Annotated in this window: 46 protein-coding genes and 3 pseudogenes (2 of these 49 only partly in view); 27 read left to right on the forward strand and 22 right to left on the reverse strand. The window is 75.2% G+C overall.

Annotated elements, in window-relative coordinates; translation table 11 throughout:
* The 3 genes from GQS52_RS05665 to GQS52_RS05675 all read right to left on the reverse strand — a co-directional run.
* On the reverse strand, window positions 1–963 hold the 5' portion of the coding sequence (locus GQS52_RS05665; protein ID WP_259370612.1) for an SAV2148 family HEPN domain-containing protein. It extends 312 nt beyond the left edge of the window; only the first 963 of its 1275 coding nucleotides appear in the window; it begins with the start codon at window positions 961–963; the stop codon falls past the left edge of the window.
* Between the two features lie 49 nt (window positions 964–1012).
* Window positions 1013–2332 (reverse strand): copper amine oxidase, encoded by a 1320-nt coding sequence (locus GQS52_RS05670; protein WP_182311959.1) that lies wholly within the window; start codon window positions 2330–2332, stop codon window positions 1013–1015.
* 241 nt (window positions 2333–2573) lie between these two features.
* Window positions 2574–3443, reverse strand: coding sequence for a hypothetical protein (locus GQS52_RS05675; RefSeq protein ID WP_259370613.1), 870 nt, complete (start codon window positions 3441–3443; stop codon window positions 2574–2576).
* 281 nt (window positions 3444–3724) lie between these two features.
* Between GQS52_RS05675 and glgX the strand changes: the two genes are divergently transcribed.
* The 4 genes from glgX (at window position 3725) to GQS52_RS05695 (ending at window position 11072) form a co-directional block, all read left to right on the forward strand.
* On the forward strand, window positions 3725–5863 hold the full coding sequence (glgX, locus tag GQS52_RS05680; RefSeq protein ID WP_182311960.1) for a glycogen debranching protein GlgX: 2139 nt from the start codon (window positions 3725–3727) through the stop codon (window positions 5861–5863).
* A gap of 176 nt (window positions 5864–6039) precedes the next feature.
* The gene (treY, locus tag GQS52_RS05685) at window positions 6040–8604 is read left to right on the forward strand and encodes a malto-oligosyltrehalose synthase (protein WP_182311961.1); all 2565 of its coding nucleotides are present in this window, start codon (window positions 6040–6042) and stop codon (window positions 8602–8604) included.
* Window positions 8605–8736: 132 nt separating this feature from the next.
* Complete coding sequence (locus GQS52_RS05690) at window positions 8737–10560, forward strand: serine/threonine-protein kinase (protein ID WP_259370614.1); 1824 nt, start codon at window positions 8737–8739, stop codon at window positions 10558–10560.
* 137 nt (window positions 10561–10697) lie between these two features.
* Window positions 10698–11072 carry a VOC family protein gene (locus GQS52_RS05695; RefSeq protein WP_182311963.1) on the forward strand — a complete coding sequence of 125 codons (375 nt, stop codon included), beginning with the start codon at window positions 10698–10700 and terminating at the stop codon, window positions 11070–11072.
* 49 nt (window positions 11073–11121) lie between these two features.
* Here GQS52_RS05695 and GQS52_RS05700 read toward each other — a convergent pair whose 3' ends face one another.
* Window positions 11122–11739, reverse strand: coding sequence for a TetR family transcriptional regulator C-terminal domain-containing protein (locus GQS52_RS05700; protein WP_182311964.1), 618 nt, complete (start codon window positions 11737–11739; stop codon window positions 11122–11124).
* Window positions 11740–11849: 110 nt separating this feature from the next.
* Between GQS52_RS05700 and GQS52_RS05705 the strand changes: the two genes are divergently transcribed.
* Window positions 11850–13283 carry an amidase gene (locus GQS52_RS05705; RefSeq protein WP_259370615.1) on the forward strand — a complete coding sequence of 478 codons (1434 nt, stop codon included), beginning with the start codon at window positions 11850–11852 and terminating at the stop codon, window positions 13281–13283.
* Window positions 13284–13431: 148 nt separating this feature from the next.
* Here GQS52_RS05705 and GQS52_RS05710 read toward each other — a convergent pair whose 3' ends face one another.
* Window positions 13432–13656: a DUF397 domain-containing protein gene (locus GQS52_RS05710; protein WP_259370616.1), complete on the reverse strand. Its 225-nt coding sequence runs from the start codon at window positions 13654–13656 to the stop codon at window positions 13432–13434.
* Window positions 13653–14468, reverse strand: a complete 816-nt coding sequence (locus tag GQS52_RS05715) for a helix-turn-helix transcriptional regulator (RefSeq protein WP_182311966.1) — start codon at window positions 14466–14468, stop codon at window positions 13653–13655. Before GQS52_RS05715 ends, GQS52_RS05710 begins: the two co-directional genes overlap by 4 nt.
* A 160-nt stretch (window positions 14469–14628) precedes the next feature.
* Between GQS52_RS05715 and GQS52_RS05720 the strand changes: the two genes are divergently transcribed.
* The 3 genes from GQS52_RS05720 to GQS52_RS05730 all read left to right on the forward strand — a co-directional run bounded on the left by GQS52_RS05720 (window position 14629) and on the right by GQS52_RS05730 (window position 17438).
* Window positions 14629–15150, forward strand: a complete 522-nt coding sequence (locus GQS52_RS05720) for an ATP-binding protein (RefSeq protein WP_182311967.1) — start codon at window positions 14629–14631, stop codon at window positions 15148–15150.
* Window positions 15151–15273: 123 nt separating this feature from the next.
* The gene (locus tag GQS52_RS05725) at window positions 15274–16260 is read left to right on the forward strand and encodes an ankyrin repeat domain-containing protein (protein ID WP_182316237.1); all 987 of its coding nucleotides are present in this window, start codon (window positions 15274–15276) and stop codon (window positions 16258–16260) included.
* 167 nt (window positions 16261–16427) lie between these two features.
* Window positions 16428–17438, forward strand: coding sequence for a questin oxidase family protein (locus GQS52_RS05730; RefSeq protein ID WP_182311968.1), 1011 nt, complete (start codon window positions 16428–16430; stop codon window positions 17436–17438).
* Window positions 17439–17491: 53 nt separating this feature from the next.
* On the opposite strand, the gene GQS52_RS05735 is transcribed toward GQS52_RS05730, so the two are convergent.
* Window positions 17492–17914: a VOC family protein gene (locus tag GQS52_RS05735; protein ID WP_182311969.1), complete on the reverse strand. Its 423-nt coding sequence runs from the start codon at window positions 17912–17914 to the stop codon at window positions 17492–17494.
* 276 nt (window positions 17915–18190) lie between these two features.
* Between GQS52_RS05735 and GQS52_RS05740 the strand changes: the two genes are divergently transcribed.
* From GQS52_RS05740 to GQS52_RS05760, 5 genes are all read left to right on the forward strand, one after another.
* On the forward strand, window positions 18191–18808 hold the full coding sequence (locus tag GQS52_RS05740) for a GNAT family N-acetyltransferase (protein ID WP_182311972.1): 618 nt from the start codon (window positions 18191–18193) through the stop codon (window positions 18806–18808).
* 238 nt (window positions 18809–19046) lie between these two features.
* Window positions 19047–21176 (forward strand): hypothetical protein, encoded by a 2130-nt coding sequence (locus GQS52_RS05745; protein WP_182311974.1) that lies wholly within the window; start codon window positions 19047–19049, stop codon window positions 21174–21176.
* Between the two features lie 84 nt (window positions 21177–21260).
* The gene (locus GQS52_RS05750) at window positions 21261–22808 is read left to right on the forward strand and encodes an ABC transporter substrate-binding protein (protein ID WP_182311977.1); all 1548 of its coding nucleotides are present in this window, start codon (window positions 21261–21263) and stop codon (window positions 22806–22808) included.
* A 99-nt stretch (window positions 22809–22907) separates the two neighbouring features.
* The gene (gene treZ, locus GQS52_RS05755) at window positions 22908–24698 is read left to right on the forward strand and encodes a malto-oligosyltrehalose trehalohydrolase (RefSeq protein ID WP_182311979.1); all 1791 of its coding nucleotides are present in this window, start codon (window positions 22908–22910) and stop codon (window positions 24696–24698) included.
* A gap of 107 nt (window positions 24699–24805) precedes the next feature.
* Complete coding sequence (locus GQS52_RS05760; protein WP_182311981.1) at window positions 24806–25729, forward strand: hypothetical protein; 924 nt, start codon at window positions 24806–24808, stop codon at window positions 25727–25729.
* A gap of 95 nt (window positions 25730–25824) precedes the next feature.
* On the opposite strand, the gene GQS52_RS05765 is transcribed toward GQS52_RS05760, so the two are convergent.
* Window positions 25825–26487, reverse strand: a complete 663-nt coding sequence (locus tag GQS52_RS05765; protein ID WP_182311983.1) for a response regulator transcription factor — start codon at window positions 26485–26487, stop codon at window positions 25825–25827.
* A complete protein-coding gene (locus tag GQS52_RS05770; protein WP_182311985.1) occupies window positions 26484–27611 on the reverse strand; it encodes a histidine kinase in 1128 nt (375 codons plus the stop codon). The genes GQS52_RS05765 and GQS52_RS05770 overlap by 4 nt, the downstream gene beginning before the upstream one ends.
* Before the next feature lie 228 nt (window positions 27612–27839).
* On the opposite strand from GQS52_RS05770, the gene GQS52_RS05775 reads away from it, so the two are divergent.
* On the forward strand, window positions 27840–28289 hold the full coding sequence (locus tag GQS52_RS05775) for a DUF6223 family protein (RefSeq protein ID WP_259370617.1): 450 nt from the start codon (window positions 27840–27842) through the stop codon (window positions 28287–28289).
* 112 nt (window positions 28290–28401) lie between these two features.
* On the opposite strand, the gene GQS52_RS05780 is transcribed toward GQS52_RS05775, so the two are convergent.
* The 3 genes from GQS52_RS05780 to zapE all read right to left on the reverse strand — a co-directional run bounded on the left by GQS52_RS05780 (window position 28402) and on the right by zapE (window position 31772).
* On the reverse strand, window positions 28402–29148 hold the full coding sequence (locus tag GQS52_RS05780) for an NAD(P)H-binding protein (protein ID WP_182311987.1): 747 nt from the start codon (window positions 29146–29148) through the stop codon (window positions 28402–28404).
* Between the two features lie 114 nt (window positions 29149–29262).
* A complete protein-coding gene (locus GQS52_RS05785) occupies window positions 29263–30660 on the reverse strand; it encodes an alkaline phosphatase PhoX (RefSeq protein ID WP_182311989.1) in 1398 nt (465 codons plus the stop codon).
* 119 nt (window positions 30661–30779) lie between these two features.
* Window positions 30780–31772, reverse strand: a complete 993-nt coding sequence (zapE, locus tag GQS52_RS05790) for a cell division protein ZapE (protein ID WP_259371048.1) — start codon at window positions 31770–31772, stop codon at window positions 30780–30782.
* A 194-nt stretch (window positions 31773–31966) separates the two neighbouring features.
* Between zapE and GQS52_RS05795 the strand changes: the two genes are divergently transcribed.
* The 5 genes and pseudogenes from GQS52_RS05795 (at window position 31967) to GQS52_RS05815 (ending at window position 36128) form a co-directional block, all read left to right on the forward strand.
* Window positions 31967–32827, forward strand: a complete 861-nt coding sequence (locus tag GQS52_RS05795; RefSeq protein ID WP_182311993.1) for a pyrimidine reductase family protein — start codon at window positions 31967–31969, stop codon at window positions 32825–32827.
* A 104-nt stretch (window positions 32828–32931) separates the two neighbouring features.
* Window positions 32932–33399, forward strand: a complete 468-nt coding sequence (locus tag GQS52_RS05800; protein ID WP_182311995.1) for an indole-3-glycerol phosphate synthase — start codon at window positions 32932–32934, stop codon at window positions 33397–33399.
* Between the two features lie 66 nt (window positions 33400–33465).
* A pseudogene (gene murC / locus GQS52_RS05805) lies at window positions 33466–34858 on the forward strand (UDP-N-acetylmuramate--L-alanine ligase).
* A 35-nt stretch (window positions 34859–34893) separates the two neighbouring features.
* A complete protein-coding gene (msrB, locus tag GQS52_RS05810; protein ID WP_182311997.1) occupies window positions 34894–35301 on the forward strand; it encodes a peptide-methionine (R)-S-oxide reductase MsrB in 408 nt (135 codons plus the stop codon).
* Between the two features lie 71 nt (window positions 35302–35372).
* Window positions 35373–36128 (forward strand): aminoacyl-tRNA hydrolase, encoded by a 756-nt coding sequence (locus tag GQS52_RS05815; protein ID WP_182311999.1) that lies wholly within the window; start codon window positions 35373–35375, stop codon window positions 36126–36128.
* Window positions 36129–36192: 64 nt separating this feature from the next.
* Here GQS52_RS05815 and GQS52_RS05820 read toward each other — a convergent pair whose 3' ends face one another.
* A complete protein-coding gene (locus GQS52_RS05820) occupies window positions 36193–36768 on the reverse strand; it encodes an AAA family ATPase (RefSeq protein ID WP_182312001.1) in 576 nt (191 codons plus the stop codon).
* Window positions 36769–36886: 118 nt separating this feature from the next.
* Between GQS52_RS05820 and GQS52_RS27550 the strand changes: the two are divergent.
* A pseudogene (locus GQS52_RS27550) lies at window positions 36887–38257 on the forward strand (DUF692 domain-containing protein).
* Window positions 38258–38508: 251 nt separating this feature from the next.
* Here GQS52_RS27550 and hemQ read toward each other — a convergent pair.
* Both hemQ and hemG read right to left on the reverse strand, forming a co-directional pair.
* Window positions 38509–39246, reverse strand: coding sequence for a hydrogen peroxide-dependent heme synthase (hemQ, locus tag GQS52_RS05835; RefSeq protein ID WP_182312007.1), 738 nt, complete (start codon window positions 39244–39246; stop codon window positions 38509–38511).
* A 4-nt stretch (window positions 39247–39250) separates the two neighbouring features.
* A pseudogene (gene hemG, locus GQS52_RS05840) lies at window positions 39251–40710 on the reverse strand (protoporphyrinogen oxidase).
* A gap of 169 nt (window positions 40711–40879) precedes the next feature.
* On the opposite strand from hemG, the gene GQS52_RS05845 reads away from it, so the two are divergent.
* A complete protein-coding gene (locus tag GQS52_RS05845) occupies window positions 40880–42022 on the forward strand; it encodes a DUF4349 domain-containing protein (protein ID WP_182312008.1) in 1143 nt (380 codons plus the stop codon).
* Window positions 42023–42075: 53 nt separating this feature from the next.
* On the opposite strand, the gene hemE is transcribed toward GQS52_RS05845, so the two are convergent.
* Window positions 42076–43140, reverse strand: a complete 1065-nt coding sequence (hemE, locus tag GQS52_RS05850) for a uroporphyrinogen decarboxylase (RefSeq protein WP_182312009.1) — start codon at window positions 43138–43140, stop codon at window positions 42076–42078.
* A gap of 88 nt (window positions 43141–43228) precedes the next feature.
* Here hemE and GQS52_RS05855 point away from each other — a divergent pair, with 88 nt between their 5' ends.
* The 5 genes from GQS52_RS05855 (at window position 43229) to GQS52_RS05875 (ending at window position 49608) form a co-directional block, all read left to right on the forward strand.
* Window positions 43229–43849, forward strand: coding sequence for a DUF3000 domain-containing protein (locus GQS52_RS05855; RefSeq protein WP_182312010.1), 621 nt, complete (start codon window positions 43229–43231; stop codon window positions 43847–43849).
* Window positions 43850–44100: 251 nt separating this feature from the next.
* Window positions 44101–44763, forward strand: coding sequence for a response regulator transcription factor (locus tag GQS52_RS05860; protein WP_182312011.1), 663 nt, complete (start codon window positions 44101–44103; stop codon window positions 44761–44763).
* A gap of 78 nt (window positions 44764–44841) precedes the next feature.
* Entirely contained in the window at window positions 44842–46080 is a 1239-nt protein-coding gene (locus tag GQS52_RS05865; RefSeq protein WP_182312012.1) for an HRDC domain-containing protein, read from the forward strand.
* Between the two features lie 184 nt (window positions 46081–46264).
* Complete coding sequence (locus GQS52_RS05870) at window positions 46265–47485, forward strand: acetyl-CoA C-acyltransferase (protein WP_182312013.1); 1221 nt, start codon at window positions 46265–46267, stop codon at window positions 47483–47485.
* On the forward strand, window positions 47482–49608 hold the full coding sequence (locus GQS52_RS05875; protein ID WP_182312014.1) for a 3-hydroxyacyl-CoA dehydrogenase NAD-binding domain-containing protein: 2127 nt from the start codon (window positions 47482–47484) through the stop codon (window positions 49606–49608). The genes GQS52_RS05870 and GQS52_RS05875 overlap by 4 nt, the downstream gene beginning before the upstream one ends.
* 150 nt (window positions 49609–49758) lie before the next feature.
* Here GQS52_RS05875 and GQS52_RS05880 read toward each other — a convergent pair whose 3' ends face one another.
* Together GQS52_RS05880 and GQS52_RS05885 are read right to left on the reverse strand one after the other, a co-directional pair.
* Entirely contained in the window at window positions 49759–50850 is a 1092-nt protein-coding gene (locus tag GQS52_RS05880; protein WP_182312016.1) for an SPFH domain-containing protein, read from the reverse strand.
* A gap of 73 nt (window positions 50851–50923) precedes the next feature.
* The gene (locus tag GQS52_RS05885) at window positions 50924–51958 is read right to left on the reverse strand and encodes a peptidoglycan-binding protein (protein ID WP_182312018.1); all 1035 of its coding nucleotides are present in this window, start codon (window positions 51956–51958) and stop codon (window positions 50924–50926) included.
* Between the two features lie 153 nt (window positions 51959–52111).
* On the opposite strand from GQS52_RS05885, the gene GQS52_RS05890 reads away from it, so the two are divergent.
* Window positions 52112–52543 carry an NTP pyrophosphohydrolase gene (locus GQS52_RS05890; protein WP_182312020.1) on the forward strand — a complete coding sequence of 144 codons (432 nt, stop codon included), beginning with the start codon at window positions 52112–52114 and terminating at the stop codon, window positions 52541–52543.
* A gap of 125 nt (window positions 52544–52668) precedes the next feature.
* On the opposite strand, the gene GQS52_RS05895 is transcribed toward GQS52_RS05890, so the two are convergent.
* From GQS52_RS05895 to dxs, 4 genes are all read right to left on the reverse strand, one after another.
* Window positions 52669–53775, reverse strand: a complete 1107-nt coding sequence (locus tag GQS52_RS05895) for a glycosyltransferase (RefSeq protein ID WP_259370618.1) — start codon at window positions 53773–53775, stop codon at window positions 52669–52671.
* Window positions 53688–54263, reverse strand: a complete 576-nt coding sequence (locus tag GQS52_RS27555) for a hypothetical protein (protein ID WP_259370619.1) — start codon at window positions 54261–54263, stop codon at window positions 53688–53690. Before GQS52_RS27555 ends, GQS52_RS05895 begins: the two co-directional genes overlap by 88 nt.
* Window positions 54264–54336: 73 nt before the next feature.
* Window positions 54337–55836 carry an amino acid permease gene (locus GQS52_RS05900; protein ID WP_275946453.1) on the reverse strand — a complete coding sequence of 500 codons (1500 nt, stop codon included), beginning with the start codon at window positions 55834–55836 and terminating at the stop codon, window positions 54337–54339.
* A gap of 192 nt (window positions 55837–56028) precedes the next feature.
* On the reverse strand, window positions 56029–57671 hold the 3' portion of the coding sequence (gene dxs / locus GQS52_RS05905) for a 1-deoxy-D-xylulose-5-phosphate synthase (RefSeq protein ID WP_182312021.1). Its footprint extends 310 nt past the window's final position; only the last 1643 of its 1953 coding nucleotides appear in the window; its start codon lies beyond the right edge, outside the window; its stop codon occupies window positions 56029–56031.

Consider the following 57671-nt stretch of genomic DNA (forward strand, 5'->3'; position numbering starts at 1 on the left):
CTCCACCGACCGGCTCAGCTCCCCCCTGCCCAGGCCGAGTTCGCGCTCGCGACGGCGCACGGCGCTGCTGGCCGGGTTGAGGAAGAGCAGCCGGACCCTGGCCCCGGACTCGGCCAGCCGCACCAGGCGCCGGCCGGAGTAGTTCTGCACCAGCAGGTTCAGCCCTATGCCGATGGCGTCCAGGCGGCGCGACCGTCCGAAGAGGTCCTCCACCGGCAGCTGCCGCTGCAGCCGCACCCGGTCCGGGTGGACCGCGACGACGTCGGCGTAGCGGTCGCCGACCAGCTCCTCGACCGCGTCGACCGCGAGCCGGTCCGAGGAGGGCGTGCCGCCGGCGGTGCCCAGCAGGGTCAGCAGCCGCTGGGCGGCCCGCTCGGCCTGCGCGAGCACGGTCCCGGACAGGTTCCGGTTGCGCGAGACGACGTGCCGGGCGACCTCCAGCTCGTCCAGCGCCAGCTCCAGTTCGCGCCGGTCCTCCAGGAACGGGTCGAAGCAGGGCCAGTGCTGGACGACCAGTTCGCGCAGCTGCGGGAGGGTGAGGAAGCTGATGACGTTGTCGTCGGCCGGGTCCAGCAGGTACCCCTTGCGCCGGCTGACCTCGCGGACGGCCGCGGCGCGCTGCACCCACTCCTGCCCCGCGGGGCCGGCCGCCGCGACCACCCACTCCTCACCGTGCACCGGCTCGTACACCGGCCGCAGCACGGCGGCCACGACGGCCCGCAGCCGCTGCTCGACCAGGTTCAGCCAGACGTACGCCCGCCCGGCCCGCCGGGCGCGGCTGCGCACCTCTGTCCACGCGTCGGTGCCCCAGTCCAGTTCCGCTCCGATCTCCGGGGGCCGGGCGACGGCCACGGCGGCGGCCGTCGGCTCGCCGCTCGGGTAGGGGTCTCCCTGGTCTCCGCCACCGGGGAGCACCAGTCCTCCCGAGGTCACCACCGCACCGCCCTTTCGACCCCCGTCCACGATCAAGGAAGACTACTGCGACGGCGGCGGACGGCGCAGCCCGATGAGCCTACTGTCCTTCCTCCCAGCGGGGTTCGCCGTTGTAGCGCGGATCGTGCAGGTGGTCGGGCGTGATCGGGCTCATGGCGGTGACGTCGCGCGGGGCGATCTGGAAACCCTGCCAGTGGACGGGCATAGGCGCCTGGTCCTCGTCGCGGGCGATGTGGTGGAAGCCGACGTTGACCCACACCACGGGCCTGGTCAGCTCCTGCCCGTCGACGAACCGGTCGACGGTGTCGGCGCACCTCGGCTCGAACTCCCGGTTTCCGCTGGCGTACTTCTCGCACCCCTTGTACTGGGTGAAGTAGACGTCGTGCGAGGTGTACTCGTGCGGCGAGTACTTGTCGGTGTGCTGCTGGACGATCTCCCAGGAGCGGGGGTGGCCGTCTGCGTTCTTCCCGGTGTTGCTGACCACCCGCCACCAGCGGCTGGGGGCGGCGTCTCCGGCGGTCTCCTTCACCAGCCGCTTCCTGGTGGTCCTCAGCCGGGCCACGCCGTCGGCGCTGCGGCCGTCCGGCTCGGTGTCCCACTGCTCGACCTTGGCCTTCCTGGAGCCGTCGATGTCGAAGTCGAGCCGCCAGAAGACGTTGTGGTGGTGGCTGGTGGCCTTGTCCCGGTTGCCCTTGCCGAGCGGCATCCCGGTGGTGTCGCCGGCGTCGTAGTCGGCGGGCGAGAGGTTGCCGGTGGCGCCCTCCTTGGCCGTGACGGTGCCGTCGTCGGAGAAGTTCCACTGGGTGATGTAGTGGTAGTAGCCGACCGAGTTGACCACGTAGACGACCAGGTCGTCGCCCTGGGCGCTGTCGGTGCGGCCGGGGTCCTCGCCGATGTCGGAGCTGTTGCCGTGGTAGGCGAACCCGCGCGGCTGCGTGGTCACGCACAGCGCCGGGACGGGCCGCTGCCCCTCGACCCTGATGTTCTTGACGGTGCCGCCGGGGCAGTCGGCGGGCGCCAGCCTCTCCGGCGTGCTGCCGAAGTAGAACGAGGTGATGTCGTTGTACTCCTGGGCGCCGTTGTCGTAGGGCACGTTGATCTGCGCGAGGCGGGCCGCGGCGAGCACCTTGATCGGCCTGCGCTCGTGCCGGGGCTGGTAGGAGACGTTCTCCAGGACCAGGCCGGCGGTGGGGCTGTTGTGCCAGCACATCCGCCACGTGGTGCCGTTGGGGAGCTTCTTGGCGATCGCCGACCCGGGGCTGCAGCCGGTGGCGGACGGCGGGGCCGGCTCCGGGGCGGCCGGGGCGGCCTGCGCCGCGGGCCCGGCGGAGGCGCCGGTGGTCAGGACGAGGAGCGCCGGTGCCGCGAGGAGGGCGAGGCGCCGCACGGATGCGTGCATGGGAGGTGACTCCGCTTCTTGGGATCCCCGGACGGGGAGGAGACGATGGGGTGCGCACCGGCGCCGGACGCCGCGTCCGCGCGCCACGACCGCGCGCCGCGGTCGTGCACCGCGGCTGTGCGGCGGGGCACCGGGCACACCGGGTGTGCCGGGTGTGCCGGGTGTGCCGGGCGTGCCGGGCGTGCCGGGCGTGCCGGGTGTGCCGGGTGTGCCGGGTGTGCCGGGTGTGCCGGGCGGCGCCCTACGGCAGGCGCAGGGCGGTGCGGGCGCTCAGGTCGACGACCAGATGGCGCACGTCGATCCACGGCCCGTCCGCCACCCGGGTGAAAAGGCGTACGCACCGGTGCTCGCCGCACTTCGCGGCCGGCCCGGTCACGCCCTCGGGCGCGCGGTAGGTCAGGCCGCGGGTGTCCAGCTGGGCGGCCCGGGCGAGTGTCCGGCCGGTGGCGGCCCGGTAGTCCTCCTTCAGCCCCGCGCCGAGCGGGCTGTCCAGCAGGACGTCGACGGCCTCGGCCGCCTCGGCCCGCGAGGGCGGCGGCTGGGCGTTCCCGTTCCTCTCCGAGGCGACGACCTCGTGGTCCGTCAGGTCGACGGTCTTCTTCACCAGCGTGTCGTCGGAGTAGTCGTAGAAGTAGACCTCGGCGCGGCGGTGGCCGTCCCCTCCGGTGCCCCCGTCCCCGGAGGGCCGGGCGAGGGCGGTGCTGAGGTACTGGGCGTCCCCGTCCTTCCCGCGGACGTCCTCGGCGGCCGTGCGCAGTCCCCTGTCGCGCGCCAGGGCGAGGTCCCTGGCAGCCTCGATCTCGTCCGGGGTGAGGGCGTCGCGCCCGGTCCCGGTCTCCGCGGGCGGGGCGGGCTCCTCCACCACGCCGGGCGCGTCGTCCGCTCGGGACGCGCCGTCCGTGCCGGGCGCGCCGTCCGCGGACGCCGCCCGCCCGGGTCCGTCCGCCCGTCCCGGCCGGTCGGTGCCCGCCGCGCCCGCCGTCCCGTCCTGTCCCGCCGCGTTCAGCGGCACGGTCACCGCCAGCATCGCGGCGGTGCAGGTGACCGCCAGTCCCGCCCCGATCGCCGCGCGCCGCAGCACCGTGCGGCGGCGTTCCCCCCGTGGTTCCACTGCTTCCCCCGTGTCCGTCGTACGTCCGGCAGGGCCGGCCCTCTCCGGGCCCGTCTCCCCTGCCCTCCTTGGGGACGCGGCCGGGCCCGGGAGGGTTGCACGGGGCGGGCGGGGCGGGCGGGTCGCGTGGGGCACGAGAGGGGCTCACGGGGGCGCGCGGCGCGACACCGATGACGGAAGACGGGCGAAAAGCGCACGGATCGCCCCGGGCTGGGCGAGGATTTTCCCGGAACCGGTGGCCGACAGGAGCACCGGCACCGGATGACGGGAAGAGACACAGCATGCAGATCTGGCCGGGGAAGGCATATCCGCTCGGCGCCACGTACGACGGCGCCGGGACCAACTTCGCGGTCTTCTCGGAGGTGGCCGAACGTATCGAGCTGTGCCTGGTCAACGACGACGGTTCCGAGACGGTCGTGGAACTGCGCGAGGCCGACGCCTTCGTGCGCCACGCCTACCTGCCCGGGGTGATGCCCGGCCAGCGGTACGGCTTCCGGGTGCACGGGCCCTACGACCCCGCCCGGGGCCTGCGCTGCAACCCGGCCAAGTTACTGCTGGACCCCTACGCCAAGGCGATGAGCGGCCGGATCGACTGGCACGAGGCCGTCTACGGCTACCGGTTCGGCCGGCCCGGCGCCGCCGACGCCACGGAGGGCCGCAACGACCTGGACTCCGGGCCGCACACCATGACCTCCGTGGTGGTCAACCCCTACTTCGACTGGGCCGACGACCGCCCCCCGCGCACCGACTACCACCGCACCGTCCTGTACGAGGCGCACGTCAAGGGCCTGACGATGATGCACCCGGGCCTGCCCAAGGAGATCCGCGGCACCTACGCGGCCCTGGCGCACCCGGCGGTCATCGAGCACCTGGTGGAACTGGGCGTCACCGCGCTGGAGCTGATGCCGGTCCACCAGTTCGTCCACGACCACCGGCTGGTCGACGCGGGCATGGCGAACTACTGGGGCTACAACACCATCGGCTTCTTCGCCCCGCACAACGCCTACTCATCGCTCGGCGACCGCGGGCAGCAGGTGCTGGAGTTCAAGACGGCGGTGCGCGCCCTGCACCGGGCCGGCATCGAGGTCATCCTCGACGTGGTCTACAACCACACCGCCGAGGGCAACCACCTCGGCCCCACCCTCTCCTTCCGGGGCCTGGACAACCCCTCGTACTACCGGCTGACCGAGGACCAGCGGTACTACATGGACACCACCGGCACGGGGAACTCGCTGCTCATGCGCAGCCCCCACGTGCTGCAGATGATCATGGACTCGCTGCGCTACTGGGTCACCGACATGCACGTCGACGGCTTCCGCTTCGACCTCGCCGCGACCCTGGCCCGCCAGTTCCACGAGGTGGACCGGCTGTCGTCGTTCTTCGACCTCGTCCAGCAGGACCCGGTGGTCAGCCAGGTCAAGCTGATCGCCGAGCCCTGGGACGTCGGCGAGGGCGGCTACCAGGTCGGCAACTTCCCTCCCCTGTGGACCGAGTGGAACGGCTCCTACCGCGACACCGTGCGCGACCTGTGGCGCGGCGAGCCGGCCACCCTGGCCGAGTTCGGCTCCCGCCTGACCGGCTCCTCCGACCTCTACCAGCTCGACGGCCGCCGCCCGCTGGCCTCCATCAACTTCGTCACCTGCCACGACGGCTTCACCCTGCACGACCTGGTCTCCTACAACCACAAGCACAACGAGGCCAACGGCGAGGGCAACCGCGACGGCGAGAGCCACAACCGGTCCTGGAACTGCGGCGTCGAGGGGAAGAGCGCCGACCCCGACGTACTGGCCCTGCGCAACCGCCAGATGCGCAACTTCATCGCCACCCTGATGCTCTCCCAGGGCGTCCCCATGCTCAGCCACGGCGACGAGTTCGCCCGCACGCAGAACGGCAACAACAACGCCTACTGCCAGGACAACGAACTGGCCTGGGTGCACTGGCCGAAGCCGGACGACGAGACCGAGCAGTCCATGCTCGAGTTCACCCGCACGATGGTGTGGCTGCGCCGCGACCACCCGGTCTTCCGCCGCCGCCGCTTCTTCCACGGCCGCCCCGTCGAAGGCACCCACGACGACCTCTCCGACATCGCCTGGTTCACCCCCGACGGCACGGAGATGACCCGCGGCGACTGGCAGGCCGCCCACGCCAAGTCCCTGGTGGTCTTCCTCAACGGCCACGCCATCTCCGAGCCGGGCCCGCGCGGCGAGAAGATCACCGACGACTCCTTCCTGCTGATGTTCAACGCCCACCACGAGCCGATGCGGTTCGTGGTGCCGGTCAACCACGGCAAGGAGTGGCAGGTGGTCGTGGACACCGGCCGGCCCGAGGGGGTGCCCCCCGGCAGCGGGCGCAAGGTCAGGGCAGGCGACCGCCTGTTCCTGGCCGACCGCAGCCTCGTCGTCCTCCAGCGCCCGGCCTGACGCCCGCGGGCACGGCGGGGGGCGGCGGGCGGCGGGTACGGGCACGGGGGTGCGGGCGCGCCGGTGCCCGCGCCCGGCGCGTCCCGGTCCGGGCGCGCCCCCGTTCGGCCGGAAAGCGCCCCCCGGCCCGGGCCCCCGGGTGGTGAGCGGCCCGGCCACGGGGTAGTCAGAGCTTCATGACGCCGACGCCCGAGCAGCACCGGCCCGAGCAGCACCGGCCCGAACCGGCCCCCGCCGGAACGGCTCCCGCAGCCCCGGCGGTGCCCACCGCGACGTACCGGCTGCAGCTCCAGCCGGACTTCCCCCTGTCCGCGGCCGAGGCCGCCGTCCCCCGTCTGGCCGCACTGGGCGTCTCGCACCTGCACCTGTCCCCGGTGCTCCAGGCCTGTCCCGGCTCCACCCACGGCTACGACGTGGTCGACCACACCCGGATCGGCGAGGAGATCGGCGGCGAGGACGCCCTGCGCTCCCTGGCCCGCACCGCCCGCGCGCACGGCATGGGGCTGGTCGTGGACATCGTGCCCAACCACATGGCCGTCCCCGTCCCCGAGCACCTGAGCGAACCGCTGTGGGAGGTGCTGCGCGACGGCCCCGGATCCCGCTTCGCCGACTGGTTCGACATCGACTGGGCGGTGCAGGAGGGCCGGCTGCTGCTGCCCGTCCTAGGCGGCCGGCTGGGCCCCGAGCTCGGCGCCCTGGAGACCGGCACCGCCACCGTCCGGGGCCGGGAGGAGAGGGTGCTGCGCTACCACGACCACGTCTTCCCGCTGCGGCCCGGCACCGAGGACCTGCCCCTGCCCGGGCTGCTGGAGCACCAGTGGTACCGCCTGGCCTGGTGGCGGCTGGCCCGCACCGAGCTCAACCACCGCCGCTTCTTCACCATCTCCGACCTCATCGGGGTGCGCGTGGAGGACGAGGCGGTCTTCGCCGCCACCCACGGCAAGCTCCTGGAACTCGTCCGCGACGGGGTCGTGGACGGCCTGCGCGTGGACCACCCCGACGGCCTCGCCGACCCCCGCGGCTACCTGCGCCGCCTGCACGCGGCCACCGGCGGGCGGTGGACCGTGGTGGAGAAGATCCTCGGCCCCGGCGAACCCCTGCCCGCCGACTGGCCCTGCGCGGGCACCACCGGCTACGACGCGCTCAAGCACGTCGACGGCCTGTTCGTCGACCCGGCGGGCGCCGCCCGCCTGGCCGAGGTGTGGACCGACTTCGCCCGCCTCCCCGCCACCCTGGGCGGCAACTGGGCAGCCACCGTCGCCCGCGCCACCGGGGAGGTCGTCACCGAGGACCTGGCGACCGAGGTCGCCCGCCTGGTCCGCGCCGCCGACCGCGTCTGCTCGAAGGACCCGCAGCTGGCGGACCACGCCCCGTGGGCGCTGCGCACCGCCGTGCGGGGGCTGCTGGCGGGCATCCCCGTCTACCGCCCCTACGTCGTCCCCGGCGAGCCCGCCCCCGAACGCGACGCCGCCCTGCTGGAGGCCGCCGCAGGGCCCGCCCGCGCGGCCTTCGCCGTCCCCGAGGAGGCGCACGCGGTCGACGTCGTGCGCGACCTGGCGCTCGGGCGGCTCGGCCGCGGCCCCGACCACGACGACTTCGCCGTCCGCTTCGCCCAGGTCTCCTCCGCGCTGCGCGCCAAGGCGGTCGAGGACACCGCCTTCTACCGCTGGCACCCGCTGCTGGGCGTGAACGAGGTCGGCGGCGACCCGGCGCGCCCCGGCACCTCCCCGGAGGACTTCCACGCCTTCGCCGCCCGCATCCAGCGCGACTGGCCGGCCACCGCCACGGTGCTGTCCACCCACGACACCAAGCGCAGCGCGGACGTGCGCGCCCGGCTGGCCGTGCTGTCCGAGGTGCCCGAACTGTGGCGCGAGTGGCTGGAGAAGGAGTCCGCGGCCGACGGGCGCGGCAGGCCCGCCGCCCCGGACCGCCAGGTGGAGTACCTGGTGCGGCAGACCGCGGTCGGCCTGGGGCACTGCGAAGCGGAACGGCTGGTGCCCGCCGTGCTGAAGTCGGTGCGCGAGGCCCGACTGCGCACCGGCTGGACCACCCCGGACCCCGACTACGAGGCCGCCGTGGAGGCGTTCGTGCGCGGCCTGTGCGAGGACGAGGAGCAGGTGGCCGCCCTGGCCTCGTTCACCGCCGTCCTGGAACCGTACGCGCACGCCAACTCCCTCGGCGCCGCCCTGGTCCACCTGACGATGCCCGGCGTCCCCGACCTCTACCAGGGCTCCGAGCGGGAGCTGCTCACCCTCGTGGACCCGGACAACCGCCGCCCGGTGGACTTCCCCCGTCCGTTCGACGCCGACGGGTTCGAACGCTCCCTGTCCCTGGGCCGGGGGCCCACCGGGAACCTGTCCGACCGCAAGCTGCGGCTGACCGCCACCGCCCTGCGGCTGCGCCGCGAGCACCCCGAGTGGTTCGGCGCCGGAGGCGGCTACGCCCCGCTGCACGCCCGCGGCCCGGCCGCCGAGCACCTGCTCGCCTTCCTCCGAGGCGGCGGGGACGGCGGGGACGGGACGGGCGGCGGGAACGGGACGGCCGGCGGGGCGATCACCGCCGTCGTCCGGCTCTCACGCGACCTCGCGCAGTCCGGCGGCTGGCACGACACCGTCCTGGACCTGCCCGGGGGCCCCTGGACCGACCTGATCACCGGCGCCGTCCACCCCGCCGGCCCCAACCGCGCCTCGGCCCTCTTCGCCGGCGGCCCCGCCGTCCTCCTCGTGCCCACACCCCGCTGAGCCCCGCCCCCTGGCTACGCCGCCCCACCCCGCCACCCGGCGACGCCGTTCCGGGACCGCCCGGAACGGCGCTACCCTGCTCCCGTCGCGCTGCAGTGGGGCAGCGGGCGCTGTGCGTCGTCGGGGGGTGGCGTGGCCGGGTCAGGTGTTCGGCCGACCGAGGCGGGGGACCCGCAGTCGTTCGGCCCTTATCGCGTGCTCGGGCGCCTCGGCTCCGGGGCCATGGGACGGGTGTACCTGGCGTCCTCGCCCGGCGGCCGGCTGGTCGCGGTGAAGACGCTGCTGGCCGAGGCGGCGGTCGGCGACGCCGACCGGGAGCGGTTCGCCCGCGAGGTGAAGCTCGCCCGCCGGGTCAAGGGCATCCACACCGTGGACGTGGTCGCCGCAGACGTCGAGGCGCGGCCGCCGTGGATGGCCACCGAGTACGTTCCCGCCCCCTCGCTCGCCGAACTGGTGCAGCAGGCCGGCACGCTGCCCGTCGGCGCCGTCGAGCGGGTGGCCGCCGGCGCGGCGGAGGCGCTGCTCTGCCTGCACCGGGCAGAGGTCGTCCACCGGGACGTCAAGCCGTCCAACATCCTGCTGCCGCCGGACGGCCCGCGCCTGATCGACTTCGGCATCTCCCACGCGGCCGACACCACGCGGACCATGCTCACCCTGGGCACCATCGCCTTCACCTCGCCCGAGCAGGCGAGCGGCGAGCCGAGCACCACGGCCTCGGACGTCTACTCGCTGGGCGCCACACTGTTCCACCTCGCGGTCGGCCGACCGCCCTACACCGAGGTGGGCGACACGCTGCGGCTGCTGTCGCAGGTCTCGCGGGGACAGGTGGACCTGTCCGGCCTGCCGCCCGAACTGGAACCGCTGATCCTCCCGTGCCTGAGGACGGACCCGGAGGAACGCCCGGAGCCCGCGCGGATCGTCGGGCAGCTCGCCGACGCCCTCGCGGACGGGCCGGCGCCACCGGGCGGCACGGGCTGGCTGCCCCCGGCGTGGGCCCGGCTCGTCGACGAGTACGGGCGCCGCGGGCAGGAGCTGCAAAGGGGCGCGGCCCGGGCGCCGTCACCGGACGCACCGACCGAGAACCTCAGGAACCGCGGGGCCTCCGGCTCCCCCACGCGCCCCTACACCCGCCTCCACGACCACCCGCGCCCGGACGGGGGCCGTCCGCGTCCGCAGGGGGTTCGGCCACGCCCCGAGAGGGTGCGTCCGAGCACCGGGACCGGCTCCCCGGCAGGGGCCGTCCCCGCGGCCGCCGCGGAGACCCGGAGGACCGAGAAGGCGCAGAAGGGCTGGGGAGGCGTGTTCCTCCTCGTCGCGGCCGTCTGGTTCTTCGCCCTCTACCAGCAGAACCAGGACGACGGCACGTCAGCGGGGGCGACGAGCACGGGCTCGAGTGCGGGTTCGAGCTCGGGCGCGGGCTCGCAGGGGTACTACACGCCGCCGCCCTCGCCCACCCCCGAGCCGGAGGACCTCGCCTTCCGGGCGGTGAGCCCCGGCGACTGCCTCGACGCCTACCGGGAGGGCGAGGACTGGAACACCGACGTGCCCCGGACCGTCGACTGCGACGCGGCCAGCGCCTACTTCTGGGTGTCCGACACCTCGGACTCCTTCGGTTCGGACTGCCCGACGGGTGCGGGGCGCAGCTACTGGTCCCACGTGGGGACCACCGGCAGCACCACGCTGTGCGTGCAACGCCAGTTCCGCGAGGGCCAGTGCTTCGTGGCGAAGCAGTCGGACAAGGGCGCCGTCCAGGACGGGCTGCTCACGAACGTGTGGAACTGCGACGCGGACACCGTCCCGTCGGGCTACAACCAGATACTCCGGATCACCGGCTACTACAAGGCGCCGAAGACGATCCCGCGCGGGTTCTGCTCCGAGGACCAGTACGACCGGACCTCCTACTGGACCTGGGAGGTCGACGACGGCAAGTCCGTCCTGTGCACCACGGTCGCCTGACGGGCCCAGGGGCCGTCCGCCCGGGGGCCGCCCGGGCCGGTCGGCGTGCCGCCGCGCATGCCCGTCGCGGCGGCGGGGTACGCCCCCTCCCGTACGGGGGCGTCGCGGAAGCGGCCGAGGAGTGAGGGGTTTCGGAAGTGATTCGAAAGCTGCAGGCGGTCGCGCTGGACTGCGCCGACCCGGTACGGCTTGCGGAGTTCTACGCGGACCTGCTCGGCGGCCGGGTGGTCCCGGACCCGGAGGAACCCGGCTGGATCGAGGTGCACGGGTTCGAGGGGACGCCGCTGGCCTGCCAGCGGGTGGACAACTACCGGCCGCCCGAGTGGCCCGGTCAGGAGCACCCGCAGCAGGTCCACCTGGACTTCGACGTGGACGATCTCGACGGGGAGGAGAAGCGGGCCCTCGCCCTCGGTGCGACCGTACTGGAGCGGACGGACCGGATCCGCCCGGAGGCCAACTGGCGGGTCTACGCGGACCCGGCCGGCCATCCGTTCTGCCTCTGCCTCCACTGAGCCCGCCGGGCCGGCCCGCCGGTCCGTCCGCCGCGGGCCGGCCCGGCCCCTACGACGGCACGGCCGGCCCCTTGCGGGGCCGGTCGCCCGCCGCGGACCCGCAGAGCCCGTCCACGTGCGCGTCGAGGATCCGCCGGGCCTCGTCCTGGCCGAGCTGCCCGAGGAGCACCTGGACGGTGAGGCCGTCGGCGAGGGCGAGCAGCGTGCGCGCCTCCAGTTCGGCGTCCACGGCAGTACCGGCCGCTTCCCGGACCAGGCCGGCGAGCAGTCCCTGCACCGCCGGGTAGCCGTCCCGGAGGATCCCCGCCATCGCGGGGGTGACGGCGGCGCGGGCGACGAACGCCAGCCAGACCTGCGCCTCCGGGCGCCGCTCGGCGCCGAGCAGGGCGAGGTCCCCGGCCACGCGGGCCAGGGCGGGGGCGGGCGGTGACGGTTCGTCGGCGGCCGCGCGCACCCTGGCGGCGAACGCCTCGCTGACGTGCGCCAGGGCGAGGGCGAGCATCTCGTCCTTGGTGCGGAAGCTGCGCTGGACGGCCCCCATGGACATCCCGGCCTGCCGGGCGACGTCGCGCAGGGTGACTCCCTCCAGCCCGTGCTCGTCGGCCAGCGCGTACACCGCCTCGATCACCCGGCGCCGTCGCCGTTCGTGGTCCACCTGCTTGGGCATGCCGCACCCACCGCCCGCCGTTCCGGTCCCATGCTTTTCCGATGCAAATGCATCGGATGCCAGTGTACGATCCGATGCACTTGCATCGGAAAACGGAGGGCCGCGTCGCCGTGGAAACCGAACTCTGGAAGTGGACCGCCGCGGAGCTGGCCGCCGCGGTCGCCGGCGGAGAGGTCCGGGCCGCGGAGGTCGTCGAGAGCCACCTCGCCCGGATCGCCGAGGTCAACCCGGTGGTCAACGCCGTGACGCAGACGCTCGCCGACGTCGCGCGCCGCGACGCCGAGGACCTCGACCGGCGGCGCGCGACCGGCGAGCGGCCGGGCCCGCTGGCCGGCGTGCCGTTCACAGTGAAGGAGAACATCTGCATCGGCGGGGTGCCGACCACGCACGGCCTGGCGCACTTCCGGGGGATGCGGGCCGGGGAGGACGCCCCGCCGGTGGCCCGGCTGCGGGCTGCGGGCGCGATCCCCGTCGGGCACAGCAACATGCCGGACCTGACCGTGGGCGGGATGCACCCGCGCAGCGAACTGTTCGGGGAGACGCGCAACCCGTGGCACCCCGGCCGCACCCCCGGCGGCAGCAGCGGCGGCGACGGGGCCGCCGTGGCCTCCGGCATGGCGCCGCTGGGACTGGGCAACGACTCGGGCGGCTCGATCCGCATCCCGGCCGCCTTCTGCGGTACGGCCGGGCTGAAACCCACGTACGGCCGCTTCCCCTCCGACCACCGCATCGGCCCGGACGACCCGACCCTGGCCTCCCAGCTCGTGCCGGTGGACGGCCCCCTCGCCCGCACGGTCGGCGACCTGCGCCTGGCCTACGAGGCACTGGCCGGAACGGACCCGCGCGACCCGCGCGCCGTCCCCGTGCCGCTGTACGGGCCGGACGCCGGGACGCGGCCGAGGGTGGCGGTGGTGGCCGACCCCGGCGGCCAGGGGGCGCACCCCGGTGTGCGGGCGGCGGTCGCCGCCGCGGCGGACGCCCTCCGGGACGCCGGATACGAGGTGGAGGAGATTCCCGACGTCCCCCGCCTGGCGGAGACCCTCGCGGCGTACGGCCACATGATCATGACGGAGTTCGCGCTCGCCTGGCCGCGGATCCGCACGGTACTGCCCGGGAGCAGCCGCGCCTACATCGAGATGTCGATGGACCGGACCCCGCCCGTCGAACTCCCCGAGTACCTGCGGCTGACCGGTGTCCGCCTGGGCCTCCAGCGGGACTGGGCCCGCCTCTTCCAGCGGTACCGGCTGGTCCTCGGGCCGGTGTTCACCGAGCCGCCGGTCGAGCCGGGCCTGGAGTCCGGCAGCACGGACGGGCACGAGCGGGTGACCCGCGCGATGCGGCTGTGCACCGCGACCAGCTTCGTCGGGCTGCCTGCTGTGGCCGTCCCCGGCGGGGTCCTCGACGGGCTGCCGCAGGGGGTGCAGCTGATCGGGCCGATGTACAGGGAGGACCTGTGCCTGGCCGGCGCGGAGGCCGTCGAACGGCGGATCGGCGTACTGACACCCGTCGAGCCACGGTCGGGCGGCACTCCCCCGCTCGCGTGACCGCCCCCTGCGCGCGTGACCGCCTTCCGGGCCCGACGGCCACCGCGTGGTCATCTCCGACGACGGGCTCGGCCTGAAGGCCGCGGGCCTGGCCACGGACGCCCGCGGCTTCGTGCCGCCCGCGGACTCCACCAGCAGGCGCCCCGGCTCAGCGCTCCGCGAGCGGCGCGGCGGACGCTGCGAAGGCGACGAACGCCGTCCACGCCTCCGGGGAGAACGCGAGCGTCCCGCCCTCCCGGTCCTTGGAGTCCCGCACGCGGACGGCACCGGGAGCCGCGGCGACCTCCACGCACTCCCCGCCGTCGCCGCCGCTGTAACTGCTCTTGAACCAGGTCGGTTCGGAGACGGTTTCTTCGGAACGGTCGTTGTTCACAGTTCCCCCAATACCTGCTCGATGAGGCTCGCCGACTCTTCCGGGCTGAGGGCCTGGGCGCGCAGGATGCCGTAGCGCTGCATGAGCACACTCACCTCGTCCTGCTCGGAGATCAGGAAACTGCCGCGCTGGCCCTCGACGTAGGCCAGGTTACGGCGATCCTGGGTTTCCAGCAGCACCATCGGGCCTTCCAGTCCGGCATGCGTCTCCCGACAGGTCGGCATGACCTGGAGGGAGACGTTGCGCATCCGCGCGCAATCCAGCAGGCGCCTCAACTGCCCCTCCATGACGGCGGAACCACCGATCGGTCGCCGGACCACCACCTCCTCGATCACGAAACCCAGTACCGGGCGCGGCGTACGCGTCAGCAGAGTCTGGCGGTCGAGTCGCGCCGCAACGCGCCGCTCCACCTCGTCGTCGTCGGGCGGAGGACAGCTGCCGCCGACCACCGCCCGGGCGTACTCCTCGGTCTGGAGCACGCCCGGGACGGTCTGGTTGCTGTACAGGTACATGCTCACCGCGTCCGCCTCCAGGATCGCGAAGTCCTGGAACCAGGACGGGTAGCGCGCCTGGGCGAGGAAGGATGCGCCGATCCTGAGCACGCCGCGTGCGTCCAGGGCCTCGTCGGCCTGGTCCACGAAGCCCTGCTGGGGAATCCGCCGGCCCTGCTCGACGGCGGCCACCATCGCCTCCGAGTACCCCACCCGCTCGCCGAGTTCGGCACGGGAGAGCCCCGCACGCCCTCTGAGCAGCTTCAGTTGGCTGCCGAAGTACTTGAGCGTCGTCGAGCCCGCGTCGTTCCTGCTTCCCATTCCTGTCACCCCGTTCGCCGTCGTGTGTGTCCTCCAACTCCGCACGGGGGCAGGGGGTGACGGCGAGCGGCGCGTACCGGTGGGCCGTCACCGCACACAACGGTGCGGGTCCTCGGAAGAGACCTGGCCGGGCTGGGCGGCCGTGCGGATCTTTGTGCTGATGAAGACCGACATTCCCTCTTCCGTGACTCCGTGTTTCGCCATCACCTCCAGCGAGCGGGCGTTCCCCCGGCATCCGTACTCCGTGCGGGCCGCACGGGACCACGCCGCCGCCGTGGCCTCCCGGCTCGCCCCTCCCCCGCCACCCCTCCCTGCCGGTGACGACCGGCTGGACGACGTCCTGGTGTGCGTCTCGGAGCTGGCCACCAACGCCCTGGTCCACGGCGCCCCGCCGGACTGCGGTTTTCTGCTGCGGATCGCCCTGGTCCGCACGTCCGCCACCGGGGCGGCGACCCTGCGCGTCGAGGTGCACGACGACGGGAAGGACCTGCCGCCGCAGGACCCGGACCGGCCCTTGGTGTCCGCTCCCGGGCGGGAGGGCGAGCCCGGGACCGGCGGCCGCGGGCTGCTGCTCGTCTCGGCCCTCGCCGACGCCTGGGGCGTCTCCCCCTTCCGCGGCGGAGCGGGCAAGGCCGTCTGGGCCGAGTTCCGGTTCCCCCGGGAGGCGGCCGGAAAGCGGTGAGGCGCCTCCGGGCGCATTCAGGTGACCCTCAGTCAGGTGACGGCGAGTTGTGTCGGACCCGCCTGCGACGGTGTGTGCGGGACGGCGTGAGGAGCCGCCCGGGTGAGCGGCGGAGGGGGCACGATGACGGGCCGGGAGCACGGCTGGGCGGGCGTCGGCTGGAAGGACTGGCAGGACCACGGGGTTGTCCGGTGGCGTCTCGACCGGGGGGCCGATCCGGAGGGGTGGGGCGGGGGGAGGCTCCTGCACCACGTGGCGCGGTTCGGCTCGCCGGAGGTCGTCGCGGAAGTGGCCCGGCGCGTCGCGGACGTGGACGCGCTCGAGGACGGGACGACCGCACTGTGGGAGGCCGTCTGGCACGGCCGGCCGGACAACGCGCGGGCCCTCGCCGCCGCCGGGGCCGACCCCTGGCGGCCCCTGGTCGGCGGCTGGTCGCCGGGACGGCTCGGCCTGGCCGGGCCGACGCCGGACCTGTTCCCGCTCCCCGAGGGGGAACGCGGGCTGACCGGGGCGGAGCGCGCAGCGGCCCGGGAGGGCAGGCGGCTCGTCGCGGCGCTGGGAGACCTGTACTACGACGGCACGGGGCTGGCGTGCGTGGCCGGGATCGACGCCGAGGAGGCGGTGCACCGCCTGGAAGCGGTGCACCGTGCGGCGGCTCCGCCGGAGGACGAGGATCCGGACGGCCGCCCGAACCCGTACGGCGGACTGTACCCGTACGACGAGGGCGAGCTCGGCCTCACCGTCGGCGTGACGACCGTGCCGGGCGGCTGCGTCGTCACCCAGCCGTGGGGGTTCGCGCCGCAAATGCCGGGCGTGCTGGCCCGCCTGTCCGCCGGCACCGTCTGCTACGGCCTGTACGCCAACCCCAAGAGCGGCGACCAGGGCAGCATCGTCCGCGACGGGACCGTCGAGGGCTCGGACCTCCACCCGGGCGGTGCACCGGACCCGGACGCCACGTCCGAGGAGGTCCTGGCCTCCTACCTCTACCGGCACAACGCGGTGGCCTACTCGTGCGCCCTCGTCGGGCTGCGCCCGGCCGACGCGCGCGCCGTCACCGGGCCGCCCGACCTGTGGGTCGAACTGCCGCAGCGCGACCACTGGAACCTTTGACGCGGCGGCCGCCGCGGGCCGACCGCCCCACGGGCAGCGCCCGGAGGCGGGACGATCCACGGCGTGGTCGGACGGACGCACCGCGCCCCGCGCCGGGTGGTGGTACAGCCCGGTCCTAGGCCTTCGGCCCGTTACGCCGCCGCGGCGCCTCGCCTACCGTCCTCGCCATGGACACGACGGGCATTCTCGACGAGGCACTCCAGCGACTGCACGGCTGCGGACCGGAGCGGCTCGGGCGGCTCACCAATCACGCGCCGATGGCCGTCGAGGCCCTCGCCGCGCACGGCCGGGCCGGCTCGGTGCACCGGTGGCTCGACCTGTACTCGCGCAAGCTCGAGAACTTCCCGCCCCGGGTCGAACCGGTCACCGCCGCCCACTGGCGCTCTGCGCTCGGCGACCCGCGCCGCGCCGCCGACTGGATCGACCACTTCGGCCGCGAGGTCGCCGAGCGGCCCTGGCGCGACGTGTTGGCCGAGTGGTGGCCCCGTCTCCTGCCCGGCATGTACGGCGGCTCGACGCACCCGGTGATCCGGGTGGGCCACGCGGTGCGCACCCTCCTGGCCGGCGAGGCCACCGGGCCGCGTCTGACGGAGCTCGCCCACGGCCTCGGTTACTGGGCCGCCCGCCACCGGCCCGTGACGGGCCTCGCCGTGCTGCCGGGCGCGGACGGCGCGGCCGCCGCCCTCGACACGGTGACGCCCCTCGCCGCACGGGACGGCGGCTTCCCCGACCGGCTCGGCCGCCTCACGGGCCTGCCGTCGTGGGCGGCCTCCGTCACCGACCCGGACGAGGCGCACCGCCGCCTCGCCGAACTGGTGCGGGCGGCCACCCACCGGTACGCCACGCACGGCCACGGCGAGGAGACGATGCTGGTCCACGCGGCCACGGCGCCCAACGCCGTGCTGCGCACCCTGCCCGCGCTCCCGCGCCCTTTGTGGGTGCCGAGCCTGCACGCCGCCTGGACGGCGTCCGCGGCGGTGACCGCGATGTACGCGCCCGACGCCCCGGTCGCGTACGCCCCGCCGGGCGCCTTCACCCCCGAGGAGGTCTTCGAGCGGGCCCTGGCGCACGGCGACGAGCACGTCATCAAGCTGACCGACACCGCCCTCGACGTCGGCGACGAGCAGGCGCTGGCGGCGGCCCTGCGCTGCGCCGAGCTGAGCGAGCCGCCGGCCTGACGGCCTGTGCCGGGGACCCGCCGCGCAGGTGCGGCGGGCCCCGGCGCAGGGGGTCAGGGCCGGGCGTAGGGCCGGGTCATGATCTCCATGTTGTGGCCGTCCGGGTCGTCGAAGTACGCGCCGCGGCCTCCGGAGAAGCTGTTGGTGCGGCCGGGTTCGGTGTGGCGGGGGTCGGCGTAGTAAGTGATCCCCGCCGCCTCCAGGCGGCCGATCATCGTGTCGAACTGCTCCTCGGGCACGAGGAACGCGTAGTGCTGCGGCTGTATCGGCTCGTCGCTCATGGCGTAGTAGTCGAGCGTCACGCCGTTGCCGAGGTCGACGGGCAGGAACGGCCCGAACGGGGCGCCGACCTCCAGCCCCAGGATCGCGGCGATGAACTCCGCCGACAGCTTCCGGTCCCTGGCGCGGACGATGGTGTGGTCCAGCTGGACGGCGGTGACGGACGGCTCGTGCAGGTGCTGCTGGTCGTACGGCATCTGTGGTGTCTCTCCGGGTCTCGGGTTCCACTGGGAAGGGCGCCGCGCGCGGGCGCCGGAAGGGGAGGACGCGGAGGGGGGAGGCGGGGCTCTCGCCCGCCTCGCGCTCACGGCGAGGCCGGGCGTCCCGCTCGTGCGGAGCACGTGGCCGACCCGGCAGTCACACCACCGACCGTAGTCCCGTCCGGGGCTCCGGTGAAGCCGGTTCCCGGCCGTGCTCCCCGGGCACGGCCGAAATCGGTTGGCGGAGAGCGGCGAGGTGGCGAGGATCGCCGGATGACGGTTTTCCTGACGACCGACCGGATGGTGCTGCGGCCGCTCACCGAGGCCGACGCGGACCACCTGGCCGCCCTCAACAGTGACCCGGAGGTCATGCGGTTCCTCGACGGGGACGGGCCGCCCTCTCCGGAGACGGTGCGGACACGGATCCTGCCCCGGCTGATGCGCCGCTGGGCATGGCCGGGAGAACACGGCTACTGGGCCGCCGAGACCGCGGACGGCAAAGGCGCGGGCGGCAAAGGCGCGGGCGGCGGGGAGTTCCTGGGCTGGTTCGAGTTCCGGCCGCTGGACGAGGACGCCGGGGGCGGAGGCGGCGACGGCGGGACGGTCGAGCTCGGGTACCGGCTGCGCCGGGCGGCCTGGGGGCGCGGGCTGGCCACCGAGGGGGCCCGGGCCCTGCTGCGCAAGGGGTTCACCGGGCTCGGCGTGGACCGCGTGACGGCCACGACGATGGCGGTCAACGTCCGCTCCCGCCGGGTGATGGAGAAGGCCGGCCTGCGGTACGTGCGCACCTTCCACCAGGACTGGCCGCACCCGCTGCCGGGATCCGAGCACGGCGAGGTCGAGTACGCGCTGACCGCGCAGGAGTGGCGGCGGGAGGCCCCACCTGCCTGAACGCCGGAGCCGGCGAACCGCGTCGGCAAACCATAAAGAGAAAAGGGCGAAACAGACAGGTTTTCTACGCTTTGCCACCCCGGTCCCGCCGATGCGCCGGCAGGGCGGCCACCCGGCCGCCGTTGCTCAACGGTTGCTCAATTCCCTTGGGAATCAAGGAAGCAGCGTGGGACGATCAGTGACTTGCACCACACTGTGCGTTCCTGTGCCCGCGCGTGTCCGAGGGGAGACAAGCAGCGTGCCCGAACCACCCGAACACCCCGTCGGCATCGAGGGGATAGAGGCGCTCTACCGCGAGTGCCGGCAGCGCGCCGGCAGCACCCGGCGACGGCTGGAGGGGGACCTGCCGGTCATCGTGCTGGTGGGCCGCCGGGGCAACGGCAAGACCGCCGTGCTCAAGTGGCTCCGGCACCGAGGGTCGCGGCGCCCCTGCGCGATGTACGACTTCCGCGACGCGGGCGCGGTGCGGCCCCACGAGGTGGCCCGGCAGATCGCCTTCGGCCTGTCCCAGCGCCTGCACCGGCAGCCTCCGCTGCACTTCCCGCGGCTGCAGCTGGGGCTGCTGGCGGTGGCCCCGGGGCTGACCCTGGACGGCTCCGACGCCCGGCTCGCCGGCGCGCAGCTGCGGGAGGCGCTGCGGCGCGACGAGGCGCGGGGCCAGTTCGCCGACCAGGTGTCGAACGCGGTCGGGTTCCTGCAGGAGCTCAACCTGCTGCCCGTCCCCGGTGTCGCGTTCGCGGCGGGCCTGCTCCTGCGCGGCCGGTCGGTGCTGCCCCCCAGGGCCGTGTGGAGGACCGGCCTGGCCTGGTACAGCCGGCACCGCCAGCACGCGCCGCTGGACGCGCTGGTGCACCTGAACAAGCTGAGCAGGAGCACCTCGCCCGCCGACCTGGCCGAGGTCGACGAGCAGTTGTGCAGGGCCTTCCTCGCCGACCTGCGCGCCGACTACCGGCGCGGCCGGCGGGACCGCAACTGCACGGTCCTGCTGGACAACGTCGACAGCCCCGGGGGCCGCCCGTTCCTGGACCTGCTGGTGCGGCTGCGCGACACCGACGCGCAGGACGGCCTGGACCCCGACCCGCTGGTCGTCCTCGCCACCGCCTCGACGATCCGCAGGGTGCCCGGGGTGTCCTCCGCCGGGCCGGGGCTGCCGCGGATCCGGCAGGCGGAAGCCGTCTCCTACCGGGACTGGGCCGACAGCCGGCCGGCCCGCCCGCACGACAGCACCTGGCGCTGGTACCCGGTGCAACTGCCCGACCTGACCGCCGCCGAGGTCTCCCGGCTGGGCGCGCGGCTGGCGCCGCGGCTGCCGGAGGCCACCCCGCTGGTGCACCGGCTGACCTACGGCCACCCGTGGAGCGTGCACCTGCTGCACGGGGCGGTCTCGGAGATCATCGGCCAGGGCGGCGGCGACCCGGAGCTGCGCAGGATCCTGGAGCGGGAGGTGGAGCCGCAGGACGGCGAGGGCGGCACCGGCGCCCCGCACGCCCCGCACGGCACCGGCGCCCCGCACGGCACCGGCGCCCCGCACGGCGCGGGCGGCACGGGCGGCGCGGTGCGGCTGGAGCAGTACGCCCTGCACCACCTGCTGCAGGACCTGGGCGACCAGCAGCGCAGGGCCCTCGTCCTGTGCTCGGCGGCGCGGGAGTTCGACACGGCCACCGACGCCGGGCTGCTGACGCGCTTCACCGAGCAGACCCAGCGGACGCTGGGGCAGGAGGTCCGCTCCCGGCTGTGGCTCGTCGACCCGGTCCCGGAGGACGCGGGCACCCGCGGCGGCAGGGGGTCCGGCTACCTCCTCGGCCCGGCGGCGCCGCACCTGCTGAGCAGCGGCCCGGTCATGCACACCTGGCTGCGGCTGCTCCTGCTCGGGGAGCTGGCCGGCCTTCCGGACTCCAGCCCGCTGAACTGGACCACGGCGCACGAGCAGCTGTGCGGCTGGCACCGGGACCACGACCGGCCCGTGGACGCCCTGTACCACCGGCTGGCGCTCGGCGGGCTCGACGAGGTCGTCGAGCACCTGTCCGCCCGCATGTGGGAGCTGCCCGGCACCGCGGCCTGGCTGTACGAGCTGTACGCGGTCACCGCGGCCCCGATGCGGCGGCCCGTGGACCCGGAGCTCTCGGCCGCCGAGCGGGCGGACGCCCTGGCGCGGGAGCTGGCGCCGCGGTCCTTCCGCGACAGCCGCTCCCTCGCCGTGCTGACCGCCGCGCTGTGGCTGGCGGCCGACCCGCGCAACCGCCTGCCCAACGCCGCTCCCGAACTGAACTACACGATCAGCTCGATGTTCCTGGAACTGGCCGTGACCTCCGACGCCCGCATCGCCGGGCTGCGGCACGAGGCCGCCCGGTACGACGTCCACATGTGACCGGCGGTCCGGCGGACCGCCGGACCGCGCGCCACGCCCGGCAGTGAACCGCCCGCCGGGCAGCGCACCGAAGGGAGCGCCCCGATGACCCCGTCCAGGTCCGCGCCGGACCCGCTGTCCGCCTTCGACGCCCCCTACGACCCCGTCCCTCCCTGGTGGAGGGGGTGGCGCGGGACCGTGGCGGTGCTGCTCGTCCTCGCGCTGGCCGCCGCCGGAGCCGTGTGGCTGGCCCTGCCGGAGGACACTTCCTGCGCCGAGGGGGTGGCGCGGGTCTCCCCGGAGGGGGAGTGCGTCGGGCTGACCGACGGCAGCCACGCCTTCTCCTCCGACCTCGAGCACGTCTTCGGCCTGATCCGGAAGGAGAACGAGCGGGTCGTGGAGCAGGCCGGCAAGCCCGGCGGGGCGCCGTACGTCAGCGTCGTCTACCTGATGCGGATGGTCCCGGGCCCCGGCGACACCAACACCCTCGCCTCCGTCCGGCACGAGCTGCAGGGCGCCCACACCGCCCAGCACCAGGCCAACCACGCCGGGGTGCGCGGCGACTCCCCGCAGATCAGGCTGCTGCTCGCGCACACGGGGGCGGGCAAGCAGGAGCGGGACTTCACCCTGGAGCGGATCCGGGAGCGCAGGAAGCAGGACCGGATCGTGGCGGTCGCGGGCCTGGGCACCAGCACCGACGCCACCGAGACCACCGTGCGCCGGCTCATCCGCACCGGGCTCCCGGCCGTCGGCGCGGTGATCACCTCCAACAGCCTGGAGGGGATCAACGGCCTGGTGCGGGTCGCCCCCTCCAACGCGGACGAGGCCGCGGCCGCCGCGCACTACCTGAAGGAGTCGCACCCGAGGGCGAAGGTGCTGCTCGTGCGGGACCGCCGCAAGGACGACCACTACAGCAAGACCCTCGCCGAGTCCTTCGAGAAGAACTTCCCCGCCGACCGGATCGTGCAGCGGATGGAGTTCGACTCCTCCCGCAGCAGCGTGTCGACGTACTTCACCATCCAGACGGCGAACCTGTGCCAGGCGAAACCGGACGTGGTCTTCTTCGCCGGCCGCGGGGTCGACCTGCCCAGGATGCTCAGCCCGCTGTCCGGCCGGCACTGCAAGGACCGCGAGCTGACGGTGGTGTCCGGCGACGACGCCTCGCAGACCGCCCAGGCCGAGGGGTTCGACAAGGTCACCGACGCGCTGCAGCGGGGCAGGATCCGTCTGGTCTACACCGGGCTGGCCCACCAGGACGCGTGGAAGAAGGAGCCGGGCGCCTTCGACCCGGTGGCGGTCGGCGTGTTCGGCAAGGACGGCCGCTTCCGGAAGGCGTTCCCCCGCGAGGGGCTCGACGACGGCCAGGCGATCATGGGGCACGACGCCGTCGTCACCGCGGTCGCCGCGATCCGCGAGGCCACCCGCGGGGTCCCGGCCCAGAAGATCACCGGGAGCGACGTCATGCAGCTGCTGTCCGCCCTCCAGGGCGAGACCGCCGTGGCCGGCGCCAGCGGGCTGATCAGCCTGGCGCCCAACGGCAGCCCGGTCGACAAGGCGATCCCGGTCATCGAGATAGACGGCCGCGGCCGGGTGTCCACCGTGGCGGTCTCCTCCCGCACCGGCGAGCCGCCGCGCGGCACCCCCGGCGGGTGACGCCGCCGGACGGCCCGGCGCGCACCGTGGCGGTCCGGGCGGCGGCCGGTGATCCTGGAGGACCGCCGGCCGGGCGGCCTGGAGGAAGGGAGCGCACAGGTGGCGTACGAGGTGTGGGCGCCGGAAGCGCGCCGGGTGGAGGTACGGATCGGCGGCGGCAGCGGCAGCGACCATCCGATGCGGCCCGTCCCCGGCCGGGACGGCTGGTGGCGCTCGGCCGACGGCCTGCCGCGCGAGCACGGCACCCGGTACGCGTTCCGCCTCGACGGCGGCCCGCCGCGGCCCGACCCGCGCTCGCGCCGCCAGCCGGACGGCCCCGACGGGCCGAGCGCCGTCGTCGACCACTCCGCCTTCCCCTGGACCGACGCCGGCTGGACCGGGCGCCCCCTGGCCGGCGCCGTGCTGTACGAGCTGCACGTGGGCACCTTCACCCCAGAGGGCACCTTCGACGCGGCGGCCGGGCGGCTGGACCACCTGGTGCGCCTGGGCGTCACCCACGTGGAGCTGATGCCGGTGTGCTCCTTCCCGGGGGTGCACGGCTGGGGGTACGACGGGGTGTCGCCGTGGGCGGTGCACGAGCCCTACGGCGGCCCGGACGGCCTCAAGCGCTTCGTGGACGCCGCCCACGCCGCCGGGCTGGCCGTCGTGCTGGACGTGGTGCACAACCACCTCGGCCCGTCCGGCAACCACCTCCCCGCCTTCGGCCCGTACTTCACCGACACCCACCACACCCCGTGGGGCTCGGCCGTCAACCTCGACGCCCCCGGCTCGGACGAGGTGCGCGCCTACCTGATCGGCAGCGCCCTGTCCTGGCTGCGCGACCACCACCTGGACGGCCTGCGGCTGGACGCCGTGCACGCCCTCGCCGACACCCGGGCGGTGCACTTCCTGGAGGAGCTGTCGGCCGCCGTCGACGCCCTGTCCGCCTCCCTGGGCCGCCCGCTGGTGCTCATCGCCGAGTCCGACCGCAACGACCCGCGCACCACCACCGCCCGCGAGGCCGGCGGCCTGGGCCTGCACGCCCAGTGGAACGACGACTTCCACCACGCCCTGCACACCGCCCTGACCCGCGAGTCCCGCGGCTACTACGCGGACTTCGCCCGCGCGCCGATGGCCGCGCTGGCCCGCACCCTGACCGGGGTGTGGTTCCACGACGGCTGCTTCTCCTCCTTCCGCGACCGCGCCCACGGGCGCCCGGTGGACCGGCGCACCACCCCCGCCCACCGGTTCCTCGGCTACGCCCAGACCCACGACCAGGTCGGCAACCGGGCGGCCGGCGACCGGCTGTCCGCCTCCCTGCCGCCCGGCCTGCTCGCGGCGGGCGCGGCGCTCGTCCTCACCTCGCCGTTCACCCCGATGCTGTTCATGGGCGAGGAGTGGGGCGCCGGCACCCCGTGGCAGTTCTTCACCGACCACACCGACCCGGAGCTGGCCGAGGCGGTGCGGCGCGGCCGCAGGCGGGAGTTCGCGGCGCACGGCTGGTCCGAGGGGGACGTCCCCGACCCGCAGGACCCGGCCACCCGGGACCGCTCCTGCCTGGACTGGTCCGAGCCGGGGCGCGCCCCGCACGCCGGCCTGCTGGAGTGGCACCGCACCCTGCTCGCCCTGCGCCGCGCGCTCCCGGAACTGACCGACCCCGACCTGACGGCGGTGTCGGTGGACTTCGACGAGGCCGCCCGGTGGATCACCGTCCGCCGCGGAGAGGTGCGCACCGCCGCGAACCTCTCCGACGCGCCCGCCGAGATCCCCCTGGGCGGGGACGTGGGCGGGAACGCGGACGGCGGCTCCGAACTGCTGGCCGCCTTCGCGGACGCCGATGCGGAGGTCCTCCCGCCCTCCCCCGGAGTCCCTCTGCGCCTGCCGCCCCGCTCCGTCGCCGTCCTGCGCTGACGGCCCCGCACCCGTCCGCCGTCCGCCGCCGCGCCGGGCCCGCCCCGGTACGCCCCGCGCGGAAGGAGACATCCCGGTGCGGACTGTGCGGGCGGTGCGGAATCCCGGTGCCCGGCACCGAACCGCCGTGTACCGTGGCGCTCTTCGGGCGGCGCAGGCCCCCGGAGTCCCGAACGGGTGCCTCCGATGCCCTTCCCGACTCCCCCTTCTCCGACTCCCCCGTCCCCGGCCCACCCGCCGACCGCGCCGCGGCCGGGGCCGCCGAGCGGGAACTGCGGGCCGCGGTCGCGCACGTGGCCGAAGTCTTCGCCGGCATGGCCGCCCACCCCGACGAGAAGGGCTGCTCGTACTGCTGGCCGGAGGAGGAGATCGCCCTGCTCCTCGACCCCGACGCGGCCCTCCCCGACGAACTCGTCGGCGCGGTCGCCCGCGAGGTGGGCAGCCACTGGGACGACCACCCGGCGGTGGTCCGCCGGATCCTCCCGCGGCTCGTGGTCCTCATGGCCAGCGGGGAGGCGAACACCGTGGGCATGGAGGCGGCCCAACTGGCCCGGGCCGGCATACCGTCCTGGCCCCGGGAGGAGGCGGGGGCCGTCCGGCGGTTCCTCGACGCCTGGTGGACGGCGACCCTGCGGCACCCCGACCCGCCGACCCCCGCGTCGGACGTGTTCGAGACCTGCGCCATGGTCTCCGGCACCTTCACCCCCTGGCTCGACCGGTGGGCGCGGGAGCGCGGCCCGGCGGCCGACGCGCACCTCGGGCTCGCGGTGGACGACTGGATGGACAACCTCTCCTCCGACAGCGGCGTCTGCAGCGGCTTCCACGTCCCCTGGGCGGACGGCGAGGAGCCGGTCGACGAACTGCGGTCCTGGACGGTGGCGCACGCACCGGACCGGCTCCGCGCCCGCGGCGCCGACCCGGTGACCGTCCACCGCGTCGAACTGCTCGCCCTGCCCGAGGAGGAGCGCTGGGAGGAGCGGCACTGGCCCCCGCACCTGTGGCAGGCCCTGCTCGGGGCCCGAAACTCCTGACGGAGCGCGGTCCGCAGGCGCGGCCCCGACGGACCGGCCGTGGCCGGCCGTGGCCGGCACGAGCGGGCGCCCCGGACTCCCGCGGGCCGCCGGCGTCAGCGGTTGCGCGGGGTCACCAGGCCGGACTCGTAGGCGAGGATCACGAGTTGGGCGCGGTCCCGGGCGCGGAGCTTGGCCATGGCCCGGTTGACGTGGGTCTTCGCGGTCATCGGGCTGATCACCATGCGGTCGGCGATCCGGTCGTTGGACAGGCCCTGGGCGACCAGGGCGACGGCCTCGCGTTCGCGGGCCGTCAGGTCCTCCAGCTCCGGGACGGGACCGGCGTGGAGCGGCTGGGTGACGTACCGGTCGATCAGCCTGCGGGTGATCGACGGCGCGAGCAGGGCGTCGCCGCGCGCGGCGACGCGCACGGCGTGCAGGAAGTCCTCCGGCACGACGTCCTTGACGAGGAACCCGGCGGCTCCGGCGCGCAGCGCGTCGAAGACGTACTCGTCGAAGCCGTAGTTGGTGAGGACGACGACGTGCACCCCGGCCAGGGCCGGGTCCGCGGCGATGCGCCGGGTCGCCTCGATGCCGTCGACGACCGGCATCCGGATGTCGACGAGAGCGACGTCGGGCAGGTGCTCCTTCGCCAGGGCCAGCCCCTCCCGTCCGTCGGAGGCCTCGGCCACCACCTCGATGTCGTCCTCGAGGTCGAGGAGCGCGCGGAACCCGCTGCGGATCAGCGGCTGGTCGTCGACCAGCAGGACACGGATCACGGTGCCCGGTCCACGGGGAGCTCGGCCTGCACGGTGAAGCCGCCCCCGCTGCGCGGTTCCGCGCGCAGGCGACCGCCGAGGGCGGTGACGCGTTCGCGCATCCCGAGCAGCCCGACGCCGGGCACCGGCACGGCGTCCGGCGTGGCCCCGCCGTCGTCGTCGACGCGCACGGCGAGGGCGTCCGGACGGCAGTCGATCCGGACCGACGCCGTGGCGGCGCCGGCGTGGCGGGCGATGTTGGTGAGCGCCTCCTGGACGATCCGGTAGACGGTCCGGTCCACCGCGGCCGGCACGCCCTGTCGCTGCCCCTCGATCGTCAGCGTCGCGTCCAGGCCGATGCCACGGGCCCCTTCCACCAGTTCCGGTACGTGGTCGAGCCCGCGCGGCGGGGCCGTGTCGTCGTCGCGCAGCGCCCCCAGGGTCGCGCGCAGCTCCCGGGTCGCCTCACGCCCGGCCCCCTGGATCGCCAACAGGGCCTCCGGTACCTGTTCGCCGCGCCTGCGGGCCACGTGGACGGCGGCTTCGGCCTGCACCTTGATGATCGAGATCTGGTGGGTGAGCGAATCGTGCAGCTCCCGCGCGATGCGCAGCCGCTCCTCGTCGGCGCGGCGCCGCGCGGCCTCCTCCCGGGTGCGCTCGGCCTCGTCCGCCCGCCGCTCGGCCTGCCGCAGCGCTTCGCCCGCGGCGCCTGCCGCGACCAGCCAGGCCAGTTCGAGGGCGCCCCGGGCCCGCGCGAACGCCTCGCCCGTGTCGTGCAGGCCCGAGGCCAGGGCCGCGAGGGGGAGCACGGCGACCACGGCCACGCTCGCCACCACCGCGGCGGTGCGGTGCCCCGCCCGTACGGCCGCGTACACCGCGAACAGGTAGGCGACGGCGGGCACGTCGAAACCGGCCGCCTGGTAGCCCGCCGCGCACAGGCCGGTGACGGCCAGGACGGGAACCGGGGCCCTCCGGCGGGCCGCCAGCGCCAGGCCGCCGGCCGTCAGCAGTGCGGGGCCGAACAGCCCGGCGTCCGTGGCGGAGCGCTGGCCGGACAACCCCGTGACCAGCAGCGCCGTCGCCACGCAGACGGCGATCGCCCAGTCCCTGGCGCCGGCCGGGACACCGGACAGTCCTGCACCCATTCGCGCACCCTAGCCGGGTACGGCTGCGGGCGGGTCACGCTTGCGGACGATCGCCGGCTACCGCGCCCGCAGTACCTTCCCGGCGCCTGCGGCGTCCGCGGCATCCGGGTGCGCCGCCGGCGGCAGCGCGAAGTGTCTGCGCCTGCGGGACGACCGGCGGCACGTCCGGCGACATGATCGGGTGACATCCGAACCCCGGAAACGAGACGCCCGAAAGAGGAGAAGGACATGAGCCCGTCGAGAGTCCCGATGCCGGTCCGGCGTGTGCTTGCCGTGGCCGGAACCGCCCTGCTCGGGGTGTTCGTGCTTGCCGCGCCGGCGGCCGCGAGCGCCTCGGTCCGGTCGGCCGCCGACGTGTACGCCATGAGCTCCGGGCGGCTCGGGGCCGCCGCGGCCGCCGTGCTGGGGCTTGCCGGCGCGGTCGTCGGCGGGCTGGCCCTGGCCCGCCCCGCCGGTCGTTCCGGCACCGGGTCCGGGCGGCCCGGGGCCGTCGCGGCCCTGGCTGCGGGGCTGGTCGGCACTGCCCTAGGCGGGCTGGTCGTGGCCACGGCCGACGGCGGCCTCGGCACCGGCAACGGGCTGGGCGGGGGCGTCGTGGCCCTGGTGGTGGGGCTGGTCGCAACGGCCCTCGGCGGACTGGCCCTGGTCCGCTCCCGCCGCACCGCCCGGCAGCCGTAGTCCCGCACGCCGCAAGCCGCCCGCGGGGAGGGGCGCCGGGGCCGCCGGGCCGCCGCCGGGCCGGCGGCCCGCCAGGGCACACGCCCGCCCGGGCGTCAGCCGCGTCCGGGCGTCAGCCGCGCCCGGGGAAGCGCCCCGCCAGGAACTGCTCGAACGTCACCTCGCCCACGGCCCGCTCCGGTGCCAGATGTCCGCCGGCCCGGAACGCCCGGTAGGCCTTGCCGGCCAGGGGCACGTTCAGCAGGGGGCGGCGCCGGCCGCTCGCGCGCAGGTAGGCCCGGGCCAGCTCCGGGAGCGTACGGACCTCGGGCCCGCCCATGTCCGGGACCCGCCCCGCGGGCTCCCCGGCGGCGAGCCCGGCCAGCCGGGCGGCGACCTCCGCCGCCTCGACCGGCTGGTCGGCGACCCCTGCCGGGAGCAGCACGACCGGCGGCTTCGCCAGCCCCTCCAGGACCTGCAGCACCAGGTCGTGGAACTGCGTCGCGCGCAGCACCGTCCAGCCGAGCCCCGACTCCTCGACCATCCTCTCGACGGCGAGCTTCGTCCGGTAGTAGCCGAACGGCACCCGGTCGACGCCGACGATCGAGATGTACGCCAGGTGCCGCACCCCGGCCCGGCGGGACGCCTCGATCAGGTGGCGTGCCGCCAGGTCGTCGCCGCCGCGCGGCGCGGTCGCGCAGTGCACGACGGTGTCCACGCCGTCGACGGCCGCGGCCAGGCCCGTGCCCTCGCGCAGGTCCACGGCGTACGGCCGGGAGTGCCGGCTCAGCACGCGCACCTCGTGCCCGTCCGCGCGCAGCCGCTCGGTGACGAGCCGGCCGAGCGTTCCGGTTCCGCCGGTCACCAGGATCGTGGTCATCGCAGTCGCCGTCCCTTCGACGGGCGCGCTCCCCGGTGGAGCGCGCCTCGTCCAAGGAGACCGGTGAGCGGGTGGAAGTGTGACAGCCCTCCTGGTGACCGCGCCCGCGCCGGGTCAGCGGCCCCAGGGGCCGGTGATCGCGAAGGTGACGCCCGGGTCGTACACGTTGATGTACATGGTGCGGTTGCCGTCGGCGGGGCCGGAGAAGGTGACGCCGGCCAGTTCGCCCCAGGCCGGTGCCCCCGGGGTGCCGATGTCGATGCGGTTGCGCAGCACCGGGTAGACCTCGCCGTCGCGGGTGACGCCGAAGACGTGCTGGGCGCCGTCGCCGTCCTCGCAGACCATCAGGCCGCCCTGCGGGGCGAGGCAGATGTTGTCCGGGGCCTCGCCGGGGAGCTGCACGTCCGTGGAGGGGCCGAAGACCACCACCAGGGTCAGGCGGCGCTCGGCCGGGTCGTAGCGCCACACCTGCCCGTGGTGGTCGGCGGCCGAGCCCTCCTCCGCGCGGGCGAAGGAGGAGACGAAGTAGACGCTGCGGCCGCCCCAGTAGCAGCCCTCCAGCTTCTGGGCGTGGGTGATGCCGCCGCGGCCGAAGTCCTGGTGGCGGATCGGGGTGCGGGCCGCCAGCGGGTCGGGGACGTCGGCCCACTCGATCCGCTCGAAGACCGTCCCGGCCTCCCGGACGGCGGACAGGTCGGGCACCCCGGGGACGCGCATGGCCTGCAGCCGGCCGCCGGCCCGCAGGCTGCCACGCCCGCCCAGCGGCTTCTCCGGCAGGAAGCGGTAGAAGAGGCCGAAGGGGCGTTCGAAGGCGTCCTCGGTCTCGTAGACGGTGCCGTTGCGCGGGTCGACGGCGACCGCCTCGTGCTGGAAGCGGCCCATGGCGGTCAGCGGCACGGCGCCGGTGCGGCGCGGGTCGTACGGGTCGACCTCGAAGACGAAGCCGTGGTCCTCGGTGTACCCGTTGGTGCCCGCCCGGTCCTCGGTCTCCTCGCAGGTGAGCCAGGTGTTCCAGGGGGTGGGGCCGCCGGCGCAGTTGACCGCGGTGCCGGCGATCGCGACGCGCTCGCCCGCCCGCCGGCCGGAGGCGGACAGTTCCAGGGCGGTGCAGCCGCCCTTGGCCTGCGGGTCGTAGGTCAGGCCGTCCACGACGGGGACGGGCGCCCCGGCACTGGCGCGGTTCTCGTGGTTGCGCACCAGGTGCACCCGGCCGCCGCGGCCGGGGAAGGCGGCCATGCCGTCGCAGTGGCCGGGGACCGTGCCCTCCCCGGAGGACATCCGGTCGCCGGTGCGCGAGAGCACCCGGTACCGGAACCCCTCGGGGAGGTCGAGCATGCCGTCCGGGTCGGGGACGAGCGGGCCGTAGCCGGCGTCGCCCTTACCGCGGAGGGAGTTGGCGGGCGGCAGTGCGCCCGCCGCCCCGGCGAAGAGTTCGGGGATGCACCCGCTGACGGTGATCGACGCGGCCAGGGCCCCGGATCCGGCGAGCACCCGGCGTCGTGAAACGGACATGGTCTCTCCCTGCTGGCGGACAGGAACATGACCCGGCCGTGTGTACCACGTCACAGGCCGGACCGGAACCGCGCCTGTCCCCCGCACCGCGTCCGCGGAGGCCCGGTCCGGGCCGCCGCCTACCGGCCCTCGGCCACGACCTTGCCGCTGTCGCGGGCCAGCGCGACCAGGCGGGATATCGCCCGGAAGTACTTCTTGCGGTAGCCGCCGCGCAGCATCTCCTCGCTGAACATCTCGTCGAACGGCACCCCGGAGGCCGTCACCGGCACCTCGCGGTCGTAGAGCCGGTCGGCCAGGACGACCAGCCGCAGCGCCGTGCCCTGGTCGGGCACCGGCGTGACGCCGCGCAGGAAGACCGCGCGCACCCCGTCGGTCAGGGCGCCGTAGCGGCTGGGGTGGACGCGGGAGAGGTGCTCCAGCAGGGCGCCGAAGTCGTCGAGGGAGGCGCCGGGGACGCCGGACGCGGCGGCGGTGACCTCCTCGTCGGTGTACGGGGCGGGGGCCGCGGGCAGGCCGCGGTGGCGGTAGTCCTCGCCGTCGACGCGCAGGGAGCGGAAGTGCGCGGACAGGCCCTGGATCTCCCGCATGAAGTCGGAGGCGGCGAAGCGGCCCTCGCCGAGCTTGCCGGGCAGGGTGTTGGAGGTGGCCATCAGCTTCACGCCGGCGTCGGCCAGCTTCGCCAGCAGGGTGGAGACCAGGACGGTGTCGCCCGGGTCGTCGAGCTCGAACTCGTCGATGCACAGCAGCTTGTGGTCGCTGAGCGCCTGCACCGCGTGCTGGAAGCCGAGCGCGCCCACCAGGTTGGTCAGCTCCACGAAGGTGCCGAACGCCTTCTGCTCGCGCGGGGCGGGGGCCGCGTGCCAGGTGGAGGCGAGCAGGTGGGTCTTGCCGACGCCGTAGCCGCCGTCGAGGTAGACGCCCGTGGGGCCGGCCGGGGCCGCGGGGGCGGCGGGGGCGCGGCGGAACCAGCGGCGGCGGCCGCCCTCACCGGGGGCGCCGACGGAGGCGGCGAAGCCGCGCAGCACCCGCACCGCCTCGGCCTGGCTGGGCTGCGCGGGGTCGGGGATGTAGTTGTCGAAGCGCACCCCGTCGAAACGCGGGGGCGGCACCATCTCGGCGACGAGCCGGTCGGCGGGCACGTGCGGTTCGCGGTCGCACAGGGAGACCGGGCCGGCGGCCGCGGGGGGCGGCGTCGGGCCGGAGGAGGGCGCGGGGGAGGCTGCGGAGGACACAGCCCTCCACCTTACGTCCTCGTGTCCGCGGGCAGCGTGGGCCGTGCCGCACCGGCCGTGCCACACTGCGGGGCATGCGCCGCCTGTACCCCGTGCACCCCGCCCCCGACCTGCCCGCCTCCCCCTCCGCCGGGCCCACCGGCCGGGAGGCCGACGCCGCCGGCCCCCTCGTCCCCGGCACTCCGGGCACCCCGGGCGTCCCGGAGGACCTGGACACCCTGGAGGGCCTCGCCGAGGCGTACGCCTACCCGCCGGGCACGGACGCCTCCGCGCCGTGGCTGCGCGGCAACATGGTGAGCGGGCTCGACGGCGCCGCCCACCACGCCGGGCACTCCCGGCCGCTGTCCTGCGAGGCGGACGTGCGGATCCTCGGGATGCTGCGGGCACTGGCGGACGTGGTGGTCGTCGGCGCCGGGACGATCCGCGCCGAGGGGTACGGGCCGCTGCGGGCCCGCAAGGCGTTCGCCGGGCGGCGGGCGGCGCTGGGGCAGACCCCGGCCCCGGCGATCGCCGTGGTCACCTCCGGCTGCGACCTCGACTTCTCCTCCCCCCTGTTCACCGAGGCCCTCACCCCGACCGTGCTGCTGACCGGGGCCGCCGCGCCCGAGGCCCGGGTGCGCGCGGCGCGGGAGGCCGGCGCCGTGGTGATCACGGCCGGCGAGGGGACGGGCGTGGACCCGGCGCGGGCGGTGCGCGAGCTGGCCCGGCACGGCTGGGGACGGCTGCTGACCGAGGGCGGCCCGCAGCTGCTGGGGCAGTTCGCCGGGGCCGGGGTGCTGGACGAGCTGTGCCTGACGATCGCCCCCATGGTCACCTCGGGCGACGCCTCCCGGATCATGAGCGGGCCCGGGCTCGACGAGCCCCGGCGCTTCTCCCCCGCCTCGATCCTGGAGGAGGACGGCTTCCTGTTCACCCGCTACGTCAGGAATCGTTGATTCCCGTCCGCTTTTCGGGGAAAACTGCCCCGCGTGCCCCGTCGATCCGGGGGCAGACGGTTCTCGCGGGGGCCGGCCGGCCACCGGGAAGGAAAGGCGTGCCCGTGTTCACGACGGTACTGATGATCGAAAGACCCCTCGCGCCGGAGGACGTGGAGACGGTCACCACCCTGCACGGCGACGAGCCGGTGTCGTTCGTGGTCCTCATGCAGCCGCGCGGCGACCAGGACCTCCTGCTGCGCGCACTGGACGACGTCGCCCTGGGCCAGCTGGACAAGGCCGTGCACGAGGACGACGAGCCCGAGGGCGAGGAGGCCACCACCGCCGCCGGACGCGCCCTCGCGCACAGCCTGCAGTCGCTGCGCGACACCGGCGCCGAGGCCGTCGGGCAGATCGTCGACAAGCACCCGGTGGACCTGCTGCGCTCGGTCGTGGCCGAGACCGGCGCCGACGAGGTGATCGTGCTGACCGCCCCGCACCTGGTGGAGGAGTTCTTCCACCGCGACTGGGCCTCCCGGGCGCGCCACAAGGTGGGCGTCCCGGTGCTCAAGCTCTTCGCCCACAACGAGTAGGCTCGCCGGGGCGCGCCCGCGCGGCGCGCCCCGTCCCGCGACCGCTCGACCAGGGGAGACCCGCAGATGGCACCCGCCGTCCCGTCCGCCATGGACCGTCCGCACTTCATCGGCATCGGCGGCGCCGGGATGTCCGGGATCGCCAAGATCCTGGCGATGCGCGGCGCGCGGGTGGCCGGCAGCGACGCCAAGGACTCGGCGACGGCCGCCGCGCTGCGCTCCCTGGGCGTGACCGTGCACGTCGGCCACGCCGCGGAGCACCTGGCCGACGACGCCGACGCCGTGGTCGTCTCCAGCGCGATCCGCGACGACAACCCGGAGCTGGCCGCCGCCCGCGGACGCGGCGTCCCGGTGGTGCACCGCTCCGACGCCCTGGCCTCGCTGATGGACGGCTTCCGGCCGATCGCGGTGGCCGGCACCCACGGCAAGACCACGACCACCTCCATGCTCGCCGTCGCCCTGTCCGAGCTGGGCCTGGACCCGTCGTACGCCATCGGCGGCGACCTGTCGGAGCCGGGCACCAACGCCCACCACGGCACGGGCGAGATCTTCGTGGCCGAGGCCGACGAGAGCGACCGCAGCTTCCACAAGTACGCGCCCGAGGTGGCGATCGTGCTCAACGTGGAGCTCGACCACCACGCCAACTACGCCTCCCTGGAGGAGGTCTTCGAGTCCTTCGAGACCTTCGTGGGCCGCATCCGCCCCGGCGGCACCCTGGTCGTCGACACCGACCACCCGGGCGGCCGAGCTGGCCGGGCGGGTGGCCGGGCGCGAGGGCCTGAACGTGGTCACCGTCGGCGAGCGCGAGGGCGCGGACGTGCGGATCGCCCGGATCACCCCGCGCGGCACCACCAGCGAGGTGAGCGTCGTCGCCGGCGGCACCGAGACCGTCTTCACCGTCTCCGTGCCCGGCCGCCACTACGCCCACAACGCGGTGGCCGCGCTCGCCGCCGCCACCGCCCTCGGGGTCCCCGCGGACGACATGGGCCGCGCCCTGGGCGCCTACACCGGGGTGCGCCGCCGCCTCCAGCTCAAGGGCGAGGCCAAGGGCGTGCAGGTCATCGACTCCTACGCCCACCACCCCACCGAGATCGCCGCCGACCTGGAGGCGATCCGCGGCCACGCGGACGGCGGCCGGATCCTGGTGGTCTTCCAGCCCCACCTGTTCAGCCGCACCCAGCAGCTCGCCGACGAGATGGGGCAGGCGCTCACCCTGGCCGACGCCTCCGTGGTCCTGGACATCTACCCGGCCCGCGAGGACCCGGTGCCCGGGGTCACCAGCGCCCTGATCGTCGACGCGGCCGCCGCGCGGGGCGCCGACGTGCGGGCCGTGCACGGCATGGAGACCGTCCCGGAGGTCGTCGCCGGAATGGCCGCACCCGGCGATCTCGTTCTCACCATGGGCGCGGGGGACGTGACCGACCTCGGTCCGCGCATCCTGGCCCGCCTGCAGGACTGAACCGGACTGCCGAGCGACACGAGGAGGGACCCGCCGTGGGTTACGAGGTCGACAGGACCGAGCAGGAGTGGCGCGAACGGCTGACGGAGGAGGAGTACCGGGTGCTCCGCCAGGCCGGCACCGAACGCCCCTTCACCGGCGAGTACACCGGCACCAGGGCCGAGGGCGTCTACTCGTGCCGGGCCTGCGGGGCCGAACTGTTCCGCTCCGACACCAAGTTCGAGAGCCACTGCGGCTGGCCCAGCTTCTACGACCCGGCCGACAGCGACGCCGTGGAACTGATCGAGGACCGCTCGCTCGGCATGGTGCGCACCGAGGTGCGCTGCGCCCGCTGCGGCAGCCACCTGGGCCACGTCTTCTCCGGCGAGGGCTACCCGACCCCCACCGACCAGCGGTACTGCATCAACTCGATCTCCCTGCGGCTGGTCCCCGAGGAGGGCTGACGTACACAGGGGCAGTCCGTCCGCCCCGGCCCCGCCGCCGTCCTGCGCCGGGGCCCTGGCATTCTTGGACCGTGGCCAGCACTCCCTCCGCCCCCTCCACCCCCTCCTCCCCCGGTACCGGCGCCGCCGGCGACCGCGCCGGGGAGCAGGCCCCCGCACCGGGCCCCGCGACCGAGTTCGTCCTCCCGCTCGTCGTCCGCGTCGAACGGGCCGACCCCCCGGCGCGCACCGCGGCGCTGGAGACGGCGGCGCGCGCGGTACTGGCGTTCCTGTCCGACGAGCGCTCCACCGACGGTGAGTGGTCGCAGGCGGTGCGCGCCTGGGAGGGCGCCCGGATCCGCAAGGTGGTGCGCCGGGCCCGGGGCGCGGAGTGGCGCCGCGCGGAAGCCCTGGACGGGCTGACCCTCGACGGCGGAGGGGCGCAGGTGCGGGTCTTCCCGCCAGTGCCGCTGGACGGCTGGCCCAAGGACCTGGCCCGCCTCCAGGTGTCGGGGACGGAACTCGCGGACCCGTCCGTGCCGTCGGCCCCCGGGCCGGGACTGCCGGTGCTGTGGCTCAACCCGGAGCTGGGCATGACGGCCGGCAAGGCGATGGCGCAGGTCGCGCACGCCGCGCAGCTGGCCTGGTGGCGGCTGGACGGGGACGCCCGCGAGCGGTGGCGCGCCTCGGGGTTCGCGCTGGCGGTCCGCACGGCGCCGGGGGCGCAGGCCTGGCAGCGGCTGGTCGCCTCCGGTCTCCCGGTCGTGCGGGACGCGGGCTTCACCGAGATCGCCCCGGGCTCGTGCACGGTCGTGGCCGAACACCCGGCCCTGACCGGCTGGGAGTGAACCACCCCGGCCCGGGCCCGGCCGGTCCCTTCCCCGGACCGGGGCCGGGGTCACGGGCCGGGAGTCACGGGCGGCCGGTGCCGGGCGGCCGGTGACGGGATCGGCCGGCGGTGCGGGCCGCGGGCCACAGGCCGACGACCCGGTCGGCGACCTGCTCGACCGTCAGCCCAGTGGTGTCCACGACCAGGGTGCCGCCGGGGTCGGCCGCGGCGATGGCCTCCGACTGGGCGGTGGAGCGCTCCAGTTGGTCCTCGGTGCCGGAGCCGATCTCCCGGCGGCGGACCCGCTGCGCCAGCACCTGCGGCGAGGCGGTCAGCCGGACGACGGTGAAGGCCGCGCGGGGCACCGCGTCGGCGATCCAGGCGAGTTCCTGCCGCAGGTCGGCGAAGACCCCGCACAGCACCAGCCGGGTGTGGCCCAGGCCCAGGTAGGTGGACCACAGGGCGGCCAGGTTGGTGCGGGCCGGCTCGAAGGCGGGCAGGCCGGGGACGGGCCAGGGGTGCATCCGGTCCAGCTCGTCGGCGTCGACCGTCGCGTGGGCGATGCCGGACCGGCCGAGCAGCGCCGAGACCTCGTGGGCGGTCGAGGTCTTGCCCACCCCCGCCGCCCCGCAGATCACCAGCACGTCCACGTCCGCCATGCCGAGCAAGTCTGATGCCGCCCGTAAGCTCAAATCAACCTCTGGAAACGAGACATCGGGATTGGGCGGCGGCCGCGGCGGCGATCACACCGGCAGGCGCGAAGGCGGAGGGGGAACCGTGGAACAGTTGGGCCTGGGGATCGGCTGGCGTCCGGAGATCGCGGACGCCGTGGAGGAGCTGGCCTCCGCGGAGGGGCCGGAGAGGGTCCGGTGGGTGGAGGTGGTGGCCGAGAACATATGCCCCGGCCACCTGCCCGACTCCCTGGTCCGGCTGCGCGGGCGCGGGGTGACCGTGGTGCCGCACGGGGTCTCGCTGGGCCTGGGCGGCGCGGAGCGGCCAGACCCGCAGCGGCTGGCGGCCCTGGCCGAGCGGGCCGAGGCGCTGGGAGCTCCCCTGGTGACCGAGCACATCGCGTTCGTCCGGGCGGGCGGGGCGGCGACCGGCTCCCCCCGCCTGGAAGCGGGCCACCTGCTGCCGGTGCCGCGCTCGCGCGACGCCTTGGAGGTGCTGGTGGAGAACGTGCGGATCGCCCAGGACTCGCTGCCGGTCCCGCTGGCGCTGGAGAACGTCGCGGCGCTGTTCGGCTGGCCGGACGACGACATGGGCGAGGGCGCCTTCCTGGCCGAGCTGGCCGGGCGGACCGGCGTGAAGCTGCTGGTCGACGTGGCCAACCTGCACACCAACCGCGTCAACCGGGGCGAGGACCCGGTCGAGGCCCTGGACGCGCTGCCCGACGGGGCCCTGGCGTACGTGCACGTCGCCGGAGGGGCCGAGCGCGACGGGATCTGGCACGACACCCACGCCCACCCCGTGCCCGGCCCGGTGCTGGAGGTCCTGGAGGCGCTGTGCGAGCGGCACCGCCCGCCGGGCGTCCTGCTCGAGCGCGACGACGACTTCCCGCCGCTGCCGGAGCTGGCGGGCGAACTGCGGTCCGTGCGGCGGGTCCTGGAGCGGAGCGGGAGGAGCAGCCGTGTCGGGTGAGAAGCGTCCCTCGGCGGACGGAACAGGGGCCGGTGGGGCCGGCGGGGCCGGCGGGGCCGGCGGGATCGGCGGGGGACGGAGGGCGCCCGGCAGCGCCTGGCGCTCGCGCAGACGGCGCTGCTGTCGGCCCTCGTCGCGGGCACGCCCGTGCCCCCGGGCTTCGACCCGGCGCGGATGAAGGCCCAGAAGGCGGCCCTGGCCGCGAAGCGGGCGAACGTGGTGGCCAGGATCGCCCCGGAGCTGCCGCGGATCCTGGGGGACGGGTACCGGCCGGCGTTCCTGCGCCACGCCCACCGCACGCCGATGGACGGCGGCTACCGGCACGACGCGCTGGCGTTCGCCCGGGACGTGCTCGGCCGGGCCGAGCTGACCCGGCGCCAGCGCGGGGAGCTGGCGCAGTGGCTGTACGAGCGGTCCGGTCCGGCTCCCCGCCGGGGCGGGCGGATCGTCCGGCTGCTGGCCGGCCTGCGGACGGTCCGCGCCGACCGGCCGGCGCGCCGCGGCTGAGCCGCGCGGGACCGTCCGAGGCCGCCCGGAGCCCCCGGAGCCGCGCGGGACCGCCCGCGGCCGCGCGGGACCGCCCACGGCCGTCCGGGACCGTGCACAACGGCGTACGCCCCCGGCGGCCCGGGCCGCCGTCCCGTCCCGGCCGGGGCCGGGGGGAGCGGGCCGGGCCGCCGGGGGCGTACCCGCGAACGGTGCCGGGGCGGCCAGGGGCGGGCCGAGGGCCGGGGAGGTCCGCCCGGGCCGGGTCCGTCTCAGGCCAGGCCGGCGACCAGTTCGGAGACGGCCTTGCGGCGGCCGGTGTAGAAGGGGACCTCCTCGCGCACGTGCATCCGCGCCCGGGAGCCGCGCAGGTGCCGCATGAGGTCGACGATCCGGTGCAGCTCGTCGGCCTCGAAGGCCAGCATCCACTCGTAGTCGCCCAGGGCGAAGGAGGCGACGGTGTTGGCGCGCACGTCCGGGAAGCCGCGTGCCATCTTCCCGTGCTCCGCCAGCATCTGGCGGCGCTCCTCGTCCTCCAGCAGGTACCAGTCGTAGGAGCGCACGAACGGGTAGACGCAGATGTAGTCGCGCGGGGTCTCGTCGGCCAGGAACGCCGGGATGTGGCTCTTGTTGAACTCCGCGGGGCGGTGCAGGGCCATGTTGGACCACACGGGTTCCAGGGCGCGGCCCAGGCGGGTGCGGCGGAACCGGTTGTAGGCGTCCTGCAGGGCGTCGGAGTCCTCGGAGTGCCACCAGACCATCACGTCGGCGTCGGCGCGCAGGCCGGAGACGTCGTAGGTGCCGCGCACCGTGACGCCCTTGGCGGCGAGCTGGTCGAACAGCTCCTGGACCTCGTCCGCCCAGCCGGCACGGTCCTCGGGCAGGGCCTCGCGCAGCCGGAAGACGGACCACAGCGTGTAGCGGATGACCTGGTTGAGGTCACGGGCCTTGGGCCGGTCGCCCCGGTCGGGCGCGGCGCTCTTCTCGGATGCAGCAGTGCTCTCGGTCATGGCCCTATTGTCCCGCGCCGCCGCAGGCGCCCGTGCCCGGGGTGCCCTCCAGCAGCGCGTCGGCGGCGCGCCGCGCGGAGCCGATGCAGGCGGGGATGCCGACCCCGTCGTAGAGGGCTCCGCACACCTGCAGTCCGGGGAGTCCGGCGACGTGCGCGCGGATGCGGGCGACCCTGTCGAGGTGGCCGACGGGGTACTGCGGCAGGCCGCGGTCCCAGCGGGTGACGCGGGCGGCGACCGGGGCCGCGGTCAGGCCGATCGCCTCGCCCAGGTCGTGCCGGGACAGCCGGACCAGGTCGGTGTCGTCGCGGAGCAGGTCGGCCTCCTCGCCGTGCCGTCCGACCGAGGTGCGCAGCACCAGCACGTCGGGGTCGGCGTCGCCCACCCAGCCCCACTTGACGCTGGAGAACGTCGAGGCCTTGATGGTGCGGCCGTCGACCGGCGGCACCAGGAAGCCGCTGCCCCGCGGCTGCACGGCCAGGTCGCGGCGGCGGAAGGCCATGGTGACCAGTGCCATGCTCGCGTACTCCACCGGTGCCAGTTCGGCCGCGGCGCCGGGCGCCTCGGAGGACAGCAGCCGGGAGGCGGCCGCGGCGGGGACGGAGAGCACCACCGCGTCGGCGTCGAGCACCTCGGTGCCGTGCGGGGCGGAGGTCTCGACCTGCCAGCCGGACGCGGTGCGGCGCAGGGCGCGCGCCTCGGTGCCGGTGCGCACCTGGGCCCCGGCGGCCCGGCAGGCCTCGGCGACGGCCTGCGGCAGCCGCCCGACGCCGCCCTCGACGCCGAGGAAGACCGGGCCCGCGTCCTGGGTGCGGGCGGCGGCCCGGTGGAGTTCCTCGCGGACGCCCGCGATCAGGGACCGGTGCGGTGAGCGGGCGATCTCGAACAGCTTGGGGACGGCGGCGCGCATCGAGATCTCGTGGGCGTTGCCCGCGTAGACGCCGCCCAGCAGCGGCTCGACCAGCCGGTCGACGACCTCGCGGCCGAGCCTCGCCTCCACGTAAGCGCCGACGGCGACGTCGTCCTCGACCGGGGTGCGCGGCAGCAGGTGGTCGAGCGGGATCCTGGCGAGTCCGGCCGGGGAGATCACGCCGGAGGCGGCCACCGGGCCGAGGTCCCCGGGACGCCCATGAGGTGGCCCTTGGGCATGGGCCGCAGCGCTCCCCTGGTCCACAGGGAGGCGCTCGCGGTGGCCGGGGGCTGCAGCGCGTCGGCCAGGCCGACGGCGCGGGCCAGGCCGACGGCCTCCGGGCGGCGGGCGAGCATCGACTCGGCCCCCAGGTCGACCGGGACCCCCGCGATCTCGTCGGCGTACAGCTTGCCGCCGAGCCGGGAGGAGGCCTCCAGGACGGTGACCCGGGGCACTCCGCCCGAGGTCAGGAACCAGGCGGCGGCGAGGCCCGAGATGCCTCCTCCGACCACCACGACGTGCCGGGGAAGCGGGCCCGTGTGCGCAGCGCTCATGCCCCAACTCTTCCAGACGGGGCGGCGCCGCACGGCACCGGGGGCGCCCGCCGGAGGTGCCCGTTCCGCGTCCGGACCGTGACCTGTTCGGAACCCGCGTCCGGCAACCCGGACCCGGCGGGCCCCGTCGAACGGGGGACAGTCACGCCACCGACGCTGGGGGACCTTGATGAACCGACCGGACACCGCCGCCGCGCCCCGTCCGAGAACCGCGGCGGCCGGCGCCGCCGTGCCCGCCCTGCTCCTGGCCGCCGTACTGGCCCTGGCCGGCTGCGGGGCGGCCGACACCGGCGCCGCCTCGAAGTCCGACTCGCAGGCGGCGCAGGCCGACGCCCCCGGCCGGGGGGAGGGGGGTGCCGGGGCGGCCGCGCCGTCCTCGGCGCCCGGGGCGTCGGACGCGAAGGGCTCCCGGGGCGCGACGCCCCGGCCCGCGGCCTCCCACATCGTGCACACCGCCTCGCTGGAGGTGCGGGTCGACGCCATGGAGAAGGCGGCGGACTCCGCCCGCACCCTGGTCGACCGCGCCGAGGGGTACGTCGCCGACGAAGTCACGCGCGGCGGCTCCGGGGACGAGGACGAGGACTACTCGCGGATGACCCTCAAGGTCCCGCCCGCGCGGTACTCGCAGCTGCTCGACGACCTGGAGGAGCTCGGCGAGGTCGAGGAGCGCAAGGTCTCCTCGGAGGACGTCACCGGCCAGGTGGTCGACGTGGAGAGCCGGCTGAGGACGCAGCGGGCGAGCGTGGAGCGGGTCCGCAAGCTGATGGACCGCGCCGAGGACCTCAGCGACGTGGTGACCCTGGAGGGGGAGCTGAGCAGGCGCCAGGCCGACCTGGAGGCGCTGGAGGCCCAGCTGGAGTCGCTGCAGGAGCGCACCGGCATGGCCACGGTCACCCTCACCCTCGTGACGGAGGGCGACAGCTCGCCGCGGGAGGACGACGAGGGCGTCTGGGACGCCTTCACCGGCGCGCTGGCGGACGGCTGGCACGCCTTCTACACGGCCTTCCGCGGCCTGCTCGTGATCGTCGGGTCGGTGCTGCCGTTCGCGGTGGTGCTGGCGCCGGTGGCGTGGCTGCTGCTCAGGAGGCGGCGCGCGAACGCGCCCGCGGCCGTCCCCGCCGCCCCGTCCGCCTCCCCGGCCGTCCCCGCTCCTGCGGGCGCGCCCGGGGCGGAGGCGAAGACCCCGTCGGGGGCGAAGGCCTCGTCGGGGGCGAAGGCCTCGTCGGGGGCGAAGACCCCGTCGGAGTCGGATGCCGGGGCCGCGCCCGGCGGTGCCCGGGACGGCGCCGCGGCCGAGGAGAGCCGCGGCTGACGCCCCTCCCCCGTCGCCCCGCGGGGCGACGGGGGTCCGCCGGTCCGCGGGTCCTACCGGACCTCGGTCACCGTGTGCACGAACTCGACGAGCCGGGTGAGCGCGTCCGGGTCGGTGGAGGGGAGCACGCCGTGGCCGAGGTTGAAGATGTGGCCCTCCAGCGAGGAGGCGGCGTGCAGCACCTCGCGGGCCTTGGTCTCCACGGCCTTCGTCGGGGCGAAGAGCACGGCCGGGTCGAGGTTGCCCTGCAGGGCCTTGCCCGGGCCCACGCGCTGCCCGGCCACGTCCAGCGGCACCCGCCAGTCCACGCCGACGACGTCCGCGCCGGCCTCGCCCATCAGCCCGAGCAGCTCGCCGGTCCCGACGCCGAAGTGGATGCGCGGCACCCCGAGGCCGCCGACTGCGTCGAAGACCTTGGCGCTGTGAGCCATCACCGAGCGGCGGTAGTCGTCGGGGGCGAGGGCCCCGACCCAGGAGTCGAAGAGCTGGACGGCGGAGGCCCCGGCGTCGATCTGCACCTTCAGGAAGGCGGCGGTGATGTCGGCGAGGCGGTCCAGCAGGGCGTGCCACAGCTCCGGCTCGCCGTACATCATGGCCTTGGTGTGCTCGTGGTTGCGCGAGGGGCCGCCCTCGACCAGGTAGCTGGCGAGCGTGAACGGGGCCCCGGCGAAGCCGATCAGCGGGGTGGCGCCCAGCTGCTCGGTGAGCATCCCGATCGCCTCAGTGACGTAGGAGACGTCGTCCGGCTCCAGGGGGCGCAGCCGCTGCAGGTCGGCGGCGGTGCGCACCGGTTCGGCGACGACCGGGCCGACGCCGGGCTTGATGTCGAGGTCGATGCCGATGGCCTTCAGCGGAACCACGATGTCGCTGAAGTAGATGGCGGCGTCGACCTTGTGCCGGCGGACCGGCTGCATGGTGATCTCGGCGACCAGGTCGGGGCGCATGCACGAGTCCAGCATGGCGATGCCCTCGCGCACCTTGAGGTACTCGGGCAGCGACCGGCCGGCCTGCCGCATGAACCACACGGGGGTGTGCGGCACCGGCTCTCGCCGGCAGGCCTTGAGGAATGCCGAGTCTGCGGTGGGTCGGCTGTCGCGGGGCTCCTGGTTCGCACTCACGCACCGATCTTCGCACGACGGCCCACCGACCCGCCCACGGTGCCGCTCCTCCGCTGCTGCGGGGGCCCGGCCGCCTAGTCTTCCGGTCATGGCTGCGGCTCATGGACACCTCCCGGAGGACGACACGATCCCCGCCGCGTTCCGGCGGGCGGTCGCCGGCCTGCACTCGGCCCGGGTCCGTTCCGAGGTCGGGCTGGAGACGATGGGCGCGCCGAAACGGCTGGCCTCCTTCGCCCACGCGCTGACCGCCTCGGTCACGGTGGACGACGAGGAGCTGGCCGACGGGCGGCTGGTGCTGCTGCACGAGCCGGACGGGCACGAGGAGTGGCAGGGGTCGTTCCGCGTGGTGACGCTGACCCGCGCCGAGCTGGAGCCGGAGATGGCCTCGGACCCCCTGCTGCCCGAGGTGGCCTGGTCGTGGCTGACGGGGGCGCTGCACGCCCGCGGCGCACGGTTCGCCGCGCCGAGCGGGACCGTCTCCCACACCTCCTCCCACTACTTCGGCGCGCTGTCGCAGAGGCCGGCGTCGACGCAGATCGAGATCCGGGCGTCGTGGACCCCGCTGGAGGGCCCCGACGGGGTGCCGGACACCGCCGCGCACCTGGCGGCCTGGTGCGACCTGCTGTGCACGGGCGCGGGGCTGCCGCCGGCGCCCGCCGAGCAGGGGATCGTCCCGATGCCCGCGCGGCGCGACCGCTTCACCCGCTGAACCCCGGGGCCCCGCCCCACCGGGCCGCGCCCCGCCGGGCCGCGCGTCTTTACCCGCTGGGCCACGCGCCACACCCGTCGGCCGACAGCGGTCATCCCAAAGAGGGAATTGTCCCAATTCATGCGCAGACGGACACGATCTTTTCCTCAAGGATCGGGCGTCGGGTGCCGAAGCAGGAAATGACCCTTTCCACCGCGGAGGTCCGAAATTCCCCGACGGGCTTCCGCGACCGCCACGAAACAGGAGGCCCGGTGTCGGTTCTTCTCGAGCACCCCACAAGCCTGGTCGCCTACCGCCCGAACAAGCCGACGGCCATGGTTGTCGTGGGCGACCCCCGAGTGCGCAGCACCGTCACCCGCCATCTGTGGGCCCTGGGTGTCCGTGACGTGATCGAGGCGTCGTCCATCGCCGAGGCCCGGCCCCGGGTCGGAACGCCCCGGGACATCTGCGTCGCCGATGTCCACCTCCCCGACGGATCCGGTCTGACCCTCCTCGCCGAGACGCGCGCGGCGGGCTGGCCCAACGGACTCGCCCTGTCCGCCGCCGACGACATCGGCGCGGTGCGCGACGCCCTCGCCGGCGGCGTCAAGGGCTACGTGGTCACCGGCACCCGCAACAACGTCGGCCACCTCACCCGCCCCGGTGCCGCTCCGATCGGGGCGGCCGCGGCCGCCCGGATGCGGCGGGCACCGGGCGCCGCCGGGCAGCCCGGCGGCTACCGGGAGCTCTCCGGCCGCGAGGTCGAGGTGCTCCGGCTGGTCGCAGAGGGCCAGTCCAACAAGGCCATCGGCGTCTCGATGGGCCTGTCCGCACTCACCGTCAAGAGCCACCTCGCCCGCATCGCCCGCAAGTTGGGCACCGGTGACCGGGCCGGAATGGTCGCCGTCGCCCTGCGCACCGGCATCATCCACTGACCTCCTCCCCCTCCCGGGCGTCCGCCGACGGAACGTTTCCGTCGGCGGACGTTTGCCGTGCACAGCTACCCTTGACGGGTGACCGACGCCCAAGAGACCGCAATAGACGAAACCCCGGCGCCGGTCCCGCTGCTGGATCCGCGCGAGGGCATCCCGCCGGTGATCGCCAGCCAGGAGGCCTTCGCCGCGACGGTGGACGCCTTCGCATCGGGCACCGGCCCGGTCGCTGTCGACGCCGAGCGCGCTTCCGGCTACCGCTACGGCCAGCGGGCCTACCTGGTCCAGCTGCGCCGTGCCGGAGCGGGTACCGCGCTGATCGACCCCGTCGCCTGCCCCGACCTGTCCCCCCTGGGCCGGGTGATCGGCGACGCCGAGTGGGTACTGCACGCCGCCGGCCAGGACCTGCCCTGCCTGGGCGAGGTCGGCATGCGCCCGGCAGCCCTGTTCGACACCGAGCTGGCCGGGCGCCTGGCCGGCTTCGCCCGGGTCGGCCTGGGCGCCATGGTGGAGAAGGTCCTCGGCTACACCCTGGAGAAGGGCCACTCGGCGGTCGACTGGTCCACCCGTCCGCTGCCCGAGCCGTGGCTGCGCTACGCCGCGCTCGACGTCGAACTGCTGGTGGACCTGCGGGACGCGCTCGAGGAGGAGCTGGCCGGCCAGGGCAAGCTGGTGTGGGCCCGGCAGGAGTTCTCGGCGCTGGCCGCCGCCCCGCCACCGCTGCCTCGCGTGGACCCCTGGCGCCGCACCTCCGGCGTGCACAAGGTGCGGCGGCGCCGGCAGCTGGCCGTCGTGCGGGAGCTGTGGACGACCCGGGACCGGATCGCCCGGGAGCGGGACGTCTCCCCCGGCCGGGTGCTCCCCGACGCCGCCATCGTGGCGGCGGCCCTCGCCGTTCCGGCGGACACCCGTGCGCTCGCCGCGCTGCCCGGGTTCAACCAGCGCGCGGGCCGCGCCAGGCTGGAGACGTGGCAGGCCGCGGTGGACCGCGCGAAGGCGCTGGCCGAGCGGGACCTGCCGCAGCACACGGCCCCCGCGCACGGCCCGCCCCCGCCGCGCGCCTGGGCCGACAAGGACCCGGCCGCCGCGGCGCGCCTGTCCGCCGCCCGGGCCGCGGTCACCGCGCTGGCCGAGGAGCTGGGGATGCCGCAGGAGAACCTGGTCTCCCCCGACTCGGTGCGGCGGGTGTGCTGGGAGCCCCCGGCCGACCCGACCCCGCAGTCCGTCGCACAGGCGCTGACCGCCCTCGGTGCCCGCCCCTGGCAGGTGGAGCAGGTCTCCGCGCTGCTCGCCGGCGCCCTCGCCCGCGGCGCGGGCTGAACTGTCCCGCTCCTTCCGGGCCGGGCCCGCCGGGCCGGCCCGGAGCGGGGACGCCGGTGTGAGGTGCGCCGCTTCGGGGGTGGGGGGTGGGCACACTGGTTACCCGCAAGTAGCATGACCGTGGAGCCGCCGCACGTTCCCGCGGTGCGCCCAGCAGTGCCCCCGCATCTGGAGGAGAGCCAACGTGCCTCGTACCGCGAGGGACGTCGTCTTCGTCGACGGCGTCCGCACCCCGTTCGGCAAGGCGGGCCCCAAGGGGATCTACCACGAGACCCGCGCCGACGACCTGGTGATCAAGTGCATCCGGGAGCTGCTGCGGCGCAACCCGGACCTGCCCCCGGAGCGCATCGACGAGGTCGCCCTCGCCGCGACGACCCAGATCGGCGACCAGGGCCTGACCCTCGGCCGCACCGCCGGCATCCTCGCCGGCCTGCCGCAGTCCGTCCCGGGCTTCTCGATCGACCGCATGTGCGCCGGCGCGATGACCGCCGTGACCACCACCGCCGGCGGCATCGCCTTCGGCGCGTACGACGTGGTCGTGGCCGGCGGCGTCGAGCACATGGGCCGCCACCCGATGGGCGAGGGCGTCGACCCCAACCCGCGCCTGGTCTCGGAGAAGCTGGTCGACCAGTCCGCCATGTTCATGGGCATGACGGCGGAGAACATCCACGACCGCTTCCCGCACCTGACCAAGCAGCGCGCCGACGAGTACGCGGTCCGCAGCCAGGAGAAGGCCGCCAAGGCGTACGCCGACGGCAAGATCCAGCAGGACCTGGTGCCGGTCGCGATCCGCCGCACCAACCCCGAGGCGGGCGAGACCGGCTGGGGCCTGGCCACCGTCGACGAGCCGATGCGCCCGGGCACCACGCTGGAGAACCTGACCGGCCTGAAGACCCCGTTCCGCGCGCACGGCCGCGTCACCGCGGGCAACGCCGCCGGCCTCAACGACGGCGCCACCGCCTCGATCCTGGCCGCCGAGGACGTGGCCCGCGAGCTGGGCCTGCCCGTCAAGATGCGCCTGGTCTCCTACTCCTTCGCGGGCGTCGAGCCCGAGGTCATGGGCATCGGCCCGGTCCCGGCGACCGAGAAGGCCCTGGCCAAGGCCGGCCTGACGATCGACGACATCGGCCTGTTCGAGATCAACGAGGCGTTCGCCGTCCAGGTGCTCTCGCTCCTGGACCACTACGGCATCGCCGACGACGACCCCCGGGTCAACCAGTACGGTGGCGCGATCGCGTTCGGCCACCCGCTGGCCTCCTCCGGCGTCCGGCTGATGACCCAGCTGGCCCGCCAGTTCGAGGAGCAGCCGCACGTGCGCTACGGCCTGACGACCATGTGCGTCGGCTTCGGCATGGGCGGAACGGTCATCTGGGAGAACCCGCACTTCGACGGAGGCAGCAAGTGACCACCACCGCCGAACTTCTTCAGGGAGCGGCCGCGCTGTTCCCCGACGAGGTCGTGACCCGCGCCGACGTGCGCCACATCGACCTCCCCGGCGCCGGGCGCTTCGCCCTGATCACGCTGGACAACGGCCTGGACCACACCAAGCCGACCACCTTCGGCCCGCAGTCGCTGGGCAACCTCGACAAGGCGATCGACCAGGTCGAGGCCGAGGCCGCCAAGGGCGAGATCGTCGGCGTCGGCATCACCGGCAAGCCGTTCATCTTCGCCGTCGGCGCCGACCTCAAGGGCGTGGAGATCCTCACCGCCCGCGAGCAGGCCCACGCCATCGGCAAGGGCGGGCACGACGTCTTCAAGCGCCTGTCCTCGCTGGCCGTGCCGACCTTCGCCTACTACAACGGCGCGGCGATGGGCGGCGGCGTCGAGGTCGGCCTGCACTGCACCTACCGCACCGTCTCGGCCGCGGTCCCCGCGTTCTCCCTGCCCGAGGTCTTCCTCGGCCTGGTGCCCGGCTGGGGCGGCTGCGTCCTGCTGCCGAACCTGATCGGCGCCGACCGCGCGGTCTCGGTGATCATCGAGAACTCGCTCAACCAGAACAAGCAGCTCAAGGGCGTGCAGGTCTTCGAGCTCGGCATCGCCGACGCCCTCTTCGAGGGCGCCGACTTCCTCGAGCAGTCCCTGCTGTGGACCGCCTCCGTCCTCAAGGGCGAGATCGAGGTCGCGCGCCCCGACGTCGACCGCGGCGAGGCCTGGGACCAGGCCGTCGCCCGCGGCCGCGCGATCGCCGACAGCAAGGTGCACGGCGCCGCCCCGGCCGCCTACCGGGCGCTGGACATCATCGCCGCGGCGAAGAACGGCGACCTGCGCGCCGGCTTCGACGCCGAGGACGACGCGCTGGCCGACCTCATCATGGGCGGCGAGCTGCGCAGCGGCCTGTACGCCTTCAACCTGGTGCAGAAGCGCGCCAAGCGCCCGGCCGGTGCGCCGGACAGGTCGCTGGCCCGCAAGGTCACCAAGGTCGGCGTCGTCGGCGCGGGCCTGATGGCCTCGCAGCTGGCGCTGCTGTTCGCCCGCCGCCTGGAGGTGCCGGTCGTGCTGACCGACATCGACCAGGAGCGCGTGGACAAGGGCGTGGGCTACGTCCACGGCGAGATCGACAAGCTCCTCGCCAAGCGCCGCATCAACGGCGACAAGGCCAACCGCCTCAAGGCGCTGGTCACCGGCTCCCTGGACAAGGCCACCGCCTTCGCGGACGCGGACTTCGTCATCGAGGCCGTGTTCGAGGAGATGGGCGTCAAGCAGAACGTCTTCGCCGAGGTCGAGGCCGTCGTCAAGCCCGAGGCGATCCTGGCGACCAACACCTCCTCGCTGTCGGTCACCGAGATGGCGTCCAAGCTCAAGCACCCCGAGCGGGTCGTGGGCTTCCACTTCTTCAACCCGGTCGCCGTCCTGCCGCTGCTGGAGATCGTCCGCGGCGAGCGGACCGACGACGCCTCGCTGGCCACCGCCTTCGGCGTGGCCAAGCAGCTGAAGAAGACCGCGGTGCTGGTCAAGGACGCCCCGGCGTTCGTCGTCAACCGCGTGCTGACCCGGTTCCTCGGCGAGGTCCTGGCCTCCATCGACGAGGGCACCCCGGTCGAGGTCGCGGACCGCGCGCTGGCCCCCCTGGGCCTGCCGATGTCCCCGATCGTGCTCCTGGAGCTGGTCGGCCCGGCCGTCGCCCACCACGTGGCCGGCACGCTGAACGCCGCCTTCCCCGACCGCTTCGGCGTCTCGGAGAACCTCGGCCGCATCGTCGCGGCGGGCAAGCGCTCCATCTACACCTATGCCTCCGGCAAGCCCGAGGTCGACCCCGAGGTGGCGGCGCTCTTCCAGGTCGGCGACAAGCCGCAGACCGAGGAGCAGGTGCGCGAGCGCGCCGAGAACGCCATCGCCGAGGAGATCCGGCTCATGCTGGACGAGGGCGTGGTGGCCGAGGCCCAGGACGTCGACCTGTGCCTGATCACCGGCGCGGGCTGGCCGTTCCACCTGGGCGGCATCACCCCGTACCTGGACCGCGAGGGCGTCTCCGAGCGGGTGAACGGCAAGCCGTTCCTCGCCCCGGGCGTCGCCTCCGTCCCCGCGTAGGGCGCGGCGGGCGCACGCGCCCGGACACGGCAGAGCCGGCGGGCCGCCGCCGGGAGGTCTCCCTCCCGGCGGCGGCCCGCCGGCTTCCGTGCACCACCGCCCGGTCCGGGGCGGGCTCGGCCTGGCCGGGCCGCCCCGGGCCGGGGCCGGTCAGCCCCGGTCCGCGGAGCCCCGGTCCCCCGGGGCCCGGTCGGCGCGGGACTTCCCGCCCGCGGGGTACGGCGCCGCGCCGCCTCGCGCGTTCCAGAAGGCCACGGTCAGGTCCTTCGCCAGGGCCCTGCGCTCGTGCGGGGCGGGCTCCCCCGGGCCGTTGCGCACCAGCCGCGCCACCGTCTCCTCCACCGCGGCGAGCACGTCGTCCAGGACCATCGTCCGGAACCTCGCGTCCAACGCCGCCACCCGGGTGCGGTGCATCACCTCCGCCACCTGCGGCGCGTACTCCAGCCGCAGCGGGCGGGCGGCGAACACCTGGAGGCCGGCCGGACGCGCCTGCGCGGCCAGCAGCCGGGTCAGCTGCTCGCCGACCCGCTCCGCGTCCCGCAGCGTCGGCCCTCCCACGCCCCGGAAGTCGTCGGCGGGCGCCTGCGAGAAGACCCGGCAGACCGCCGACTCGACCAGTTCGCGCAGGTACGCCTCATGGTCGTCCACCGAGAAACGGGCCCTGGCGCTGTCGCGCACCCGCCACACCAGCAGCACCACGACCTGCAGCGGGACGCCCTCGGAGTCCACGGCCGGCATCGGACGGCTGCGCCAGTGCCGCAGCCGCACGTCCATCCGCTGCCGGGCCGCCACCGGGTCGAGCCACAGCAGGCCGGTGCGGCGCACCGTGCCCCGGTAGGCGCCGGAGCGGCTGAGCACCCACACGCTGCCCGCCCGGCCCCGAACCAGACCGCCGGAGACCAGCAGGACGACGACGGACGGCAGGACCAGCGCCGCCCACAGCACCGCCCCGGTGAGCCCCCCGTGGCCGGGGGGCGGCAGCGCCGCGGTGGGCAGGGCACGGTCGAGCGCGCCGATCCGCCACAGCGCCCAGCAGAGCGTGACGACGGCGGCGACTCCGCACAGCAGGACGGGCGCCCCGGGCAGGCAGCGGGCGGGGCGCTCCTCGACGCCGGCGACCGGCGTGTCCCCGAACGGCTCGGACCGCACCGCCGGGGCAGGGGCCGCCGCCGGCGCGGGAACGGCCGCCGGGGCGACCGCGGTGGCGGGGCCGGGAGCGACGGCCGGGCCGAAGCCGGGCACGGTCGAGGGGCCGAAGCCCGGCGCCGGGCCGAAGCCGGGGCCGGGGCCGGGGCCGGGGTGGGCAAGGACGGTCTCATGGGAACAGCCGCCTCCAGGTCTCGGGGCCGGGGAAGCCGTCGGCGTCCGGGCCGGACCATCCCTGGGCCCGCTGGAACGCCGCGACGTTGCGACGGTCGGCCTCGCTCCAGGTACGGGAGGGGCCCTGCCGGTAGTGGGCGGCGAACCCCCGGTGCACCAGGCGTTCGCCGAGGAGCAGCACGTGGTCCCCGTGGCGGCCCGGGCCGAAACGGCCGGCGCCGGGAAAGGCTCCGCCGTACGAGGAACCGCCGTCGTACGGGGAGCCGTCGTACGAGGGGCCGTCACCGTCCGGGGGGCCGTCGGCCCCGGAGGAGGAGCCGGTGTCCGGCGGGCGCTCCTGCGCGCCCTCCTCGACCACGTGCTTGTAGCGGTAGGGGAGGTACTTGCCGGAGTCGTCCCAGTAGGCGTACGGGGTCGCCTGCTTGCGGGCGTGGGGACGGGCGGCCTCGTAGGCGACGTACCAGGAGCGGGAGGGGTCGGTCCACCCGCCGAAGAGGGTCACGTGCGAGCCGTCCCGGGGGTTCGCCGGGTCGTGGTGGAGCAGCATGTCCCCGGGGCGCAGGTCCTCGCGGGCGATCCGGACGGCGTACTCGTCCAGGCTCCCGGTCCACTCGTTGGACCCCAGGCCCCAGGCCATGGAGACGAAACCGGAGCAGTCCTGCCGGTAACCGTCCGACCAGGTGCGGGACATGCTGTACGGGACCGCGGCGTCGGTCCACCGGGAGGCCCGCTCGATGATCTGCGCGCGGGTCAGCCTCATGGGAGTGTGGGCGGCCGGGGCGGACGCCGTCCCGGTCCGCGCGGTCGCGGGGGCGGCCGCTTCGGGAGCGGCCGCGGCGTGCGCCGCGCCGGTGCCGACGGCCGTCCCCAGCACCGTGACCGCCACCGTCGGCACGGCGGGACGCCACGGCACCGGGACGGGGGCCGGCGGGGCCGTCCGGGCCCACCGGTCGGCGAGGCGGCCGCGGGCGCAGTCGTCGCACGGGCAGTCGGACGGAGGGTCCGTCTCGAGGAACTCCGGCATCTCCATGGTCCCTTGTTACCCGGATCATCACAGGATCCCGGGGCGACACCAGCGCGCATCCGTGTGTACCTGACGAGGCGTCGGACGATCCTTCCGACGTGGTGTCAGGTCGGACCGGCCGGCGGGAGGCGGCTCCCGGGGTGTGCCACAGTGGCGGGCATGGAGAACGCCGCCGCGCAGTCCGCGTGCCCTCCCCCGCTGGTCGTGGTGGACGGGGCCAACGTCGTGGGCTCGGTGCCCGACGGCTGGTGGCGCGACCGCGCCGCGGCGAACGCGCGCCTGCGCGACGAACTGGCCGGCCTGCCCGCGCGGGGACTGCCGGACCGCGGGGACGTGCCCGGGTGGGCCGTGGGGACGCCCGTCGAGGTGGTGCTGGTCGTGGAGGGGGCCGCGCGCGACGTGCCCGGGGTGCCCGGGGTGCGCGTGTCCGCCGCCCCCGGGGAGGGCGACGACCACATCGTCGAGGTGGTGGCGGGGCGCGAGCCGGGGCGCCGCTGCCTGGTCGTCACCGCGGACCGGCTGCTGCGGACACGGGTCCGCGCCCTCGGCGCGGAGACCTGCGGCCCGAGGGCCGTCCGCGGCGTCGGCTGAATCCTCGGGAGGCCGCCGGGCGCGGCCCACCCGGCGCGGCCCACCCGGCGCGGCCCGTCCGGGCCGGGGAAGGCGTGCGGGGGGAAGTCCCCGCGCCACCGGCCGGTTCCGGTGCGGGGGCGCGGTCAGTGCGGGGCGGTGTTCCGGGCGTAGAGCACGGCGCCGTCCGCCTCGGCGACCCGGTGGTAGTGCTCGTCCAGCAGGCGGCGCACCGTGGGGATGTGCTCCGGGGCGTACGGGGCGCCCCGCGAGTCGTCGACGACCAGGGCCGGTGGGTGCTCCGCCATGTCCTCCCGGAAGTCCTCCCAGGCGCCCGGCACCGCGTACCGCTCCCCCACCCGGGCGTCGCCCCGGCCGCCGCTGAAATTCGTCAGGAAGCCCGCCGTCAGGTGGCGGCCGGCGGGGCGGCGGCCGGCCAGCCAGTACTGCTCGGGGCGCATCCCCCACACCAGGATCCGGTCCCGCTCCCCGGTGTGCGCCCGGACCTGCTCCGCCACCGCCAGGGAGTGCCGCAGCCCCTGCGGCTCGGCGAGCAGGCCCCACCCCAGGAACGCCGTGGCCGCGGCGGCGCTCCACGCCAGGGCCGGCCGCCACCAGCGGGGCAGGGCGTCCAGTGCGCACGCCCCCGCCAGGACCAGCGGCGGCAGCAGTTGCAGGTAGTAGTGGCCGAAGAACTGGAAGCCGGTCGTCACCGCGGCCGCCGAGGACGCCAGCCACAGGAGCGGCGCGCCGCCGACGGCCGGGGCGTCGGCGGCCGGGGCGTCGGCGGCCCGGCGCCGCCGCGCCGCGACCGCGACGGCCGCGACGACCGCGGCGGCCGGTGCCGCCCAGGCCGCCCCCGCGATCGCCGCGTTGCCCAGCGCCCGGCCCAGGACCAGCGGCCACGAGCCCTCCGGGGACAGGTAGGAGCCGCTGCCGGTGAGGGTCCAGAAGACGAACCGCTGCGGGCCGGTGGCCCAGGCAGCGGCGGCCACCGGGAGGAGGAGGCCCGCGCCCAGCCGCAGTGCGCCCGGCCACAGCGCGCCGGAGGCGGCGAGCGCACCGGGCGCGCCGGGCGGCGGGCCGAGGTCCGTGCGGCGGTCCCGGGAGTGCCGCCACAACAGCCACAGGACGGGCAGCAGCACGGCCCCTCCGGTCTGCTTGGTCAGCGCCGCGGCGGCAGTCGCCAGGCCTGCGGCCCCCCAGCGGCCCCGGACGGCCAGGAGGTAGGCGGCCGCCGTCCAGGGCAGCATGAACACCTCGAAGGCCGCCGCCTGGGTGTCCTCGGGGGCCAGGCCGACGGAGAGCAGCGGGTACAGCAGGCCGGCGGCGGTCCCGGCCCGGTCCCCCGGTGGTGGCGGGCGGCGGCGGCCAGCAGCAGCGCGGTGGCGGTGTGCGCGCCCACCGCCAGGACCCGCACCGCCGGCCACAGCAGGTCGTCGCCGAGGAGTTCGAGGACGCCCTGGTGGAGCCAGGGCAGCAGCGGGGGCTTGCGGTCGACGACGTCGGCGTAGAGGGCACCGCCCTCGGCGAGCACCCGGGCCTGGACGGCGAGGAACCCCTCGTCGGGGTTCCACAGCGGCCGCAGGAAGGAGGGCAGGTGGACCACTGCCGTCAGCAGGACGACGACGGGGGCCAGCCGCCCCCACCAGCCGTGCGGCAGCAGGCGCCGCGCCCTGCCCGGGCGCGGCGCCGTCGGACCGGGCCGGGGTGCGGCGGACTGCGGGACGGCGGTGGGCACCGGCCCAAACTACCGGTGCCCACCGCAGTGTTCGGTCCCGCGTGTTCGGTCCCGCGTGTTCAGTGCCGCATGTTCAGTGCCGCGTGCTCACCCGGCTGTGGCTGCGGCCGAAGAAGAAGTAGACGGCGAAGCCGAGGAGCATCCACACCGCGAACCGCAGCCAGGTCTCCAGCGGCAGGTTGAGCATCAGCCACAGGGAGGCCAGCACGGAGGCCGCCGGCAGCCACGGCACCAGGGGGGTGCGGAAGTTGCGCGGCAGGTCGGGGCGGGTGCGGCGCAGCACGACGACGCCGACGGCGACCACCACGAAGGCGAAGAGGGTGCCGATGTTGACCAGTTCGGCGAGCTCGCTGATGGAGGTGAATCCGGCGACGACCGCCACCAGCACGCCCAGGACGACGGTGGAGCGGTAGGGGGTGCCGAACTTCGGGTGGACCCGGGAGAAGCCGCGGGGCAGCAGCCCGTCGCGGCTCATGGCGAAGAAGACGCGGCTCTGGCCCAGCAGCATGATCATGCACACGGAGGTGAGGCCGACGATGGCGCCGAAGCTGATCAGTCCGGCCCAGAACGGACGGCCGACGGCCTTGAAGGCGTCCGCCAGGGGCGCGGAGACGCTCAGGTCGCTGTACTTCTGCATCCCGGTGACGACGACCGAGACGGCCACGTACAGGACCGTGCAGATGGCGAGGGAGCCCAGGATGCCGCGCGGCAGGTCGCGGGCGGGCCTGCGGGTCTCCTCGGCCGCCGTGGCGACGATGTCGAAGCCGATGAAGGCGAAGAATACGACCGCCGCCCCGGCGAAGATGCCCATCACGCCGAAGTTGGAGGGGGTGAAGCCGAAGAGCGCCTGGACCGCCGACTGGTCGATCCCCCGGCCGCCCTGGGTCGGCTCGGCCGGCGGGACGAACGGCCGGTAGTTCTCCCCCTTGACGAAGAACGCGCCGACCGCGATGACCAGCAGGACGACGGTGACCTTGATGCCCACGATGATCGTGGTCACCCGCGAGGACAGCTTCACGCCGGCCACCAGAATCGCGGTGACCAGCAGGACCAGCAGGGCCGCCAGCAGGTCGAAGCCGCCCCCGTTGGACGGCCCGCGCAGCCAGTCGGGGAGGGTCACCCCGGCGGTTGCCAGGAGGGACTGCGCGTAACCGGACCAGCCGACGGCGACCACGGCGCAGCCCAGCGCCAGCTCCAGCACCAGGTCCCAGCCGATGATCCAGGCGGGGAACTCGCCGATCGAGGCGTAGGCGAAGGTGTAGGCCGATCCGGCGACCGGCACGGTGGAGGCGAACTCCGCGTAGCACAGTGCGGCCAGCGCGCAGACCACTCCGGCGGCGACGAACGACAGGGCCACGGCGGGCCCTGCGGTCTCCTTGGCGACCTTGCCGGTCAGCACGAAGATGCCGGTGCCGATGATGACGCCGACGCCGAAGACGGTCAGGTCCAGCGCCGACAGCGACTTCCGGAGTGCGTGCTCGGGCTCCTCGGTGTCCCGGATGGACTGCTCGATCGACTTGGTGCGCAGCATCCCGCCGCTGCCCGGCCGGTCCCGGGTGCTTCTCGTTTCCATGGGCGCACACCTCCACGTGTGGTTTTCCGCCGCCCGCTGCGTCGCGGGCGGCGGGCCGTCGGCACAGCGCTGTTCACAGCCTCGCACCGGATCGGCGCCTTCACACCCGGTACGGGCACGGGCCCGTACCTCCCCCCGGGGGGAGGTACGGGCCCGTGGGGGTCCGGTGCGCGGGGTGTGCGCGGGGCGGGTTCAGTCCCGGGCGACGCCGGCCGGCTCGTCGTCGTAGCGGCCCTCGAGGCGGGAGACCAGCCCGGTGACCTGGCGGGCGATGTCCGGGGCGGTCAGGCCGATCTCGGCCATGACCTCCTTGCGGGTGGCGTGGTCCAGGAACTTCTGCGGGATGCCGAAGTCGCGCAGGGGCACGTCCACGCCCGCGTCGCGCAGCGCCTGGGAGACCGCGGAGCCGACGCCGCCGGCCCGGCCGTTGTCCTCGACGGTGACCACGACGCGGTGCTCGGCGGCCAGGCCCGGCAGGGCCGTATCGACCGGCTTGACCCAGCGGGGGTCGACGACGGTGGAGGAGATGCCCTGGGCGTCGAGCAGGTCGGCGACCTCCAGGCACATCGGCGCCAGGGCCCCCACGGAGACCAGCAGGACGTCGGCCCGGGGGCCGGCTCCCGCGTCCGCGCCGTCCTGCCCGGCGGGGCCGGCGGGGCGGCGCAGCACGTCCATGCCGCCGATCCGGCCGACCGCCTCCACGGCGGGGCCGACCGCGCCCTTGGAGTAGCGCACCACGGTGGGCGCGTCGTCGACCTCGACCGCCTCGCGCAGCTGGGCGCGCAGCTGGTCGGCGTCGCGCGGGGCGGCGATCCGCAGGCCGGGGACGACCTGGAGGATCGACATGTCCCACATGCCGTTGTGGCTGGCGCCGTCGGTGCCGGTGACGCCGGCCCGGTCCAGGACGAAGGTCACCCCGCACTTGTGCAGGGCGACGTCCATCAGGACCTGGTCGAAGGCGCGGTTGAGGAAGGTCGCGTAGACCGCCACGACCGGGTGGAGGCCCCCGGTGGCCAGGCCGGCGGCGGAGACGGCGGCGTGCTGCTCGGCGATGCCGACGTCGTAGACGCGCTCGGGGAACGCGTCGGCGAACCTCTCCAGGCCCACGGGCTGGAGCATGGCCGCGGTGATCGCGACGACGTCCTCGCGCTCCTTGCCGATCCTGACCATCTCCTCGCCGAAGACCGAGGTCCAGTCGGCGCCGGCCGCCGAGACCGGCAGGCCGGTGTCGGGGTGGATCAGGGGGACGGCGTGGAAGCGGTCGGCCTCGTCCTGCTCGGCCGGCCTGTACCCGCGGCCCTTCTCCGTGAGGCAGTGCACGATGACCGGGCCGCCGAAGCCCTTGGCGCGCTGCAGCGCGGACTCCACCGCCTCCAGGTCGTGGCCGTCGATCGGGCCGACGTACTTCAGGCCCAGGTCCTCGAACATGCCCTGCGGGGCGATGAAGTCCTTCAGGCCCTTCTTGGCGCCGTGCAGGGTCTCGTACAGCGGCTGGCCGATCAGCGGGGTGCGCTCGAGGACCTCCTTGGTGCGGGCCAGGAAGCGCTCGTAGCCGTCGGTGGTGCGCAGGGTGGCCAGGTGGTTGGCCAGGCCGCCGATGGTGGGCGCGTAGGAGCGCTCATTGTCGTTGACGACGATGACCAGCGGCCGGTCCTTGGCCGCGGCGATGTTGTTCAGCGCCTCCCAGGCCATGCCGCCGGTGAGCGCGCCGTCGCCGATGACGGCGACCACGTGCCGGTCGGTGCGGCCGGTGACCTGGTTGGCCTTGGCAAGGCCGTCGGCCCAGCCCAGCACCGTGGAGGCGTGGGAGTTCTCGATGACGTCGTGCTCGGACT

Source organism: Streptomyces sp. SCUT-3, assembly GCF_014083985.1.
In the GTDB taxonomy this organism is placed as follows: Bacteria; Actinomycetota; Actinomycetes; order Streptomycetales; family Streptomycetaceae; genus Streptomyces_H; species Streptomyces_H thermolineatus.

Excerpts from the sequence above, each read along its gene's own strand:
- GQS52_RS05670 (WP_182311959.1), bottom strand. The coding sequence starts at position 2,332 with ATGCACGCATCCGTGCGGCGCCTCGCCCTCCTCGCGGCACCGGCGCTC.
- glgX (WP_182311960.1), top strand. The coding sequence starts at position 3,725 with ATGCAGATCTGGCCGGGGAAGGCATATCCGCTCGGCGCCACGTACGAC.
- treY (WP_182311961.1), top strand. The coding sequence starts at position 6,040 with ATGACGCCGACGCCCGAGCAGCACCGGCCCGAGCAGCACCGGCCCGAA.
- GQS52_RS05700 (WP_182311964.1), bottom strand. The coding sequence starts at position 11,739 with ATGCCCAAGCAGGTGGACCACGAACGGCGACGGCGCCGGGTGATCGAG.
- GQS52_RS05715 (WP_182311966.1), bottom strand. The coding sequence starts at position 14,468 with ATGGGAAGCAGGAACGACGCGGGCTCGACGACGCTCAAGTACTTCGGC.
- GQS52_RS05720 (WP_182311967.1), top strand. The coding sequence starts at position 14,629 with ATGAAGACCGACATTCCCTCTTCCGTGACTCCGTGTTTCGCCATCACC.
- GQS52_RS05725 (WP_182316237.1), top strand. The coding sequence starts at position 15,274 with ATGACGGGCCGGGAGCACGGCTGGGCGGGCGTCGGCTGGAAGGACTGG.
- GQS52_RS05730 (WP_182311968.1), top strand. The coding sequence starts at position 16,428 with ATGGACACGACGGGCATTCTCGACGAGGCACTCCAGCGACTGCACGGC.
- GQS52_RS05735 (WP_182311969.1), bottom strand. The coding sequence starts at position 17,914 with ATGCCGTACGACCAGCAGCACCTGCACGAGCCGTCCGTCACCGCCGTC.
- GQS52_RS05740 (WP_182311972.1), top strand. The coding sequence starts at position 18,191 with ATGACGGTTTTCCTGACGACCGACCGGATGGTGCTGCGGCCGCTCACC.
- GQS52_RS05750 (WP_182311977.1), top strand. The coding sequence starts at position 21,261 with ATGACCCCGTCCAGGTCCGCGCCGGACCCGCTGTCCGCCTTCGACGCC.
- GQS52_RS05770 (WP_182311985.1), bottom strand. The coding sequence starts at position 27,611 with ATGGGTGCAGGACTGTCCGGTGTCCCGGCCGGCGCCAGGGACTGGGCG.
- GQS52_RS05775 (WP_259370617.1), top strand. The coding sequence starts at position 27,840 with ATGAGCCCGTCGAGAGTCCCGATGCCGGTCCGGCGTGTGCTTGCCGTG.
- GQS52_RS05780 (WP_182311987.1), bottom strand. The coding sequence starts at position 29,148 with ATGACCACGATCCTGGTGACCGGCGGAACCGGAACGCTCGGCCGGCTC.
- GQS52_RS05785 (WP_182311989.1), bottom strand. The coding sequence starts at position 30,660 with ATGTCCGTTTCACGACGCCGGGTGCTCGCCGGATCCGGGGCCCTGGCC.
- zapE (WP_259371048.1), bottom strand. The coding sequence starts at position 31,772 with ATGGTGCCGCCCCCGCGTTTCGACGGGGTGCGCTTCGACAACTACATC.
- GQS52_RS05795 (WP_182311993.1), top strand. The coding sequence starts at position 31,967 with ATGCGCCGCCTGTACCCCGTGCACCCCGCCCCCGACCTGCCCGCCTCC.
- GQS52_RS05820 (WP_182312001.1), bottom strand. The coding sequence starts at position 36,768 with ATGGCGGACGTGGACGTGCTGGTGATCTGCGGGGCGGCGGGGGTGGGC.
- hemQ (WP_182312007.1), bottom strand. The coding sequence starts at position 39,246 with ATGACCGAGAGCACTGCTGCATCCGAGAAGAGCGCCGCGCCCGACCGG.
- GQS52_RS05845 (WP_182312008.1), top strand. The coding sequence starts at position 40,880 with ATGAACCGACCGGACACCGCCGCCGCGCCCCGTCCGAGAACCGCGGCG.
- GQS52_RS05855 (WP_182312010.1), top strand. The coding sequence starts at position 43,229 with ATGGCTGCGGCTCATGGACACCTCCCGGAGGACGACACGATCCCCGCC.
- GQS52_RS05885 (WP_182312018.1), bottom strand. The coding sequence starts at position 51,958 with ATGGAGATGCCGGAGTTCCTCGAGACGGACCCTCCGTCCGACTGCCCG.
- GQS52_RS05890 (WP_182312020.1), top strand. The coding sequence starts at position 52,112 with ATGGAGAACGCCGCCGCGCAGTCCGCGTGCCCTCCCCCGCTGGTCGTG.
- GQS52_RS05895 (WP_259370618.1), bottom strand. The coding sequence starts at position 53,775 with ATGCTGCCCTGGACGGCGGCCGCCTACCTCCTGGCCGTCCGGGGCCGC.
- GQS52_RS05900 (WP_275946453.1), bottom strand. The coding sequence starts at position 55,836 with ATGGAAACGAGAAGCACCCGGGACCGGCCGGGCAGCGGCGGGATGCTG.